This window comes from Arthrobacter sp. P2b, assembly GCF_900168295.1.
In the GTDB taxonomy this organism is placed as follows: Bacteria; Actinomycetota; Actinomycetes; order Actinomycetales; family Micrococcaceae; genus Arthrobacter.
The window spans coordinates 284494-342164 of record NZ_FVZL01000002.1; the positions used below are offsets into that span (position 1 = coordinate 284494).

55 protein-coding genes (2 of these 55 only partly in view) are annotated in these 57671 nt (G+C 65.0%); 23 read left to right on the top strand and 32 right to left on the bottom strand.

Annotation, left to right across the window (positions count from 1 at the left end):
* The 3 genes from B5520_RS05910 to B5520_RS05920 all read left to right on the top strand — a co-directional run.
* On the top strand, positions 1-2896 hold the 3' portion of the coding sequence (locus tag B5520_RS05910) for a DEAD/DEAH box helicase (RefSeq protein WP_079596141.1). Its footprint begins 56 nt before the window's first position; only the last 2896 of its 2952 coding nucleotides appear in the window; its start codon lies off the left edge, out of view; its stop codon occupies positions 2894-2896.
* A gap of 53 nt (positions 2897-2949) precedes the next feature.
* Positions 2950-4599, top strand: a complete 1650-nt coding sequence (locus B5520_RS05915; RefSeq protein WP_079596142.1) for an amidohydrolase — start codon at positions 2950-2952, stop codon at positions 4597-4599.
* 95 nt (positions 4600-4694) lie between these two features.
* Entirely contained in the window at positions 4695-5438 is a 744-nt protein-coding gene (locus B5520_RS05920; protein ID WP_079596143.1) for a polyprenol monophosphomannose synthase, read from the top strand.
* 109 nt (positions 5439-5547) lie between these two features.
* On the opposite strand, the gene B5520_RS05925 is transcribed toward B5520_RS05920, so the two are convergent.
* The 5 genes from B5520_RS05925 to B5520_RS05945 all read right to left on the bottom strand — a co-directional run bounded on the left by B5520_RS05925 (position 5548) and on the right by B5520_RS05945 (position 9410).
* Positions 5548-5895 carry an RNA polymerase-binding protein RbpA gene (locus tag B5520_RS05925; RefSeq protein WP_013600997.1) on the bottom strand — a complete coding sequence of 116 codons (348 nt, stop codon included), beginning with the start codon at positions 5893-5895 and terminating at the stop codon, positions 5548-5550.
* Positions 5896-6152: 257 nt separating this feature from the next.
* Positions 6153-7100, bottom strand: coding sequence for an SPFH domain-containing protein (locus B5520_RS05930; RefSeq protein ID WP_079596144.1), 948 nt, complete (start codon positions 7098-7100; stop codon positions 6153-6155).
* A gap of 33 nt (positions 7101-7133) precedes the next feature.
* Positions 7134-7598 carry an NfeD family protein gene (locus B5520_RS05935; RefSeq protein WP_079596145.1) on the bottom strand — a complete coding sequence of 155 codons (465 nt, stop codon included), beginning with the start codon at positions 7596-7598 and terminating at the stop codon, positions 7134-7136.
* A 125-nt stretch (positions 7599-7723) separates the two neighbouring features.
* Entirely contained in the window at positions 7724-8668 is a 945-nt protein-coding gene (locus tag B5520_RS05940; RefSeq protein WP_079596146.1) for a putative RNA methyltransferase, read from the bottom strand.
* A 61-nt stretch (positions 8669-8729) separates the two neighbouring features.
* Positions 8730-9410: a peptide deformylase gene (locus B5520_RS05945; RefSeq protein ID WP_079596147.1), complete on the bottom strand. Its 681-nt coding sequence runs from the start codon at positions 9408-9410 to the stop codon at positions 8730-8732.
* A 55-nt stretch (positions 9411-9465) separates the two neighbouring features.
* Here B5520_RS05945 and B5520_RS05950 point away from each other — a divergent pair, with 55 nt between their 5' ends.
* Positions 9466-9879, top strand: coding sequence for a nuclear transport factor 2 family protein (locus B5520_RS05950; protein WP_079596148.1), 414 nt, complete (start codon positions 9466-9468; stop codon positions 9877-9879).
* Here B5520_RS05950 and B5520_RS05955 read toward each other — a convergent pair whose 3' ends face one another.
* The 3 genes from B5520_RS05955 to B5520_RS05965 are packed head-to-tail and all read right to left on the bottom strand — an operon-like array spanning position 9880 to position 13008.
* A complete protein-coding gene (locus B5520_RS05955; protein ID WP_104443440.1) occupies positions 9880-11061 on the bottom strand; it encodes an FAD-dependent oxidoreductase in 1182 nt (393 codons plus the stop codon).
* Positions 11062-11063: 2 nt separating this feature from the next.
* A complete protein-coding gene (locus tag B5520_RS05960; protein ID WP_079596406.1) occupies positions 11064-11747 on the bottom strand; it encodes a class I SAM-dependent methyltransferase in 684 nt (227 codons plus the stop codon).
* A 16-nt stretch (positions 11748-11763) separates the two neighbouring features.
* Positions 11764-13008, bottom strand: a complete 1245-nt coding sequence (locus B5520_RS05965; RefSeq protein ID WP_079596149.1) for a type III polyketide synthase — start codon at positions 13006-13008, stop codon at positions 11764-11766.
* Positions 13009-13591: 583 nt separating this feature from the next.
* Here B5520_RS05965 and B5520_RS05970 point away from each other — a divergent pair.
* The 4 genes from B5520_RS05970 to B5520_RS05985 all read left to right on the top strand — a co-directional run bounded on the left by B5520_RS05970 (position 13592) and on the right by B5520_RS05985 (position 18178).
* Positions 13592-13858 (top strand): hypothetical protein, encoded by a 267-nt coding sequence (locus B5520_RS05970; RefSeq protein WP_079596150.1) that lies wholly within the window; start codon positions 13592-13594, stop codon positions 13856-13858.
* Between the two features lie 253 nt (positions 13859-14111).
* Positions 14112-16457 (top strand): bifunctional polysaccharide deacetylase/glycosyltransferase family 2 protein, encoded by a 2346-nt coding sequence (locus B5520_RS05975; protein ID WP_079596407.1) that lies wholly within the window; start codon positions 14112-14114, stop codon positions 16455-16457.
* Positions 16458-16564: 107 nt separating this feature from the next.
* Positions 16565-17527 (top strand): chitinase, encoded by a 963-nt coding sequence (locus B5520_RS05980; protein ID WP_079596151.1) that lies wholly within the window; start codon positions 16565-16567, stop codon positions 17525-17527.
* Positions 17528-17587: 60 nt separating this feature from the next.
* The gene (locus tag B5520_RS05985; protein ID WP_176156795.1) at positions 17588-18178 is read left to right on the top strand and encodes a hypothetical protein; all 591 of its coding nucleotides are present in this window, start codon (positions 17588-17590) and stop codon (positions 18176-18178) included.
* 2 nt (positions 18179-18180) lie between these two features.
* On the opposite strand, the gene B5520_RS05990 is transcribed toward B5520_RS05985, so the two are convergent.
* Positions 18181-18654: a VOC family protein gene (locus tag B5520_RS05990; protein WP_079596152.1), complete on the bottom strand. Its 474-nt coding sequence runs from the start codon at positions 18652-18654 to the stop codon at positions 18181-18183.
* Between the two features lie 69 nt (positions 18655-18723).
* Between B5520_RS05990 and B5520_RS05995 the strand changes: the two genes are divergently transcribed.
* Both B5520_RS05995 and B5520_RS06000 read left to right on the top strand, forming a co-directional pair.
* Positions 18724-19125 carry a DUF3054 domain-containing protein gene (locus B5520_RS05995; protein ID WP_079596153.1) on the top strand — a complete coding sequence of 134 codons (402 nt, stop codon included), beginning with the start codon at positions 18724-18726 and terminating at the stop codon, positions 19123-19125.
* A 119-nt stretch (positions 19126-19244) separates the two neighbouring features.
* Positions 19245-19526 carry an Lrp/AsnC family transcriptional regulator gene (locus B5520_RS06000; protein WP_050687163.1) on the top strand — a complete coding sequence of 94 codons (282 nt, stop codon included), beginning with the start codon at positions 19245-19247 and terminating at the stop codon, positions 19524-19526.
* Positions 19527-19532: 6 nt separating this feature from the next.
* Here the strand turns inward: B5520_RS06000 and trpD are convergent, their stop codons facing one another.
* Positions 19533-20588, bottom strand: coding sequence for an anthranilate phosphoribosyltransferase (gene trpD / locus B5520_RS06005; RefSeq protein WP_079596154.1), 1056 nt, complete (start codon positions 20586-20588; stop codon positions 19533-19535).
* Positions 20589-20736: 148 nt separating this feature from the next.
* Here trpD and B5520_RS06010 point away from each other — a divergent pair, with 148 nt between their 5' ends.
* The 4 genes from B5520_RS06010 (at position 20737) to B5520_RS06025 (ending at position 25071) form a co-directional block, all read left to right on the top strand.
* Complete coding sequence (locus B5520_RS06010; protein WP_176156796.1) at positions 20737-21375, top strand: aa3-type cytochrome oxidase subunit III; 639 nt, start codon at positions 20737-20739, stop codon at positions 21373-21375.
* 86 nt (positions 21376-21461) lie between these two features.
* Positions 21462-22250 (top strand): cytochrome bc1 complex diheme cytochrome c subunit, encoded by a 789-nt coding sequence (locus B5520_RS06015; RefSeq protein ID WP_079596156.1) that lies wholly within the window; start codon positions 21462-21464, stop codon positions 22248-22250.
* A gap of 99 nt (positions 22251-22349) precedes the next feature.
* Positions 22350-23423, top strand: coding sequence for a cytochrome bc1 complex Rieske iron-sulfur subunit (locus tag B5520_RS06020; protein WP_079596157.1), 1074 nt, complete (start codon positions 22350-22352; stop codon positions 23421-23423).
* A complete protein-coding gene (locus tag B5520_RS06025) occupies positions 23401-25071 on the top strand; it encodes a cytochrome bc1 complex cytochrome b subunit (RefSeq protein WP_079596158.1) in 1671 nt (556 codons plus the stop codon). The genes B5520_RS06020 and B5520_RS06025 overlap by 23 nt, the downstream gene beginning before the upstream one ends.
* A gap of 115 nt (positions 25072-25186) precedes the next feature.
* Here the strand turns inward: B5520_RS06025 and B5520_RS06030 are convergent, their stop codons facing one another.
* Positions 25187-25957, bottom strand: a complete 771-nt coding sequence (locus tag B5520_RS06030; protein WP_079596159.1) for a GntR family transcriptional regulator — start codon at positions 25955-25957, stop codon at positions 25187-25189.
* 164 nt (positions 25958-26121) lie between these two features.
* Here B5520_RS06030 and B5520_RS06035 point away from each other — a divergent pair, with 164 nt between their 5' ends.
* The gene (locus B5520_RS06035) at positions 26122-26415 is read left to right on the top strand and encodes an HPr family phosphocarrier protein (RefSeq protein WP_079596160.1); all 294 of its coding nucleotides are present in this window, start codon (positions 26122-26124) and stop codon (positions 26413-26415) included.
* Positions 26416-26517: 102 nt separating this feature from the next.
* Here the strand turns inward: B5520_RS06035 and B5520_RS06040 are convergent, their stop codons facing one another.
* The 5 genes from B5520_RS06040 to B5520_RS06060 all read right to left on the bottom strand — a co-directional run bounded on the left by B5520_RS06040 (position 26518) and on the right by B5520_RS06060 (position 31719).
* Positions 26518-26919, bottom strand: coding sequence for a cytochrome c oxidase subunit 4 (locus tag B5520_RS06040; protein ID WP_079596161.1), 402 nt, complete (start codon positions 26917-26919; stop codon positions 26518-26520).
* Positions 26916-28643 (bottom strand): aa3-type cytochrome oxidase subunit I, encoded by a 1728-nt coding sequence (gene ctaD / locus B5520_RS06045; protein ID WP_079596162.1) that lies wholly within the window; start codon positions 28641-28643, stop codon positions 26916-26918. Before ctaD ends, B5520_RS06040 begins: the two co-directional genes overlap by 4 nt.
* Before the next feature lie 10 nt (positions 28644-28653).
* Positions 28654-29526 (bottom strand): aa3-type cytochrome oxidase subunit II, encoded by an 873-nt coding sequence (gene coxB, locus B5520_RS06050; protein ID WP_079596163.1) that lies wholly within the window; start codon positions 29524-29526, stop codon positions 28654-28656.
* Between the two features lie 186 nt (positions 29527-29712).
* Positions 29713-30099: a HesB/IscA family protein gene (locus B5520_RS06055; RefSeq protein ID WP_079596164.1), complete on the bottom strand. Its 387-nt coding sequence runs from the start codon at positions 30097-30099 to the stop codon at positions 29713-29715.
* 162 nt (positions 30100-30261) lie between these two features.
* On the bottom strand, positions 30262-31719 hold the full coding sequence (locus B5520_RS06060; RefSeq protein WP_079596165.1) for a dipeptidase: 1458 nt from the start codon (positions 31717-31719) through the stop codon (positions 30262-30264).
* Positions 31720-31808: 89 nt separating this feature from the next.
* Here B5520_RS06060 and B5520_RS06065 point away from each other — a divergent pair, with 89 nt between their 5' ends.
* Complete coding sequence (locus B5520_RS06065; protein WP_079596408.1) at positions 31809-32411, top strand: DUF3043 domain-containing protein; 603 nt, start codon at positions 31809-31811, stop codon at positions 32409-32411.
* Between the two features lie 104 nt (positions 32412-32515).
* On the opposite strand, the gene B5520_RS06070 is transcribed toward B5520_RS06065, so the two are convergent.
* The gene (locus B5520_RS06070) at positions 32516-33586 is read right to left on the bottom strand and encodes a quinone-dependent dihydroorotate dehydrogenase (protein ID WP_079596166.1); all 1071 of its coding nucleotides are present in this window, start codon (positions 33584-33586) and stop codon (positions 32516-32518) included.
* A gap of 76 nt (positions 33587-33662) precedes the next feature.
* Here B5520_RS06070 and B5520_RS06075 point away from each other — a divergent pair, with 76 nt between their 5' ends.
* A complete protein-coding gene (locus B5520_RS06075) occupies positions 33663-34646 on the top strand; it encodes an alpha/beta hydrolase (RefSeq protein WP_079596167.1) in 984 nt (327 codons plus the stop codon).
* Between the two features lie 29 nt (positions 34647-34675).
* Here B5520_RS06075 and B5520_RS06080 read toward each other — a convergent pair whose 3' ends face one another.
* The 3 genes from B5520_RS06080 to leuA all read right to left on the bottom strand — a co-directional run bounded on the left by B5520_RS06080 (position 34676) and on the right by leuA (position 38109).
* Positions 34676-35527 (bottom strand): isoprenyl transferase, encoded by an 852-nt coding sequence (locus B5520_RS06080; protein ID WP_079596168.1) that lies wholly within the window; start codon positions 35525-35527, stop codon positions 34676-34678.
* Positions 35528-35529: 2 nt separating this feature from the next.
* Positions 35530-36282 (bottom strand): DNA repair protein RecO, encoded by a 753-nt coding sequence (recO, locus tag B5520_RS06085; RefSeq protein ID WP_079596169.1) that lies wholly within the window; start codon positions 36280-36282, stop codon positions 35530-35532.
* A gap of 87 nt (positions 36283-36369) precedes the next feature.
* Positions 36370-38109, bottom strand: a complete 1740-nt coding sequence (leuA, locus tag B5520_RS06090; RefSeq protein WP_079596170.1) for a 2-isopropylmalate synthase — start codon at positions 38107-38109, stop codon at positions 36370-36372.
* Positions 38110-38360: 251 nt separating this feature from the next.
* On the opposite strand from leuA, the gene B5520_RS06095 reads away from it, so the two are divergent.
* The gene (locus tag B5520_RS06095) at positions 38361-40313 is read left to right on the top strand and encodes a M13 family metallopeptidase (protein WP_079596171.1); all 1953 of its coding nucleotides are present in this window, start codon (positions 38361-38363) and stop codon (positions 40311-40313) included.
* Between the two features lie 69 nt (positions 40314-40382).
* Here the strand turns inward: B5520_RS06095 and B5520_RS06100 are convergent, their stop codons facing one another.
* The 5 genes from B5520_RS06100 to B5520_RS06120 all read right to left on the bottom strand — a co-directional run bounded on the left by B5520_RS06100 (position 40383) and on the right by B5520_RS06120 (position 45882).
* Positions 40383-41939, bottom strand: a complete 1557-nt coding sequence (locus B5520_RS06100) for an LCP family protein (protein ID WP_079596172.1) — start codon at positions 41937-41939, stop codon at positions 40383-40385.
* A gap of 113 nt (positions 41940-42052) precedes the next feature.
* Complete coding sequence (gene era / locus B5520_RS06105; RefSeq protein ID WP_079596173.1) at positions 42053-43012, bottom strand: GTPase Era; 960 nt, start codon at positions 43010-43012, stop codon at positions 42053-42055.
* Positions 42996-44327, bottom strand: coding sequence for a hemolysin family protein (locus B5520_RS06110; RefSeq protein ID WP_079596174.1), 1332 nt, complete (start codon positions 44325-44327; stop codon positions 42996-42998). The genes era and B5520_RS06110 overlap by 17 nt, the downstream gene beginning before the upstream one ends.
* Positions 44324-44797, bottom strand: a complete 474-nt coding sequence (gene ybeY, locus B5520_RS06115; protein ID WP_079596175.1) for an rRNA maturation RNase YbeY — start codon at positions 44795-44797, stop codon at positions 44324-44326. Before ybeY ends, B5520_RS06110 begins: the two co-directional genes overlap by 4 nt.
* Complete coding sequence (locus B5520_RS06120) at positions 44794-45882, bottom strand: PhoH family protein (RefSeq protein WP_079596176.1); 1089 nt, start codon at positions 45880-45882, stop codon at positions 44794-44796. The genes ybeY and B5520_RS06120 overlap by 4 nt, the downstream gene beginning before the upstream one ends.
* 358 nt (positions 45883-46240) lie before the next feature.
* Here B5520_RS06120 and B5520_RS06125 point away from each other — a divergent pair, with 358 nt between their 5' ends.
* Positions 46241-47194, top strand: a complete 954-nt coding sequence (locus B5520_RS06125; RefSeq protein WP_104443452.1) for a GerMN domain-containing protein — start codon at positions 46241-46243, stop codon at positions 47192-47194.
* Here the strand turns inward: B5520_RS06125 and B5520_RS06130 are convergent.
* The 3 genes from B5520_RS06130 to hrcA form a co-directional block, all read right to left on the bottom strand.
* The gene (locus B5520_RS06130; RefSeq protein WP_079596177.1) at positions 47181-47960 is read right to left on the bottom strand and encodes a 16S rRNA (uracil(1498)-N(3))-methyltransferase; all 780 of its coding nucleotides are present in this window, start codon (positions 47958-47960) and stop codon (positions 47181-47183) included. The genes B5520_RS06125 and B5520_RS06130 overlap by 14 nt on opposite strands.
* A gap of 2 nt (positions 47961-47962) precedes the next feature.
* A complete protein-coding gene (dnaJ, locus tag B5520_RS06135; RefSeq protein WP_079596178.1) occupies positions 47963-49090 on the bottom strand; it encodes a molecular chaperone DnaJ in 1128 nt (375 codons plus the stop codon).
* Between the two features lie 84 nt (positions 49091-49174).
* Entirely contained in the window at positions 49175-50188 is a 1014-nt protein-coding gene (gene hrcA / locus B5520_RS06140) for a heat-inducible transcriptional repressor HrcA (protein WP_079596179.1), read from the bottom strand.
* Between the two features lie 177 nt (positions 50189-50365).
* Between hrcA and B5520_RS06145 the strand changes: the two genes are divergently transcribed.
* Both B5520_RS06145 and B5520_RS06150 read left to right on the top strand, forming a co-directional pair.
* Positions 50366-51217, top strand: a complete 852-nt coding sequence (locus tag B5520_RS06145; RefSeq protein WP_079596180.1) for a DUF3097 domain-containing protein — start codon at positions 50366-50368, stop codon at positions 51215-51217.
* A 118-nt stretch (positions 51218-51335) separates the two neighbouring features.
* Entirely contained in the window at positions 51336-51755 is a 420-nt protein-coding gene (locus tag B5520_RS06150) for a DUF4870 domain-containing protein (RefSeq protein WP_079596181.1), read from the top strand.
* A gap of 82 nt (positions 51756-51837) precedes the next feature.
* Here B5520_RS06150 and hemW read toward each other — a convergent pair whose 3' ends face one another.
* The gene (gene hemW / locus B5520_RS06155; RefSeq protein WP_079596182.1) at positions 51838-53067 is read right to left on the bottom strand and encodes a radical SAM family heme chaperone HemW; all 1230 of its coding nucleotides are present in this window, start codon (positions 53065-53067) and stop codon (positions 51838-51840) included.
* Between the two features lie 36 nt (positions 53068-53103).
* Entirely contained in the window at positions 53104-54957 is a 1854-nt protein-coding gene (gene lepA, locus B5520_RS06160) for a translation elongation factor 4 (protein ID WP_079596183.1), read from the bottom strand.
* Between the two features lie 173 nt (positions 54958-55130).
* Here lepA and B5520_RS06165 point away from each other — a divergent pair, with 173 nt between their 5' ends.
* On the top strand, positions 55131-55727 hold the full coding sequence (locus B5520_RS06165) for a type II toxin-antitoxin system PemK/MazF family toxin (protein WP_079596184.1): 597 nt from the start codon (positions 55131-55133) through the stop codon (positions 55725-55727).
* A 168-nt stretch (positions 55728-55895) separates the two neighbouring features.
* Positions 55896-56156 carry a 30S ribosomal protein S20 gene (gene rpsT, locus B5520_RS06170; RefSeq protein WP_056739236.1) on the top strand — a complete coding sequence of 87 codons (261 nt, stop codon included), beginning with the start codon at positions 55896-55898 and terminating at the stop codon, positions 56154-56156.
* A gap of 140 nt (positions 56157-56296) precedes the next feature.
* Here rpsT and holA read toward each other — a convergent pair whose 3' ends face one another.
* The gene (gene holA, locus B5520_RS06175; protein ID WP_079596185.1) at positions 56297-57313 is read right to left on the bottom strand and encodes a DNA polymerase III subunit delta; all 1017 of its coding nucleotides are present in this window, start codon (positions 57311-57313) and stop codon (positions 56297-56299) included.
* A protein-coding gene (locus B5520_RS06180) for a ComEC/Rec2 family competence protein (RefSeq protein WP_254865484.1) crosses the window boundary here: on the bottom strand, positions 57247-57671 show its 3' end. The gene runs 1618 nt beyond the window's last position; only the last 425 of its 2043 coding nucleotides appear in the window; the start codon falls outside the window, past its right edge; its stop codon occupies positions 57247-57249. Before B5520_RS06180 ends, holA begins: the two co-directional genes overlap by 67 nt.

Sequence of the window (57671 nt, forward strand, 5' to 3'; positions counted from 1 at the left end):
CACGGCGCCCAGCGATCCTGAGGAGCTCTCCCCGGCAGAAAGGTACCGGGCCAGCGCCGAACGCAGGGCCGAGGCGGCTACCGATTTGGGTGCGTTCATCCGCACGTTGGACTTTGAGCTGGACGACTTCCAGCGGAAGGCCTGCCTGTCCCTGCAGGACGGCCGGGGAGTGCTGGTGGCAGCGCCCACCGGCGCGGGAAAAACGATCGTGGGCGAGTTCGCCATCTACCTGGCCCTCCAGCGCGGCCTCAAGGCTTTCTACACCACCCCCATTAAGGCGCTGAGCAACCAGAAATTCACGGAACTCGGCGAAAAGTACGGTGCCGGAAACGTGGGACTGCTCACCGGCGACACCAGCATCAACGGCGACGCCCCCGTGGTGGTCATGACCACCGAAGTCCTGCGGAACATGCTCTATGCGGACTCAGCCACCCTGGACGACCTGGGCTACGTGGTCATGGATGAGGTGCACTACCTCGCCGACCGGTTCCGCGGAGCTGTCTGGGAGGAAGTGATCATCCATCTGCCCAGTGAGGTGCAGGTGGTCTCCCTCAGCGCCACGGTCTCCAACGCCGAAGAGTTCGGCGCCTGGCTGGACACCGTCCGCGGGGACACGGACATCATCGTCTCCGAACACCGCCCGGTTCCCCTCTGGCAGCACGTCATGGTGGGCCGGCAGATCATGGACCTGTTCGCCGGGGAAACCACCTTCGACGAAATCGCACCGCCCGTGGACGCCGACGGGCCGCAGCAGGCGCCCGCGAAGGAAACCACTGCCTCAGGCCGCGGCTTTGACGTCAATCCGGACCTCCTGACGGTTGCCCGCAGCGAAAGCCAGCACAGTTTCCGCAGCAGGCCCGGCCCCGGCGGACGCGGCCAGCGCGGCCGCCGCGGCGGCAATGACCGTCCCGCCCGGGGCCCAGAAGAAACCGGCGTTCGCAGGGCCAGCCGCCCCCAGGTGATTGCGAGCCTTGACCGGATGGACCTGCTGCCCGCCATCACCTTCATCTTTTCCCGTGCCGGCTGCGACGCGGCCGTGGCCCAGTGCGTCAGCTCCGGGTTGTGGCTCACCACCGAAAAAGAGCAGCGCATCATTGCCCAGCGCGTTGACGAAGCGGGGCACGACATCCCGCCGGACGACCTGGACGTCCTCGGCTTCTGGACCTGGCGTGACGGGTTGCTCCGAGGTTTTGCCGCACACCACGCCGGCATGCTGCCCACGTTCAAGGAAGTGGTGGAAAAGCTCTTCGCCGATGGCCTGGTCAAGGCCGTGTTCGCCACGGAGACCCTTGCCCTCGGCGTCAACATGCCCGCACGCTCCGTGGTGCTGGAGAAACTGGACAAGTTCAACGGCGAGGCCCATGTGGACATCACCGCGGGGGAGTACACCCAGCTGACCGGCCGTGCCGGCCGCCGCGGCATCGACATCGAAGGCCACGCAGTGGTTCTGTGGCAGCCCGGGACGGACCCGACGGCGGTGGCCGGCCTCGCCTCCCGCCGCACCTACCCTCTGAACTCGAGCTTCCGGCCCACCTACAACATGAGCATCAACCTCCTGGCACAGTTTGGCCGGGCAAGGGCCCGCGAGATCCTGGAATCCTCCTTCGCGCAGTTCCAGGCCGACCGCTCGGTGGTGGGCCTGGCGCGACAGGTGCGGAGCAGGGAGGAATCCCTCGCGGGGTACGCCAAGTCCATGACATGCCACCTCGGCGACTTCACCGAGTACGCAAGGCTCCGGCGCGAGCTCTCCGATGCCGAAAACGCGACGTCGCGGACAAAGTCCCGGGCCCGGAAGTCGCTCAGCGACGACTCGCTGGCCAGGTTGCTGCCCGGTGACGTGGTGGATGTTCCCGGCGGGAGGGCACCGGGCCCGGCCATCGTGCTCAGTTCCGACCACAGCAGCCGTGAGCCGCGGCCCGCCGTCCTGACCCTGGACAACCAGCTGCGCAGGATCGGAACGGATGACCTCGAGGGCCCCATTGCACCGCTGACACGCATCCGCATTCCGAAGTCATTCAACGCCAAGGTGCCGAAGTCACGGCGGGACCTGGCGTCCTCCGCCCGGAACGCGCTCCGGGAAAACCGGCCACCCGCCCCGGGCCATAACCGCAACAATGATTTCGGCCGGGCGGCTGCGCTGCCCAACCAGGAGAAGCGTATTGCCGATCTCCGCCGTGCCCTTCGCGCCCACCCCTGCCACGGCTGCAGCGAACGCGAAGACCATGCGCGCTGGTCCGAGCGGTGGTGGAAGCTGAGGCGGGAGACCGACGGCCTGGTCCGGCAGATCCAAGGCCGCACCAACACCATCGCCAAGACCTTCGACCGCGTCTGCGACGTCCTGTCCGCTTACGGCTACCTGGAAGCCAGCGGCGATGGCGGCCTGGTCATCAGTTCCGATGGCCAGCGGCTGCGGCGGATTTACGGTGAGAAGGACCTGCTGATCTCCCAGTCCCTGCGGCTGGGCGCGTTCGATGACCTGGACGCTGCCGAAGTGGCAGCCCTGGCCAGCGTGCTGGTCTACCAGGCCAAGCGAGAGGACCGCGGTCTCCGGCCGCGCATGCCCAGTGTCTCCCTGGAAACAGCAGTGGATATCGTGGTGAGGGAATGGTCGGCCCTGGAGGACGTTGAAGAGGAGAACAAGCTTCCGCTGACCGGTGAACCCGAACTCGGGCTGGTGTGGCCCATCTACAAGTGGGCACGCGGCCGCCACCTGCAGGATGTACTGAGCGGCACCGACCTCGCCGCCGGCGACTTTGTCCGTTGGGTGAAGCAGGTGGTGGACCTGCTGGACCAGCTCGCCAAGATTCCGGGTCTTGATCCCCGGCTGGCCCGGCTGTGCGGCGAGGCCATCTCCTTGGTCCGCCGCGGCGTCGTGGCATATTCCTCCGTCCTTTAGCCAGTACCCGGCGTCCAGCCGGCCCGTTTCAACCCTCAGGAGCCCTGCCCCGCATGACCCAGCCTGGTCCCGAATCACCCCGCAACGTCGTCCTCTACCGCAACGGGTCCGTCTACACGGCTGCCGACCCCTTCGCCACCGCCATGCTCGTGGACGGTGACACGGTGGCGTGGGTGGGGTCCGAGCAGGCGGCGTCTTCCATTGCGGACAGTTCCATGGACGTCATCGACCTGCGGGGAGCACTCGTCGCACCCGGATTCGTCGATTCGCACATGCACCTGACCGAGACCGGCATCGCCCTGGATTCGCTGCGGCTGGGCGGAGTCACCTCAGCCCGGGAGCTCCTGGACGCCGTGTCGTCCGCAACCGGCAACGGCCCGGTCCTGGGCCACGGCTGGGATGAAACCACGTGGGCGGACCCCACACTGCCCACTCCGGACGAACTGGAACGTGCATCAGCAGGCCGGCCCGTCTACCTTTCCCGGGTGGACGTGCACTCGGCACTGGTCTCAACGTCACTGGCTCACGCCGCGGACCTTCGCAGCCAGGACGGGTTCGACGGCGGCGCACGCGTTACGCGCGCGGCCCACACGGCCGCACGGCAGTCCACCCGGCAGCTGCCGGAAGAGGCACTCCGCCGGCACCAGGCGCGCGCCCTGTCCGAGGCGGCCGCCAACGGGTATGTCGCCCTGGCCGAGATGGGGGCGCCGCACATCGGGGGCCAAGAGGACCTGCGCCTGGCCGCAGCGTGGAATTCTCCCGGCGGTGATGGGCCGGCCCTTCCCGAGGTCCTGCTGTACTGGGGGGAATTGGCGACCTCAGAAGAGCACGCGCGCAGCCTGATGGATCAATTCGGCTTCCCGCTGCGCGGCCTTGCCGGAGACCTGAACATTGATGGCTCGGTGGGGTCGCGCACTGCTGCGCTCCGGTCCGGCTACAGCGACGCCCCCGGGGAGCGCGGGAACCTCTATCTGACGGCAGAACAGGCGGCCGCGCATCTTGCCGCGTGTTCACTCGTGGGGATCCAGGCCGGCTTCCACGTGATCGGCGATGCCGGGCTGGACGCGGCGTTATCAGCTCTGGACCTCGCGGCTGAGCAGGTGGGGGAGCAGCGCGTCCGCGCAGCCGGCCACCGGTTTGAACATGTGGAGATGGTGGATGCGCCGGCCATTGAAAAGCTGGCCCGATACTCGGTCACCGTCAGCGCCCAGCCTGCGTTCGATGCCGCGTGGGGCGGACCCGGTGGCCTGTACGGGAAGCGGTTGGGGGAACGGAGCGCCTCCATGAACCCCTTTGCCTCCCTGTACGCGGCCGGTGTTCCCGTGTGCTTCGGCAGCGACAGCCCGGTCACCCCGCTGAAACCCTGGTCCAGCGTGCGGGCGTGCCTGGAGCATCACACCGAAGGTGAACGTATTTCCGCCCGCGCCGCCTTCCTCGGCCACACCCGCGCGGGCTGGCGTGCGGCCAAATATCCCAACCCGATGGCGGGGCAACTCGTGCCCGGCGCCCCTGCAAGTTTCGCCGTGTGGGAGGTGGAGGAACTGATGGTCCAGGTGGCCGATGGGCGCGTCCAGTCCTGGAGTACGGATCCCCGTGCCCGCACACCGCTGTTGCCTGCGCTGGACACCGGCACGGACCCTGTGTGCCTGCAGACCGTGCGGAACGGTGCCGAATTGTTCTCCAGCCCGGCACTGCGTTCCTGACCCTGCCGCCCGCCGCCCTATAATTGATAGTTGCGCCTGCCGGCGGCTAGCTGACCGCCAGGTGCACCGACCGCTCCCTCCAGGAAAGGCCCTCTGTGCGCGTCCTTACGATCATTCCCACGTACAACGAACTGGAATCGCTGCCCAAGACGCTCCAGCGGCTCCGGTCTGCTGTCCCGGCCTCGGACGTGCTGGTAGTGGATGACAACAGCCCCGACGGCACCGGCAAACTCGCCGACACCATCGCGGCCGGGGACTCCCAGGTCCACGTCCTGCACCGCAAGGGCAAGGAGGGACTGGGCGCCGCCTACATCGCAGGGTTCAAGTGGGGCCTGGACGCCGGCTACGACGTTCTCGTGGAAATGGACGCGGACGGCTCCCACCAGCCCGAGCAACTGCCCCAGCTCCTGGAGGCCATCGAGCAGGGCGCAGACCTTGCCATGGGTTCCCGTTGGGTGCCCGGCGGACGCGTGGTGAACTGGCCCCTCTACCGCCAGGCCATTTCCCGGGTGGGCAGCACCTACGCCCGCCTGATGCTCGGCCTGAAAATCAAGGACGTCACCGGCGGATACCGCGCCTTCCGCCGGACAACCCTGGAAAAACTCAACCTGGACCAGGTGGACTCCGTCGGTTACGGCTTCCAGGTTGACCTGGCGTGGCGGGTGGCACGGATGGGCCTGCGCATCGAGGAACGCCCCATCACGTTCGTGGAGCGCGAACTCGGCGCCTCGAAGATGAGCGGCAACATCGTGGTCGAAGCCATGATCAACGTCACCAAGTGGGGCCTGCAGGCCCGCTGGAACACCCTGAGGGGCAAGAAGCCCTCCGCCCAGCCCTAGGCTGGCCGCCGTTCCGGACCGGATCATCACCGGTCCGGACGCGGAACGCGAAAAGAGGGGCCGTTCCTGCACTCACGTGCAGGAACGGCCCCTCTTTCGTTGAAAAGACCTAGGCCGAGCGGCGTTCCCCGCGGCGTTCGCGCAGGATGGTCAGCCGGTCCTCGAGGATCTGCTCCAGTTCGGGCAGGGAGCGGCGTTCCAGCAGCATGTCCCAGTGCGTGCGGACAGCTTTGTCGTTGCTGGTATCGGGGCGTTCGCCGTCGACCAGAAGCGCTTCCTTGCCGGTCTTGGAAACCCACACGGGGGGAATCTCCGCTTCGGAGGAGAAAGTAACAAAGACCTGCTCGCCGTCCTCGCAACGGTACTCGACACGCTGACGCGGTGCCGGCTCGACTCCGGACTCGGTCTCCATGCTCTGCGCACCAAGGCGCATACCCCGCAGGCTGCGATCGCTCATGATTTCTCCCTCTTATCGGTTCGCGGAGTAGAACCCCGCGCCAGCCGGTGGTGACGAAGCACCGCCGGGCTACTGTGTGCTCTGTGCTGCATCATAAGATTCAACGCATTGCGAAGCTTTGTTGTTCCAGCGGATTGCTCCTGCCGGACAAATACCCAATTGTACGGGTGCCATGCCGCAGGGAGCAAAATAAAGGAAGGGATCCGGGCTGGTGAACTGGTCACCGGCGCAGATCCCTTCCAGTTTTACGGCACTGCCTACGGCTCGGAGGGCTTGGCTCCCACCTCGTCGAACAGGCCACCGGTTGCGCCCGGATCGGGGTTGGTACCGCCCAGGGCGTTGCCGATCCCCTTCAGGGCTTCGCCGACTTCGCTGGGGATGATCCACAGCTTGTTGGATGATCCTTCGGCCAGCTTGGGCAGGGTCTGCAGGTACTGGTAGGCCAGCAGCTTCTGGTCAGGGTTGCCGCGGTGGATGGCATCAAAGACCTTTTGGATGGCCTGCGCCTCACCGTCAGCACGGAGGATGGCAGCCTTGGCGTCGCCCTCGGCCGCGAGGATGGAAGCCTGCCGCTGTCCTTCTGCGGTGAGGATGGCTGACTGCTTGGTTCCCTCGGCCGTGAGGATGGCGGCGCGGCGGTCCCGCTCGGCGCGCATCTGCTTTTCCATCGAGTCCTGGATGGAGTGGGGCGGATCAATGGCCTTCAGCTCAACACGGGAAACCCGGATACCCCAGCGTCCGGTGGCCTCATCCAGGACACCGCGGAGCTGGCCGTTGATCTGGTCACGCGACGTCAGCGCTTCTTCAAGGTTCAACCCGCCCACGACGTTACGCAGCGTCGTGGTGGTGAGCTGTTCCACGGCCTGGATGTAGTTGGCAATCTCGTAGGTTGCCGCGCGCGGGTCAGTGACCTGGAAGTAGACCACGGTGTCGATGGACACCACCAGGTTGTCCTCGGTGATCACCGGCTGCGGCGGGAACGAAACCACCTGTTCGCGGAGATCCAGCAGCGGCAGGAGCCGGTCCACAAAGGGAATCAGGATTGTGAGGCCCGGGTTGAGCGTGCGCTGGTACTTTCCAAGCCGTTCGACGACGCCGGCCCGTGCCTGCGGAATGATCCGGACGGAGCGGACCAGAACGATAATCACGAACACGATCAGGACTACCAGCACGATGGCCAATGCGGCTCCTCCTGCGTTTTCCATACGTTTCCTTCTTCCCCAATTAGTAAAGCTGTGTCAGGACTGGCCGGTGGTGGCCGGCGGAGCCGAGACCACAGCCGTGGCGCCGTCGATGGCAGCCACGACCACCTTCTGGCCCGCGGGAAGGACCCCCGCTGCCGAGCGTGCGCTCCAGATGTCGCCGCCGATTTTCACGAGGCCGCCGTCAGAGGTTACGGCTTCCATCACCACGGCCTGCTCACCGATGAGCCGGTCCACATTGGTCCGCTGCTCGGCCGGGCCCTTCTTCAGGTGGGACAGTGCCACCGGGCGGACGAAGGCGATCATCAACAGGGAGACGACGCAGAAAACAACGATCTGGAGCCATCCGTCAGCGCCGGCAAAGTCGGCCACCAGGGCGGCGAGGGCTCCGCCGCCGAGCATGATGAAAAACAGGTCAAGGGTGATCATCTCGATCACTGCAAATGCCAGGAAAGCCGTGAGCCACAGGGCCCACCAGTTTTCCCCCAACCATTCGAACACCGGTTCCCCCTTCGTTACGGGGAACCGCGTGCGCGGACCCTCCGGTAACTGTCCTTCCATCCTAGTCCGGGCGCATGAGGTGTGGGCTGGCTCATGCCGGGCGGCCAGGGATAGTGGCCAAGTCGTTACGCGGTTGCCGTCTCCTTGGGGCGGAAAAGCAGGAGCCGGAACTTCGCTTCGGTCCGCACGGGTTCCGGGAGGTCGTCAAACCGTTCACCAATGGCATCCCGGTCCGCGTGGTGCCCCGCGGGACCCATGAAGGCCAGGTCTGCTGCTTCGTGGCGCGTGAGGGCAAGGGGAACATCGATGTCGGACGTGGCGTCAATGTCAAAATAACGGGCCATCGCCGTTGCCAGCCGCGCATCCTTGCTCTCCTCGATCGAGAGCATTCCTGCTGTTGCCACGAGGTTCCCCAGGTGCCCGGTACGGGGAGTGATAACAACCAAGCGGCCCGCCGGCCGCAGGATCCGTGCAAATTCAGCGGGATTGCGCGGCGCAAACACCACCGTGACGGCATCGACAGACCTGTCCGCCAGTGGGAGTGGCTGCCACACATCCCACACCAGGTTGACTGCCTCCGGGTTCAGCCGGGCGGCGCGGCGCAGCGCGAACTTGGAAATGTCCAGGCCTACCGCTGTGACCTCACGGCCCTGGGCCGCGGCAGTATCCAGCACCTGCCGCAGGTAATGCCCGGTTCCGGTTCCCGAGTCGAGGATGGCTCCATTGTGATCGGACAAACAAGGCACGACGGCGGCCGCCACCGCTTCGGCCAACGGACGGTAGTGCCCGTGGCCAAGGAAGTTGACGCGGGCCTCCACCATCGCCGCGGTGTCAGCTTCGAAGGCCGTGCCCTTGCCCACCAGCAGATTGAAGTAGCCCTGCCGGGCTGCGTCGAAGCTGTGGCCTGACGCGCAGGCCAGCCGGCGTTGCCCCGGCATGCGGGAGGGCGCCGCGCCGGCTGCGGCCGCAGTGGGACCGCCCGTAGTGGCACCGGCGGTATCCGCACCGGCAAAAACCAGCGGAAGCGAGCACACCGGGCACAGCAGGGGGAGATGGTCGGAAGAGGGCATTGAACCATCTTAGGGTGGCCGCAATGGGCCGAGGCGGGGATGGCCAGGCACGGGGAAAGGCTTAGCCGGCGCTGATACCTGCAGGTCCGTCGTCGAACCCGAGGCCCTGGCGTGCCCTGCTGATTCCGGCCTCGGCCCAGTGCGCGGCGTACTCGGTGTTGGTGCTCAAGGACCTCAGCTGGGCACGGTCCAGGTAGAGGATGCCGTTGAGGTGGTCCGTCTCGTGCTGCACGATCCGGGCCTGCCAGCCGGAGAACTCCCGCTGGACCGCCACGCCGTCGGGCGTTTCAAACTCAAGCAGCACGCTCTCCGGTCGGGCCACCACAGCCTGGAGTCCGTTCAGTGAGAGGCATCCTTCGTAGAAGGAAGCGACCCCGGACCCCTGGGCGGTGTACCTGGGGTTGAGGACAGCGAGGAACTCCAGCGGGTTCCGTTGACGCAGCGCGGCCGCCTCCGGGTCGACGTCGAACTGGTCCTCGACCACCGCGAGCTGCAGCGGTATGCCAAGCTGGGGCGCCGCCAGGCCCACTCCCGGTGCCTCGTGCATGACCTGGCGCATGAGGTCGATGAGCCGGGCAAGCTGGTCAGCAGGCAGTTGACCGTCAAAAGCGGCAGCCCGCTGTCGGAGTGCGGGATGGCCCGCTTGGACGATGGGCGGCAACGTCCCGGCGGAGAGGATGTGTTCCACAAGTTCGCGTATCTGTTCTGCGGTGAGGGTGGTCCCGGGCGCGGCGTGGGTCATGACGAAAGCCTACTGAACACCGGGGCGCTTCCGCGGCTGGGCTAGTGTCTATCCCATGGCTGACTTCCCCTCCCACCCTGACTCGCCCCTGGACCGCGTTCTCGGGTTCATCCGGGTACTCGAAGCCGGCGGGGGAGCGGCCGGGATCAAGCCCTTCCTGGCCGACTCATTCGTACTGGAGGAAGCCCCGCACCTGCTGGCTCCGGAGGGCTCCAGGCGGACCTTGCATGACGTGCTGGCCGGCGCAGACCAGGCGGCGCAGGTGGTCGCGGACCAGAAGTTCGCCATCCGGCGCACCACGTGCGAGGGCGGTCGGGTGGCTGTAGAAGCGGATTGGTCGGCAACGGTGCTGATGGACCTCCCGTACTGGGACCGGGGAGACACGATCCGGGCAAGGACCTCGTCTGTCTTTGAAGTCAGCAACGGCCTGATTGTCAGCCAGGACAGCTACGACTGCTACTTCCGGTAACTAAACCTGCTGTATCCGGGAAACCAGCGGCCGTTGTTGCATGGTGAAGCGCCTGGCCACCCACCGGTTAAGTGCCGGGGTGGCGGCGGCGGCTCCAACGCCTGCAATACGCAGGCGGAGCAGGGCGGGCGGCAGGGGGCGGCCCAGCATCATATTGATCTCCGACTGTCGCCTGGCCAGGATTGCCGCGCGCCGCCGGGTTTCGTCGAATTTCCGGAATCCGTGGTCCATGGGGCGGCCGGCCACGGCTTCGCGGATGAGCGGCACCAGCGCCTGGACGTCGAGCCAGCCGAGGTTCATGCCCTGGCCGCCAATGGGGCTGATTTCATGGGCTGCATCCCCGATCAGGATGGTCCGCCCCACGACCATTCGGCGGACCAGGGTGGAGCGGACGCTGAACGCCGAGAGCATGCTGTTGGTGCCGGGATCGGGCCGAATTCCGGTGCGCTGCTGTACGAGTTCTGCCAGGTCGCCTGCCCCTGCGGTTTCCGCGGGCCGGGTGAGGCGGACCACCCAACGCCGGACTCCGCCCGGAAGGGGGAATGACTCGACAATCCCCCCGGGCTCGAGGAACAGGACGGCCATGTCCCCATGGATGCCGGGGTCAGCGAAGTCGCCCATCAGGTAATGGTCCGGGTAGGTCCTTCTCTGCACCGGCACGCCCAGGACATCGCGGAAGTGTGACCGGGCACCGTCGGCGGCGACCACCAGGGACGCCGTGAAGTTCCTGCTTCCCGGCGTGGCACCCGGCTGAGCCTGGACCGAAACGCTGGGCCGGCCGCCGTCGTCCGTTACAGCCGTGGCCTGCACACCCCTCAGCAGCGCTCCGCTGTCCAGGGCGCGGACGCGGTCCTCCAGTAGCTGCTCCGTCCGGAACTGGGGGAGGGCCAGAACGAAGGGAAAGTCCTCCGACACCGTGTCGAAGCGCATGGTGCCTACAGTTTTTCCGCCGCTGACAGCCATTCCGGTGCGGATGGGCACACCCTCCCGGACCATCTCGTATGCCACGTTGACCCCGTCCAGGGCTGCAAGGGCGGGCGGGTGGATGCCGATGGCGCGGGAGTGGGCATCCCGCGCCGGTCTCCGTTCGAGCACCCGCACGGAAATGCCTTCCTGCAGGAGCGCCGCGGCAAGGTACAGGCCAACCGGTCCGGCGCCCACGATCACAACGTCGGTGGACACAGTCAGTTCCTGCGCCAGGCGAGGACCTGGTGGAAGGTAGTGCTGCGCTCAACCGTCCAGCCCGGAGGAGCGATTGCCGCCAACTCCGGGGGCGTGTAGCTCCGCCGTATCGAGGTCAGGCCGTCCGCCCGGATGTAGGAGCGGGGGAAGGGCAGGGCGGCCACCCCGAACAGTGCATAGGCGATGGGACTCCGGCGGAGGTCATTGTGCAGGGCCTTCTGTGCCGCCAGGATCTGCGAATGCGCCAGCAGCTGCTGCAGCTCGTCTGCACTCAAGTGATGAAGGACATGGTTGGAGATCACGGCGTCGTACGTCCTGCCCTCCTGGACCAGGTCTCCGCTGTGGGCCTGCCGGAATTCGACGCCCCGGACCGGCTGCCGCTTCGACGCGAAGGCGGCGGCCCGCGGATCGGGGTCGATGCCCGTGATCCGGAGCGTCAGTCCGTCACGTTCCGCCCAGCGGGCAAGCATGACGGCAAGGTCGCCGCCGCCGGAGCCGATGTCCAGCAGCGTGGCGGTACCTGAGCCGGCGGTCATCATGGGGAGGAGTTCACGCCGGTACAGCCGGCGCCAGCCGCCCAGGACCCTGTTGACCACGGCAAACTGGCGGTAGGTGTTGTCCAGGCGCCACGGATCGCAGTCCGGCAGGTCCATCAGTTCCACGACTCCGGCGGCGCGCTCCCGCATCAGGAATCCCACCCGGTCAGGACACCGGCGCTTCTGCCGGTTCGTAACGGGCGTCCCGTTCGGGCATCGCGTTGCTGACGCGCGGCGCTTGGGGCAGCTTGGTGAACATGGCCGTCTCCACCGTGAGTCCCGGGCCGAAGGCCATGGAGCAGATCCGGTCGTCGCCAGGTCCGCTGCCGGCGGGTTGGTGATCGCCGGCTTGGGTGTCTCTGATTTCGTTGTCCTGGTCGAGGATGTGCTTCAGGACGAACAGCACGGTGGCACTGCTCATGTTGCCGTAGTTCCGCAGGACCTCGCGGGCAGGAACCAGCTGCTGGTCTGTGAGGCCGAGCCGGGACTGGACCTTGTCCAGGATGCTCCGCCCGCCCGGGTGGATGGCCCAGTGCCGGATGGACGTGTAGGGGAGTGCCTGCAGTTCAGGTTCCCGGGCCAGGAGTGGCTGTAGCGCGCCCACAATGTGGTCGTCGATGATGTGCGGAACGTAGTTGCCCAGCACCATTTCGAAGCCGTGGTCACCGATGTTCCACGCCATGGAGTCCTCGCCCACGGGGGTCAGTACCGTTTCGAAGTGGTCCAGCTGCAGCAGCGAGGCTTCTTCCGCGCCCGGCCTGGCGGTGACGACGGCGGCAGCGGCACCGTCGGCGAAGAGTGCCGAGCCCATGATGGTGTCGGGGTCGTTGGATGTCCGCACGTGCAGGGAGCACAGTTCGGCGCACACCACCAGGACGACGGCGTTGGGGTCGGCCTCGCAGAAGAGCTTGGCGGCGCGCAGCGCGGGGAAAGCTGCATAGCAACCCATAAAGCCCAGGTGGTATCGCTGGACTGCCGGATCCAGGCCCAGCTCCCGCACGATCTTGTAGTCCGGGCCGGGGTTGAAGAAACCTGTGCAGGAGACGGTAACGAGATGAGTTATGTCAAGTAAATCGAGTTCCGGGCAGGCGTCCACGGCGGCACGGGCGGCCTCGACAAAGAGTTTGGTAGCTTCCCGGGCGAAGATGTCGTTGCGTACCTTGGTGCTGGGATTCAGCAGGAGGCCGGTGGCAGGGTCGTAGAACTGGGGGTCATCGGAGCGGAAGTCGTTGGTGAGTTCGTCGACGGCGGTGAACCGTGTGTCGATGGCCGCGGAATCAAAGCACGTATTCACCAGCCTGGAGCCCAGCCGCGTTAATCCGGACTGGGCCGCAAATACGTCACGGGCTTCTGACTGGATCAGCATCGTCTTCGGGACTGCAGTTTCAAGTGATCGCACGTAGACCGTCATTGACACATTCTTAGCGAGGCCCCGGATTAAGACAATGGTTCAGGCTTTTGACCTGCGCATTTGTCCTGGTAACTCTTGCAGGCGTTCCAGGCCTTCCCGACCCCCGTCCGGGCCCCTCTCCGAAACGCCGATAATCTACATTATGTAAAGTAGCGCTAATCCGGACCCTCCCCGGGCTAACGCCGGGACCCCATCCCAGCGCCCACTAAGGCGCCGACACCCAGGCCAAGCGCGAAACCCACCACCGGACTGTCGAAGACTGCCAGGCCGAGGGTGATTCCAACAGCGGCGCCCAAAAGGCAGCAGATCCACAGTGGCTTGTTCACAGGACCTCCAGGGTGGGCAAAAGTACTCGGAACGCCTAAACCAGTAGTTACTTCATCATGCAGTAGCAGCTGGCCACAATGGACCGTTCACAGGTAGCCCGCCGGGAAGATTCGGGTACCTCACCACGGGTGCCAAACGCCGGCCGGTCTTCTATCGTCGTTCGCACATGCCATCTTCGGCTTCTGCCGGCAGTCATCGCCACATTCCTTCGCCGGCTTATGCAGACGGCTTCGGTGCACAACAGCCAGGAATCATCATGCCGCTTTCCCCTGAACCCGCAGAAAAAAGCGCGGTGTTGTCCCCACTCCCCCAGGCATCCGGAACGCGTGACACCGCCCGCGAGGACGCGCTCCGGCAGGCCCCGGGCAGGCCGGTGCTGATGCTCCGCCCGGCGCCCGTCAAGGTCCGTGCCATCACCTGCCACGCCATCGCCTACACCGTCACGCATGTCCTGGTGGAACGGGACGACGACGCCGGATACCAGGCAAGCTGGGAGGCAAGTTGGCTGGTGCGCCGCCTGTAGGTAACCAAGTATGGGGGTACTCGAATTCGAGTACCACTTACGCATGTTGACGTCAACCGGCCCCCGTAGTCTCGAATTCAGGGCAGCAGCTTTCAGGGCTTCTGCCAACGCTCCAGGTGGGCAGATCACGGTGATCTCTTCTCCTGAGGATTGATTGCCGGCCGGATCCTTGCTGAAGCTCGAGGAACAGGACTCACTACCCACGACCGGGGTGTATCCCCGCTCCATTGTCCAGCTCCTATGCGAGGGTTCCATGACACTTCCATCGCCATCTCCTTCATCCCCTGCGGCACCTGTCTTCTTCGACGCAAGCGGCAAGCGCTGGCGCCGGATTCTCAGCTGCCTGCTTGCGCTCATGCTGTTGATGGTCCTGTCAGTTGTGATGGTCCTCCCCGCCGCCACGGCCCCGGTCCACTCCGGGCAGCAGAATCAGGTCGCGACGTACCCCAGGCAATTGCTGGACCTGCAGGACCTGGAAAACATCCCCAGGATCGGAGTGGACCTTGGCGAGGCCACGTTCCACAGGATCGCAACGGTAGAAAATAAGGACGGCAAAGTTCTGCTGAAGGATCCCTTCAGTGACACCGTCTGGCGGGAAGCCACACCGGAAGAGTCAAAGCTGATCGGCGCCAGTCCCTATGTTGTGGAGGCCTACGGCAAGACCAAAGAGCGCACGCTCATGCTGACATTCGATGACGGCCCGGATCCCAGGTTCACGCCGGAAATCCTGGACCTGCTGTCCCGCGAGGGCGTACCGGCCACGTTCTTCACTGTCGGGGACAACATCGTCAAATATCCTGACATCTTCCGGCGCATGGTCCGGGAAGGCCACATGGTGGGCAACCACACCATGTCGCATATCGACTTCTGGGCCCACGATGATGCCTTCAACCGCCAGCAAATCATCGGAACCGACCGGGTCATGCGTGCCGCCGACAACTACGAGTCCCGGTTGTTCCGCATCCCCACCGGCGACCCGGAGAACAACACGCTGGCACTGCTGCAGTCACAGCAACTCGGTTATCTGCACGTCAGCATGGACCTGGATACCAGGGACTGGGAATACCTCCCGGAAGCCGAAATCCCCATTCCGGAGCTGAACGGCGAAGGACACATCGTCCTCCTCCACGACGGAGGCGGGGACCGCAGGGGAACCATCGAGATGCTGAAGAAATTCATTCCCCAGGCGAAGGCGCAGGGCTACACTTTCGCCACCCTGCAACCCTTGCTGCCGGCCGACTACGTGCCCCAGCACAGTGTGCCGGCAAGCGTTGAAGACAACGTAACCCTCGCGGCGCTGACAACCTACCTGGTGACCCCCAACCTGCTGCTGAACTGGCTGTTCTGGTTCGGCATCGGATCCCTCACCATCCTCACGTTCCTCTTCGTGGTCCTGGCCATCGTCAACAACAGGCGCCAGAAGAAGCGCCGGTGGGAGGAGATCGCCGAATCAGAGTGGCCATTGGTCAGCGTGATCCTGCCGGTCTTCAATGAAGAACTCGTGGTGGCGAAAACCCTCGATGCCCTTCAGGCCAGTGACTACCCCCGGCTGGAAGTCATCGCCATCAACGACGGCTCTACGGACAGTACCCTTGCTGTCCTGAGGGAGTATGCCGAATCATGGCCCGGCCTCCGGGTCCTCGACCAGGCCAACGGCGGCAAATCCGCAGCCAGCAACTATGGAATCGAAGAGGCGCGCGGAGAGATTGTGGTGACTCTGGACGGCGACACACTTTTCGAGCCCCAGACGATAAAAATGTTCGCCCGCCACTTCCTGGCCCCCCGGAACGGCAAGGAGGTTGGAGCCGTTGCCGGGCATGTTAAGGTGGGGAACCGCCGGAACATCGTCACCGCCTGGCAAAGCCTGGAGTATCTCTCCGGCATTTGTGTCACCCGCATGGCAGAGGGCCTCATGGGCGCGATCTCCATCGTTCCCGGAGCGTGCGCTGCATGGCGCCGTGAGGCACTGCTGAAAGCCGGCGGCTACTCCCATGACACACTGGCTGAAGACGCCGACCTGACGCTTTCCCTGCAGCGCCTGGGGTACAGCATCGTCCAGGAAAATGAGGCCGTGGCGTGGACTGAAGCGCCCCTGACATTCCGCGGGTTGTTCAAGCAACGGCTGCGCTGGACATACGGCAACTTCCAGACCCTGTACAAGCACCGACGCATGCTGTTCAACCCGAAGTTCGGGGCGCTGGGAATGCTCACCATGCCCTATGCCCTCATTTCCGTCCTTGTCCCGCTGCTGTTTATGCCGCTGACAGTCGCGGTGGCCTTCATCAGCCTGAGCCGCGGGGAATGGCAGGCCATCGCCATCTTCTCGGCGTTCGTGGCAGCAACCCACCTGCTGATTTCGATCGTGGCCGTGATCATGGTGCGGGAAAACCCCCTCCACCTGCTCATGGTGCCCATCTACCGGCTGATCTACGAACCGCTGCGCGCCTACGTCGTCTTTGGTTCGGCGCTCCGCGCCCTGCGCGGTTCAGCGGTGGGGTGGTACAGGCCCGAACGCACCAACAGTGTCATCCTGGCGGACCTTCCGGGCCAAACCACCACCCCTGTTTCCCCCGGCCCCCTCTCCCCCAGCACCACGTGAGGCGCGATGCCAGGGGCAGCATCAGCGTTCTGGCGGCCATCGCGGCAGTTGCCGCGATGGCTGCCTGTGGATCTGCGCCAAGGGACGACACCAGCGGGGAGGCCGGAGTGAATCCTGGCGAACAGGTCTCCCCGTGGTTCGGGGGTTATCTCGACGTCACGCTCCTTCCGGCACTCCGCCTCGAGGATGCCCCCGCGGGGGGACCGTCCACCACTGTCCTTTCCTTCATTAGTTCCGACCCCGCCCGGCCCTGCGAACCCTCGTGGGGCGGGTCCTACGATCTGGAACTGGCAGGCGACAAGCTTGACCTTGACGCGCAGCTGGAAGCCTACCGAAGCGCGGGGAACAACGTTGCGGTATCTTTCGGCGGCCAGAAAGGCACGGAACTGGCCGTTGCCTGTTCCGACGAGGAATCCCTTGCCAGGGCATACGCCACGGTCATTGCCAGGTATGGCCTCGACGTCGTGGACCTGGACATTGAAGGGCAAGGAGCCTCGGACCCCGCTGCCGCCGCCAGGCGGGCCACCGCCATGGCACGCCTGCAGGCCGAACGGCCATCCGGCAAGCCGCTGCGGGTCTGGCTCACGCTGCCCGTTTCGCGGGACGGGCTGACGCCCGCCGCCGCAATTTCAGTTGAAACCATGCTCGATGCGGGCGTCGAGGTGGCGGGAATCAACATCATGACCATGAACTTCGGTCCGCTCCCTGCCGGCCTCAGCATGTTCGATGCGTCGGCAGCGGCCGCAGAAGCAACCCATCGCACACTCGTGGATCTTTTTCGGAAAGCAGGCAAGCTGAACGGGGACGAACAGGCCTGGAGCAGGATCGGGCTGACGCCCATGATTGGCGTGAACGATCTGGAGGAAAACGTGTTCACGCTCGATGATGCTGAGCGCCTCAATGCCTTTGCGAGGGACCGCGGCATCGGCAGGATGTCAATGTGGTCCCTCAGCAGGGATACCGCCTGCGTGCCGGAGCACCAGGGCGTGTCCCACAGCTGCAGCGGGGTGGAGCAGGAAGCCCGCCAGTTCGGCAGGCTGCTGGGAAATGGGTTCACGGAAGCCCCTTGATGACGGGCAGTTGCGCTTTAATGAGGGATGCGGAGCGGCCGGCAGTTCTGGAGGGGGCGGATGGGACGAGGTACCTATTCGTTGTCAGGGTTCTGCCTTGTGCTCCTGGCCGCCGCCGGCTGTGGAGGCGCACCTCGGGCCTCGGGTGAAACGGTGGTCTCCGACGTCTTCATCACGGCCTATTCCTGGTACGACAACACTCCAGCGGGCTCCGCCATCATCAGCCACCCTGTCCTGCACAAGGTGGCCGGCGGAACCGGAACGTACGAAGATCCGGTGACCATCGCCGTCGGGCATTCCAAGGAGACGGGCACCAGCGTGCTGGATGTCCCCGCGGGCACCCGCATCTACCTGCCGGACGTACGCCGGTACTTCATCGTGGAGGACGCGTGCGGCGACGGTCCGGCTCCGGAACTTGGGCCCTGCCATACCGGAGCTGAAGAGCACGGTGACGCTTCACTGTGGATCGACATGTGGATCGGCGGCGAAGGGGAGAGTATGTCCTTCGCCCAGACGTGCGCCGTCCAGGTTACCGGCGTGCGGACAGCGGTATTCAACCCGGGCAGCAACTACGCCGTGGCACCCGGCAACGGGGTGATCCACGACGGCAAGTGCGATTCCGGCTACGGGAACGGGCTGGTATCCCGTTAGCCTCAACCGTCGTAGGCCTTCTGCAGTTCGGCGATGTCCAGTTTCCGCATGCCCAGCATTGCCTGCATCGCCCGCTGCGAACCCTGGGGATCCGGTCCGGCAATCAGCGAGGGGAGGATGGCGGGAACAATCTGCCACGACACCCCATACCGGTCCCGAAGCCATCCGCACTGGCTTTCCGTGCCGCCGTCGGTCAAAGCAGCCCAGTACCGGTCCACGGCGGCCTGGTCCTCGCAGTCCACCACGAAGGATACCGCTTCGGTGAAACCGGACGTCCGTGCTCCGTTCAGCGCGGTGAAACTGCGGCCTTCCAGTTCGAAGTCGACGGCGATGGCCTCACCTGCCGGCCCCGGCGCTTCCTCCCCGAACCGGGAGATGTCGAGGATTCTTGAATCGTCAAAGACGCTGGTGTAGAACATTGCGGCCTCTTCCGCCTGGTTCTCGAACCAGAGGCAGGTCCCGATCTTCCGTGGCATGGTTGCTCCTTTCGGCTTGAGCCTAGTGCGGATCGCGTCGGCCGGGAACGGGCGGCTAGGCTCGAATGCATGAGTTCCCGGAACCTGTTGCCCGTGAAGCCGCCCTCCGCCCGCCTGGTGACCGCTGCGGCCGTTTCAGACATCGTGCTGATTCTGCTGTTTGCCGCCATCGGACGCGATGCCCACCAGCGCGGGGATGTTGTGGCGGGCGTCCTGCTCACTGCCTGGCCGTTCCTTGCCGGGGCGGCGGCCGGGTGGCTTGCCACCAGGGCGTGGCGGGACCCGTTCTCGGTGCGCCGGTCAGGTCTGGGGGTCTGGCTTGGCAGCCTGGTGGGCGGGATGCTCCTGCGGGCCGCCACCGGCCAAACGGTTGTGCTCCCCTTCATCATCGTGGCGCTGCTCAGCCTGGGTGTGCTGCTGCTTGGCTACCGTTTGTTGCTGGCCGCCATCGGGCGCAGACGGACCGTGTGACTTCCCGGCCGGGCACTGGGAGGGCGCGGCCCTGGCGGCCATGGTTGGTGTAATAGGCTGACAGTACCGAAACGCTTGCCGGGCAATGCCGCGGCGCAACAGATCCGGAAGGGTTCATCGTGATCACCGCATTCGTTCTGATCAAAACTGACGCTGCCCGTATTCCCGAGACAGCAGAGGAGATCTCCGCGATCGAGGGCATCAGCGAGGTGTATTCAGTGACTGGCGAATGGGACCTGATCGCCGTTGCCCGCGTACCCCGGCACGAAGACCTGGCCGACGTCATTGCCGACAGGCTGTCCAAGGTCCCCGCCGTGGTCCACACCACTACCCACATCGCCTTCCGGGCCTACTCGCAGCACGACCTGGACGCAGCATTCTCACTGGGGTTCGAGCAGTAGGCACCCCTAGGAGCTGGTGAGCGAGACCCACTTCTCCAGCACGGCTGCGGCAGCTCCGGAGTCGACCGACGCCGAGGCGCGGCCGTAGGCGTCCTTCATCCGGTCAAGGAACGGCCCTTCGGCCGCAGGGTCAAAAGCCACCAGGCCGGCCGCGGCATTGAGCAGCACCGCATCCCTCGCGGGTCCTTCCTTGCCCGCAAGCACTTCGCGGACCACAGCCGCGTTGGCCTGGGCGTCGCCGCCCCGGAGCTGTTCCACCGTAGCCAGGCTGATCCCCAGGTCCCGGGGATCGAATGTCAGTTCGCCCACAGAACCATTGCGGATTTCCCATACGGTGGAAGGGCCAGTGGTGGTCAGCTCATCGAGGCCGTCATTCCCCCGGAACACCAGGCCGCGGCTTCCGCGCCGGGCCAGGACGCCCGCCACCAGCGGCGCCATCCTCGCATTTGCGACTCCCACTGCCGAAGCCTGCACGTTGGCGGGGTTGGTGAGGGGCCCAAGAAAATTGAAGGCAGTGGGAATGGCGAGTTCGCGCCTCGGAACGGCCGTGTGACGGAACGACGGGTGGAAAACCTGCGCGAAGCAGAAGGTGATGCCCGCCTCTTCCGCATTGCGTGCAACCTGTGGAATGGACAGGTCGAGGCGGACGCCCAGCGCCTCCAGCACGTCCGCAGACCCGGACGACGACGATGCAGCCCGGTTGCCGTGCTTCACCACCTTGGCGCCGGCGCCAGCGGCTACAAGGGCCGCCATGGTGGATATGTTCACCGTGTTGAGCTGGTCGCCGCCCGTACCGACAATGTCGAGCTTCTCACCGGAAATGGCCACCGGGTTGGCGTGAGCAAGCATGGCGTCCACCAGGCCGGACAGTTCCTCCACCGTTTCACCCTTGGCGCTGAGGGCAACCAGGAAGCCGGCGATCTGTGCAGCCGTGGCCTCCCCCGACATGATGGTGTCCATCGCCCAGGAGGTGTTGTCTGCCGTGAGGTCCCTGCCGCTGATCAATGCCGAGATCAACCGGGGCCAGGTGTTGCCGGACGCTGCAGATGCCTGTGAAGTCACCTCCTGATGCTATCGAGGGATAGCGGGGACTGACCAATATGAACGGCCGCGGGAACTTTTCCCGGCGATTTCGCGTCTTTGTAGAAAAAGTCCCCCGAAAAGGCGGTTTGCGTTGGGCAGCACGGACTTTTACAGACATAATGTCTATGTGACATCTGCGACCCATGCCCCCAGTACCCCGGCGCACCCCACGCTGAACCGCCCCAATATGGTTTCCGTTGGAACCGTTGTGTGGCTGTCCAGCGAGTTGATGTTCTTCGCCGGTCTCTTCGCCATGTACTTCACCCTGCGCTCCACAAGCGCGCAGATGTGGGCGGACGAGACAGCCAAGCTCAACTTCCCCTTTGCGCTCGTTAACACGATCGTCCTCGTGGCCAGTTCCTTCACTTGCCAGATGGGCGTCTTCGCCGCTGAGCGGCTCCAGCCGCGCCGGACCGGGGGTGCCTTGCAGTTCTCCCGCTGGGGAATGAACGAATGGTTCACCCTGACGTTCCTCATGGGCGCGTTCTTCGTCGCCGGCCAGGCCACCGAATACGCAATGCTCGTCTCCGAGCACGTATCGCTGTCGTCCAACGCCTACGGCTCGGCCTTCTACATGACAACGGGCTTCCACGGCCTCCACGTCATCGGCGGCCTGATCGCCTTCCTGCTCATCATGGGCCGGTCATTTGCCGCGAAGAAGTTCGGTCACTTCGAGGCAACGTCCGCGATCGTCACCTCGTACTACTGGCACTTCGTGGACGTTGTGTGGATCGGCCTCTTCCTGGTCATCTACGTACTCAAGTAGCCAGCTTTGATTCTTTTTCTACAAGAGGCAGAATTTCAGGTAGCGGCTCCCGGAGCCGGCGCAGGAACGAATAAAGGAACCACCACGTGAAGGCACTCTCACAAAAGCGGCGTCACCCACTTGCAGCCATAGCGCTGCTCCTGATGGGTCTCCTCCTCACGGGTGGGCTCTATGCCGTCGCCACCACCGTCAACGAGGCCAAGGCTTCCACCACTACCTACAGCGCAAACGACGTTGAGGAAGGCGGCAAGCTCTTCGCCGCCAACTGCGCCACGTGCCACGGTATGGGCGCCAGCGGAAGCCAGGACGGTCCTTCACTGGTGGGCGTGGGTGCCGCTGCCGTTGACTTCCAGGTGGGCACCGGGCGCATGCCGATGCAGATGAACGGCCCGCAGGCCCTGGAGAAGCCAGTCCAGTTCAACGATGAACAGACCCACCAGCTTGCAGCCTACGTCGCTTCCCTGGGAGCCGGCCCGGCAATCCCTGAGGAACACCTGCTGGATGAGGGCGGCAACGCCGCTGAGGGTGGCGAACTGTTCCGCACCAACTGCGCCATGTGCCACAACGCTGCTGCCGCCGGCGGTGCACTGACCCGCGGCAAGTTCGCCCCTGCACTGTCGGACACTTCCGGAAAGCACATCTACGAGGCCATGGTCACCGGCCCGCAGAACATGCCCGTCTTCAGTGATTCCAACATCACTCCCGAAGGCAAGCGCGACATCATCACCTTCCTGAAGCAGATCGAGACCAGCGGCTCCCCCGGCGGCGCTGACCTTGGCTCCCTTGGTCCCGTCGCAGAAGGCCTGTTTGTCTGGGTTGCCGGCCTGGGTGTCATCATCGCCTTCACCATCTGGCTGACCTCCCGTACGTCCTGACGTCCGGCAACGCACCACAAACTTCTGCTGCCCTGTCAGCAGGTTGATATTAGAAACTAACCCGGCAACCGCCGGGACGAGAGAAGGATGAGGCGAATTATGGGCAACCATAGTGACGGCAGTCCGAACCACTCGGGCACCGTAGCTACGGCTGGTCAGAATGAGGTGGAGAAGTTCCAGGACCCTGGAATTCCCCCGCACCGTTTGCGCCTGGCTGACACGGACCCGAAGGCCGCAAAGCGGGCAGAACGGCAGGTCGCCTTACTATTTGGCATCTCTGTTGTTGGAACCCTGATCTTCCTGGTGGCGTACTTTGCCATCGATCTGGGGCCTGGAGACTCAACCATTGACACCATCCGGATCCAGAACATGCTCCTGGGTCTTGGAACGGCTTTCGCGATGCTCGGCATCGGCACCGGCATCGTGCACTGGGCCAAGGCCCTGATGCCGGACCACGAAGTCTCAGAGGAACGCCACGCCATCCGCTACGAAGAGGACCGGCAGGCTGCCGTCCGCATCGTTGACGACATCGTGGAAGAGACGGGCATCAAGCGCCGTCCGCTGATCCGGAACACCCTGCTGGGTGCCGTTGCACTCGCACCGCTTCCGGCGGTCGCCATCTTCGGCGACCTCGGCCCGCGTCCGGACAACAAGCTTGCCCACACCATGTGGGCTCCCCAGGACGGGCAGCTCAAGCGTCTCGCCCGTGACCCCGACGGTACGCCCATCAAGGCATCGGACGTCACCATCGGCTCGGCATTCCATGTCATTCCCGAAGGCCTGAACGAACTCCACGAGGGCAAGCTCAACGAGAAGGCCAAGGCAGTTGTGCTGCTGATGCGCCTTGATCCCGCATCGCTGAACCCTTCCGCGGGACGCGAGGACTGGGGATACAACGGAATCGTTGCTTACTCCAAGATCTGCACCCACGTCGGGTGCCCTGTCGCTCTTTACGAGCAGCAGACGCACCACCTGCTGTGCCCGTGCCACCAGTCCACCTTTGACCTCACGCAGGAGTGCAAGGTGATCTTCGGCCCCGCCAGCCGTCCTCTCCCCCAGCTGCCCATCGCAGTTGATGACGAGGGATACCTGGTCGCCACCAGCGACTTCAAAGAACCCGTAGGACCAAGTTACTGGGAGCGTGATATGCATGAGCGCAGCATCAACAGCTGAGCCCGCTTTCGTCGCCAAAACCAAGACAGGCCGGTTCACCGACTTCGTCGATGCACGTGTTGGCGGTTCCGGAATCCTCCGGGAATTCGGCCGCAAGGTATTCCCGGACCACTGGTCCTTCATGTTCGGCGAAGTGGCACTGTACTCCTTCGTCATCCTGCTCCTTTCGGGCACGTTCCTGACGTTCTTCTTCGATCCGTCCATGGCGGAGACGCATTACGACGGCTCCTACGTTCCCCTCAAGGGCGTCGAAATGTCGGTGGCGTACAACTCGTCGCTGGACATCTCCTTTGACGTCCGTGGCGGCCTCTTCATGCGCCAGGTCCACCACTGGGCGGCGCTGCTGTTCGTGGCTTCCATCGCCGTGCACATGCTGAGGGTCTTCTTCACCGGAGCGTTCCGCAAGCCCCGTGAAATGAACTGGGTTGTGGGTGGCGTGCTCCTCATCCTCGCGATGGCTGCCGGCTTCACCGGCTACTCCCTCCCCGATGACCTGCTTTCCGGCAACGGCCTGCGCATCATCGACGGCGTGATCAAGTCCATCCCGGTCATCGGAACGTACATCTCATTCTTCCTGTTCGGCGGGGAGTTCCCGGGAACGGCCATCATCGGCCGCCTGTACATGCTGCACATCCTGCTTGTACCGGCACTGATCCTGCTGATGATCGTGCTGCACCTCTTCATGGTGGTCGTCCACAAGCACACCCAGTACCCCGGCCCGGGCCGCAACGACAACAACGTTGTCGGCTACCCTCTGGGACCTGTCTACGCCGCCAAGGCCGGTGGCTTCTTCTTCATCGTGTTCGGTGTCCTGGCCCTGATGGCCGGTTTCTTCACCATCAACCCGATCTGGAACTACGGCCCGTACGATCCCTCTCCCGTGTCAGCCGGTACCCAGCCCGACTGGTACATCGGTTTCGTTGACGGCGCCCTGCGCCTGATGCCCGGCACCTTGGGCAACTGGCAGGTGGAACAGGACTGGTTCGGCTTCGTCTTCAGCTTCAACGTCCTGCTTCCGGCCCTCGTGCCTGCCGGCATCCTCTTCACCGTGATGTTCATGTACCCCTGGATCGAGCGGTGGATCACCAAGGACGACCGCGAGCACCACGTCCTGGACCGTCCCCGCAACGCCCCGACCCGTACGGCGATTGGCATGGCAGGGTTCGTCTGGTACTGCGTGATGTGGGCAGCTGCGGGTTCCGACCTCATCGCCACGCACTTCGGTGTCTCCCTGAACGATGTCACGTACTGGCTGCGCGCCCTGTTCTTCATCGGCCCGATCATTGCGTTCATCGTCACCAAGCGCGTTGCCCTGGCCCTCCAGCGCAAGGACCGCGAGATTGCACTCCACGGCCGCGAAACCGGCCGCATCGTCCGTCTCCCCCACGGCGAATTCATCGAGGTCCACGCACCTCTTGATGAGTACAAGCGCTACAAGCTGGTGGGATTCGAGTCGCCTGAGGTGCTTCCGGCCGTGCCGAACGAGCACGGTGTGGTGACCAGCAAGGAGAAGCGCCGCGCGTTCCTCTCCAAGTGGTTCTTCGAGGACCGCGTTGCTCCCGCCACTCCTGCAGAGCTGGAAGCCGCCCACGGCCACGGCCATGCAGCGGTTGAAGCCCCCGAAGAAGCAAAGAGCCTGTCCCACTAAGCTCCACGTTCAGACAGCAAGAGGCCCGGTCCAGATGGACCGGGCCTCTTGTGTTTTCCTGTTCGCAGGCTTCAGGCAGCCGGACGCAGGCGGGCCGCCAGGATTCCTGCCAGGTCTAGTGGTTCCGCGCCCGGCGTGCTCCGGGACGCTGCAGGGGAACCCACAGCTTGTACCTGTCCGCCCGGTAGTAGGACACCGAATAGTCCACCATCGCGCGGGCAACGAAGGCGTGCCGCTGGATTTTCAGCAACGGCGAACCGACCTCGACATTAAGCAGCCGGGCGGTGGACGGCGAAGCAGCGGTGGCCTCGATCATGTCCTCGCCCCACTCCATCACCAGCCCGAATTGCTCGCTGAGGACGTTATACAGCGACGTCGGGGGTTCACCGTCCAGGAGCCCGGGCACCCGGTGGGCAGGAATGAAGTTTTCATCAACGCTCATGGGCTCACCGTCAGCGAGCAGCAGCCGGCGGAAGCGCACCAGCGGCGTCCCCTCGTCCAGCTGCAGTTCACGCGCGAGGAAGGCGCTGGCGCCGATTTGTTCGAAGCTGAGGACTTTGGCTGCCGGGACCATGCCGCGGCGCTGCATCTCCTCACTGTAGGAGGTCAGCTTTACCTGAAGGTCGAGTTTTGGCCGGCGGACAAACGTGCCCAGCCCCACCACCCGTTCAATGACCTCTTCACCCACCAGTGCGTCGATCGCCTGGCGGACGGTCATCCGGGCAAGTCCGAACCGCTCCGCAAGATCCCGCTCGGAGGGCAGCGCAGAACCCGGCGGGCAGGACTCAGCGATGTAGCTCCGCAGGATCTCCCGCAGCTGGACATAGATCGCCGTGCCGCTGGCACGGTCAATCTCGCCCCTGATTCCCTTAGCGCCAACCGCCATGGTCTGTCTCCCTGCCGTCGATTTTCCCCTTCAATCGTAGGGCAGGTCTAGACCAGCTCCGTGCAGCCGATACCTTCTTTGGTAATGGACGATGCAGGCCCGCTATATTTGGTCAGGAAATTCTGTTACCGACGGATGGGGCCGTCACGACGAAGGAGTCCCCTTTGCCAACACACAAGGCCGTGGTCACGGCCTCCGTCGGCCTGCACGCACGGCCGGCAGCCATCTTTGTCCGGGCCGTCACCGACACCGGGCTTCCTGTGACGATCGCCAAAGCCGGTATCAACGGCGTGGACGCCCGGTCGTTGCTTCACGTGATGACTGCTGACTTCCAGCACGGGTGCGAGGTGGAACTGGGCATCAGCGAGAACGCCCTGAACGGGGCTGTAAGCCGCGAAAAGGCGGAAGATGCCCTCCGGGGCCTTGCCGTTCTCCTGGAGTCGCAGGGCGCGCTGTAGACGGAACTGGGCTTCAGATAAAAACAGAGCGGGCATAAACAACAACGACGTCGGGCCCCCACCTTAGGTGGGGGCCCGACGTCGTTGTTTGCTATCTGCTGCCTAGTGGGCGTGGTCTCCGCGGCTGTACTCGTAGACCCAGCCTACGAGGGCTACAACAGCCAGACCGGCCGCGATGTAGACGATCCAGAAGCCGACAGCCAGGCCAAGGAACCCGCCTGCGCAGGCGAGGCCAAGTACCAGCGGCCACCAGCTCCAGGGGCTGAAGTGACCCTGTTCGCCGGCGCCTTCGTGGATTTCAGCGTCGCTGCGGTCCTCGGGACGCAAGCCGACGCGCTTGCCGGTGAAGCCGAGGTATCCGCCGATCATGCCGGCGAGGCCGCCCACCAGCAGGATGCCCAGGATGCCTACCCATTCGCCCCAGTTGGTCAGGAAACCGTAAACCAGTGCTACCGGGACAAAGAAGAAGACTCCGGCTCCAAAGATCCAAGATTCGATTTTCACTGTGAGGTGTCCTTCTGGTCGGCGTTACCCAGCGCCTGGGCTGCAGGAGCCGGGGATTCAACGGTGTGGACCTGGCGGAGTTCAGGATGGTGCAGGTCCAGGGCGGGACGCTCGGAACGGATCCGGGGCAGGGAGGTGAAGTTGTGGCGCGGCGGCGGGCAGGACGTGGCCCACTCGAGTGAGGCACCGAAGCCCCAGGGATCGTCCACCTGCACCTTTTCGGCGCTGCGCCAGGTGATGTACACGTTCCAGAAAAACGGGATCAGTGAAGCACCCAGGACGAAGGACGCCACGGTGGAGAACTGGTTCATCCAGGTGAAGTTGTCCTCCACGAGGTAGTCGGCGTACCGGCGGGGCATGCCTTCGACACCCAGCCAGTGCTGGATGAGGAACGTGCCGTGGAAGCCGAGGAAGAGGAGCCAGAAGTGGATCTTGCCGAGACGCTCGTTGAGCATCTTGCCGGTCCACTTGGGCCACCAGAAGTAGAACCCGGCGAACATCGCGAACACCACTGTGCCGAACACCACGTAGTGGAAGTGCGCCACCACGAAGTAGGAGTCGGACACGTGGAAGTCCAGCGGCGGGGAGGCCAGGATGATGCCGGTCAGGCCGCCGAAGAGGAACGTGATGAGGAAGCCGATGCTCCACAGCATGGGAGTCTCGAAGGTCAGCGATCCGCGCCACATGGTGCCGATCCAGTTGAAGAACTTCACGCCGGTGGGTACCGCGATGAGCATCGTCATGAACGCGAAGAACGGGAGCAGCACGGAGCCGGTGACGTACATGTGGTGGGCCCACACCGTCACGGACAGGGCTGCAATGGCGATGGTCGCGTAGACCAGGCCCTTGTAGCCGAAGATCGGCTTGCGGCTGAAGACCGGGAAGATCTCGGACACAATGCCGAAGAACGGCAGCGCGATGATGTACACCTCGGGGTGGCCGAAGAACCAGAACAGGTGCTGCCACAGGACAGCGCCGCCGTTCTCGGGGTCGAAGATGTGAGCACCGAAGCGCCGGTCCGCGCCAAGGGCGAACAGGGCTGCGGCCAGCGGCGGGAACGCCATGAGGACCAGGATGGCCGTGACCAGGGTGTTCCAGGTGAAGATCGGCATCCGCCACATGGTCATGCCGGGGGCGCGCATGCAGATGATGGTGGTGATGAAGTTGACCGCACCGAGGATGGTGCCGAAGCCGGACAGTGCCAGGCCGAACACCCACAGGTCGCCACCGATGCCGGGGCTGAACGTGGTGTTGGACAGCGGCGCATAGGCGAACCAGCCGAACGAGGCAGCACCCTGCGGGGTTATGAAGCCGGAGACGGCGATGCTGGAGCCGAACAGGAAGAACCAGAACGCCAGGGCGTTCAGGCGCGGGAAGGCAACGTCCGGGGCGCCGATCTGCAGCGGCATGATCACGTTCGCGAACCCTGCGAACAGCGGGGTTGCGAACATGAGCAGCATAACGGTGCCGTGCATGGTGAACAGCTGGTTGTACTGCTCTTTGGTCTGCAGGATCTGCATGCCGGGCTCAAAAAGTTCGGCACGGATCAGCAGCGCCATGACGCCGCCGAGGCAGAAGAACACAAAGGATGCGATCAGGTACATGTACCCGATGGTTTTGTGGTCAGTGGAGGTGATCCAGTTGACGACGATGCGTCCCTTGGATTTAGGAACCACGGGAGCCGTCAGGACTCCGGTGGGTGCGGATTGAGTGTACGTAGCCACGTCGCTCCCCTTACTTAATTTCGTTCAGGTTCGGGTTGCGGTCGTACTCCACACCGAGGAGGCCCGTGTTGCCGGCTGCCTTCAGCCCGTCCATGTGGGCCTGGAATTCAGATTCCGACACTACCTTGACGCGGAACAGCATTTCGGAGTGGTACTCGCCGCAGAGTTCGGCGCACTTGCCGTCGTAGGTGCCCTCTTTAGTGGGGGTAAACCGGATGTAGTTGGTCTTGCCCGGGATCATGTCGCGCTTCTGAAGGAAGGCGGGAACCCAGAAGGAGTGGATGACGTCGCGTGCGTTCAGTTCCAGGTCAACGGACTTGTTCACCGGCAGGTACAGGGTGGGGAGCTGTTCCTTGTCAATGGTGTTTCCGGTGAGGTGCGCCTGGACGCCGGCCTCGTGGACGTCTTCTTCGATGACGTCGCCGGCCTTGTAGTTGAAGTCCCAGGCCCACTGCTTGCCGCGGACGTCAACAACGACGTCGGCGGGCTGGGAGCGGTCATCAATGGCCTGCTGGTCGCGGTCGGTGAAGTAGAAGAACACCAGGACCATGAACAGCGGGATGGTCAGGTAAAAGACTTCCAGGGGCAGGTTGAAGCTGGTCTGCCGCGGGAACCCGACGGTGCCCTTGCGGCGACGGTAGGCCACCAGGCACCAGACGATCAGGCCCCAGGTAATGATGCCCACGACCAGGGCGGCAATCCATGAGTTGACCCAGAGGTCCATGATGCGGTCGGTGTTGCTGGTGGTGCCACGCTCAGTGGGCAGCCACCCTTTCTCTACCTCTGGCGAACATCCGGTCAAAACCAACGCGCCGGCAATAGCCAAGCCTGTGATCGTTGTGATCGTTTTGCGTCGGCTGCCGGTTCGGTTCTGCGAACTCACAGACGGCCCTTCCTACTTGTTGCTGTTGTCCGGGCAGCCATCGGCGCCCCGGGCACACTAAAAGTTTTACTACTCGGTGTAGAGCTTACCGCTCCGCCGGGCGTTTCGCCCACATGTCGGCGCCGTGCCCCCAAGCCAATGTTGATGGCAGGAGACACGGCGCCGGCATCGGGCGAAATAACCGGCCTAGTGGAAGGAATCTCCACAGGCGCAGGAGCCGCCGGCGTTCGGGTTGTCGATGGTGAAACCCTGCTTCGAGATGGTGTCTTCGAAGTCGATGCTGGCGCCGCTGAGGTACGGGACGCTCATCTTGTCCACCACGACTTCGACGCCGTCGTAATCGCGGACGGCGTCCCCGTCGAGGAGCCGCTCGTCAAAGTAGAGCTGGTAGATCAGTCCGGAGCAGCCGCCGGGCTGCACGGCAACCCGAAGGCGCAGATCCGTCCGGCCCTCCTGCTCGAGAAGACTGCGGACCTTGCCTGCGGCGACGTCGGTCAGCTTGACCTCGTGGACCGGCAGTTCGCCGGCAGCGCTGGTGGTTTCGGTGCTGTTCTCATTGGTTGCGGTGCTCATTGGCCTACCTTCTTAGGACGGGTCCTGGCGGCTCCGCCTTGGCGGTGCCAGCCCCTACGGATTGGGTATGGGCTATAGCTACATGCTACGTCGGACAGCCGTGTAGCTCTAACTCCTCACGTAACCATGGAAGGCCACCGGTTGTTCCCGCAGACGGTTTTTTCAGGCCCCGGAACCCTGAAGCCCGTCCCTGTTAAGGCGGGCCAGCATCAGGGCTTCGGCCAGGATTGCCTTCCGGAAGTCGCCAAGGTGCAGGGACTCATTGGCACTGTGTGCGCGCGAATCCGGATCCTCCACGCCCGTGACCAGGATCTGTGCGTGCGGATAGAGCTCCAGCAGGTCGGCGATGAAGGGAATGGAACCGCCGATCCCCGTCTCCACGGCGGGCACGCCCCACGCTTCACCCAGCGCCCACATGGCCACAGTGGCAGCCGCCGAGGACGTGTCAGTCTGGAACGGGTTGCCGCTCTCCCCCGGCGTGAATATGACCTTCGCGCCGAAGGGCGCGTTGGCCTCCACGTGCCGGCGCACCGCCTCCATGGCCTCCGACGGGACCTGTCCCGGAGCCAGCCGCAGGCTGAACTTGGCGCGCGCACGGGGCAGGAGGGTGTTGGATGCGACGTCGACGCCCGGGGCGTCGAACCCGATGATGGACAGCGCCGGTTTGGTCCAAAGGCGCGAGGCGATGCTGCCTGACCCTGCCAGGCGTACGCCGTCGAGCACTGACGCATCGGCGCGGTAGTCCGCCTCCGGCAGGTCCACTGTGGCATTGTCCGTTGCCACGAGTCCTTCGATGGCGACGTTGCCCTCGTGGTCGTGCAGGGTGGCAATCAGGCGGGAAAGCAGGGTGGGGGCGTCCAGCACGGGGCCGCCGTACATACCGGAGTGGACGGCATGCTCCAGCACCTGGACCTCAATGACCCCGTCAACAAGCCCGCGCAGGCTGGTGGTAAGTGCGGGTATGCCCACTTTCCAGTTGCTGGAATCGGCAACGACAATAACATCGGCGCGGAGCAGCTCGCGGTTGGCTTCGAGGAACGGGCGGAAAGTGGGAGAACCGGCTTCCTCCTCCCCTTCGAAGAAGAAGGTGACGCCCAGGCCAAGCGCATCCCCGAGGACTTCGGAAACAGCCGCGTAGGCTGCCACGTGTGCCATGATGCCAGCTTTGTCGTCCGCTGCGCCGCGGCCGTACAGCCTGCCGTCCTTTTCCACGGCAGTAAAGGGCTTCGATTCCCAAAGCGTTTCGTCCCCTGCGGGCTGGACGTCATGGTGGGCGTACAAAAGGATGGTGGGTTTGCCCGCCGCGGCGGCGCGGCGGGCGACGACGGCGGGACCGCCCGGGGTGCCGTCCGCTTTGTTGCACGCCAGGATCTGCACCCCGTCCAGGCCTGCACTGCGGAGCAGTTCCGCAGTGGCTTCCGCGCTCCTTTCCAGCGGCGCCCTGTCGAAGCTGGGCCAGGCGATGCCCGGGATGGCAACAAGCTCCTTGAGCCGGCTCAGCGTGCTGTCGAAGGAGCGGTCAATGGAGTTCCTGAGGTCTGCCGTCCAGGAGCTTTCGTCAAGGCCCGGGATTGTGGGGCCGCTGGAGTTGTGCGGGGTGGCCGTCGGCGATGAAGTCATGGCGGAAACATTACTCCCGTCACATCCGCCTCCAGCGGAAGCGCCGCCCAACAGGCATTTCCTGCTCGCCCGCAAGGTATTCTGTTGTGGTGTTCGGACGTAAAAAGGAAGCGCCTTCGGCGCAGGAATCAGTAGACCAGCAGGCGGCGGAAGCGGCAGCGCGGCAAGGCGGCGTGACGGGCAAGGGCGCCCCGACTCCCACCCGCCGGGCGCAGGAGGCGGCCCGCAGGCGTCCACTGGTGCCGGAGGACCGCAAGGCGTCCAAGGCGGCTGAGCGCCAGGCTATCCAGGACCAGCGGCAAAAGATGCGCCAGGCACTGGATACGGGTGATGAGAAATTCCTCCCCCTGCGTGACAAGGGCCCGCAGAAGCGCTTCGCCCGTGATTTCGTGGACGCCCGCTTCAGCCTGGGCGAGTACCTCATGTTCGGCGCGCTCGTTTTTGTCCTGGTGTCGCTGGTGGTGCCGGCGTCCAGCGACCTCATGATTTATGTCCTGGGCGGATTCTGGGTGATGTTCCTGGCCGTCTTCATCGACGTCTTCATCCTGTCCCGCAAACTCCGCAGGCGGCTGACTGAAAAGTTCGGCGAAGTGGAGCGCGGCACTGTGTGGTACGGCTCCATGCGCTCGCTGCAGTTCCGCAAGCTCCGTCTGCCCAAGCCCCAGGTCAAGCGCGGACAGTACCCGGCCTGATTCGTCGAGTCCATCCACACCAACAACAATGAGCAAACCCCGGCGGTATGAACCGCCGGGGTTAGTCGTTTAAGGAGCCGCGGGACCCCGCTGCTCCTGCGAGGTCAGGACCGGCGGTTTTTCGCAAGCTGGCGGTTGATCCGGGCTGCCCAGAATGGTCCCTCATAGAGGAATGCCGTGTAACCCTGGACGAGTGTTGCCCCGGCGTCGAGCCGTTCCTGGACATCCTGTGCTGTTTCCACACCGCCCACGGCCACGAGGGTCAGTTCGCCGCGGGTTGCTTCCTTGAGGCGCCGCAGGACCTCCAGGGAGCGCTGCTTGAGGGGCGCTCCGGAGAGTCCGCCGGCGCCGCACTTTTCCACCTGCTCGGCCGGGGATGTGAGGCCGTCCCTGGCGATTGTTGTATTGGTTGCGATGATGCCGTCCAGCTTCAGGTCCAGGGCGAGGCGCGCGACGTCGTCGATATCCTCGTCGCTCAGGTCCGGCGCGATCTTCACCAGCAGCGGCACATGGCGCCCCGCTGCGCGGTCAGCCTCTTCACCTACTGCGGTGAGCAGGGGCCGCAGGGTCTCCACATCCTGCAGCAACCGCAGGCCGGGAGTGTTCGGGGAACTGACGTTGACCACCAGGTAGTCGGCGGCAGGGGCGAGGCTGCGGGCACTGACGAGGTAGTCGTCCACCGCGTCGGCGAGCTCCACCACTTTGGTCTTGCCGATATTGACCCCGATCACGGGCCGAACCCCGCAGTGCCTGCGCTGCAGCGCCGCCCGGGCAGCCTTCAGGCGGGGTGCCACCGTGTAGGCGCCGTCGTTGTTGAATCCCATCCGGTTGATGACGGCACGGTCCTGGACCAGGCGGAAGAGCCGCGGCTTTTCGTTTCCCGGCTGGGCCTGGCCGGTGATCGTTCCTACCTCCACATGGCCGAAGCCCAGCTCGGTGAGGGCTTCGATGCCGTGCCCTTCCTTGTCAAAGCCGGCAGCCAGGCCAAACGGCGACGGGAAGGTGACACCGAAGGCGGTGGTCTGCAGGAACGGCGCAGGTGCCGTCAGCTTCTGCAGGACCTTGCCGGCGCCGGAGGCATGCGCAAACCGGATGCCTTTGAACCCGATTGTGTGGGCGCGCTCGGCGTCCATCCATGAAAAGGCCAGCCTGAAGAAAGTGGGATAAACGCGCATGCCACCAGTCTTCCGTCTCCGGCGTCCCAGACCAAAATGGTACAGACCAAATGCTTTGCCGGATTAGCATGAAGCCATGGAGTGGCAGCCGGACATCCTGGGTGAGGAGTTCGAGTCCCGCGCCTTTGTGGCCGCCGGGGACGACGGCGTGGAGCGGACGGCGACGCTGGTCCGGTTCCGCCCTGCGAACCACTCAGGTTCGGCCCGGCAGGCCCGCAGGGCAGTCCTTTTCCTGCACGGTTGGAGCGACTACTTCTTCAATGTGGACCTGGCGCGCTTCTGGTCCGGCGCAGGCTATGACTTCTATGCGCTGGATATGCACAACCACGGCCGGAGCCTGCGCCCTGAAGACCCGGGCGGGTACGTTGCAAACCTCGCGGACTACGACGCGGAAATTGACGTGGTGTGCCGGCTTATCAGCGGAGAGGGCGGACCGGGGCCATTGACACTGATGGGGCATTCCACCGGCGGACTGGTGGCGGTCCTGTGGGCCAGCAAACACCCGGACGCGGTGTCACAGCTGATCCTCAACAGCCCATGGCTGGAGATGCACGGGAGCACCCTGGTGCGGCTGGCGGCTTCCGGCATGGTGGGACCCGTAGCCCGGTTCCGTCCCGAGGCTGTGCTCCGGCTGCCGGAGCGGGGCTTTTACTGGCGCACCATCAGCAGCGCCGCTGACGGGGAATGGGCCCTGGATGAACGGTACCGCCCGCCCATGGCCTTTCCCGTGCGGGCCGGGTGGCTGAACGCGGTGCTGGCCGGCCATGCCCGCGTGGCCCGCGGCCTGGATATAGGGGTGCCCATCCTCGTCCTGCTGTCCCGCGGAAGTGCGAACGGACTTTTCTGGTCTGAGGAGATGCGGCGGACCGACGCCGTGCTTGATGTGCATGTCATTGGCGCACGGGCGCTTACCCTTGGCCGCACCGTTACCGTAGAGCGGATCGACGGCGCCCTGCACGACGTGTTCCTCTCCCCCGCCGCAGTCCGTGCCGACGCGTATGCCCGCCTGGCCCGCTGGCTCAAAGCCTACGGGGACCAGGACCCGGCCGACGGGCGATAAGGAATACCGTCCGTACGCACGAGGGGCAGCTAGGGCGTGGCCGGGCTTTCCGCGGCGGCACCAACGGGCTTCGCAGCGTCCACGGCGCCGCCGTACCTGCGATCCCGCCGGGCGTACTCTTCAACGGCAGCCCACAGGGTCCGCCGGTCGACGTCAGGCCACAGGGTATCCATGAACACGAACTCTGCATACGCGGACTGCCACAGCAGGAAGTTGGACAGCCGCTGTTCCCCCGAGCTGCGCAGGAAGAGGTCCACGTCGGGAAGGTCCGGCTCGTCAAGATATTTCTGGATGGTCCGCTCGGTGATGGCACCGGGCTTGATCCTTCCCGCTGCGACCTCGGCTGCGATTGCGGACACTGCGTCCGTGATCTCCGCGCGGCCGCCGTAATTAACACACATGGTCAACGTGCAGGTGCTGTTTCCGGCGGTGAATTCCTCCGCCTCCTCCAGCTCGCGGATGACTGATCCCCAGAGCTTGGGCCGGCGGCCGGACCAGCGGACGCGCACTCCCCATTCGTCGAGCTGGTTCCGCTGGCGGCGCAGCACATCCTTGTTAAATCCCATGAGGAAGCGGACTTCCTCGGGCGACCGCCGCCAGTTCTCGGTGGAGAAGGCGTAGACGCTGACGTACTCAATCCCGAGCTCGATGGCCCCTGCCATGACGTCCAGCAGCGCGGGTTCGCCGGCTTTGTGTCCTTCGATCCGCGGCAGTCCGCGCTGGTTGGCCCACCGGCCGTTGCCGTCCATAACGATGGCCACGTGCCGCGGGATGAACTCTGCAGGAATGGTTGGCGCCACGGCGCCGGACGGATGCGGGTACGGGGCCACCACCGGGTGGGTGCGCCGGCGGGATGTGTTGGTCTTTTTGCCCAGGGCCACTGTCAGCTACGCTCCACATGCTTGAGGGATTTGAGAACTCGTTCGAGGTGCCATTGCAGGTAGGCCGCCACCAGGCCTGCCGCCTCCTTGCGGTGGACCGGCAGCGATCCGTCCGCGGTGGGCCAGTCGCCCGTGAGCAGGGCTGCCAGCAGTACCACTGTTTCAGGTGCGGGCGCGGGCGATCCCGGAGGCCGGCATCCGCTGCAGACCATGCCGCCGAGCGGGGCGGCGAACGCGGTATGCGGGCCCGGCTGCCCGCAGCGGGCACAGTCGGTGAAACTGGGCGCCCAGCCGCCGGTGGCCAGCGCCCGCAGCAGGTAGGAATCGAGGATGAGGCCGGCGGCGTGCTCATTCCTGCTCAGGGCGGCCAGGGCCCCTACCAGCAGGTTGTACTGCGCAGTGCCGGATTCGCCGTCCGCGTCTGTGAGCTTCTCGGCGGTCTCGGTCATGGCCGCGGCCACGGTGTACCGGCCGTAGTCAGCGGCGATGCTTCCGCCGTAGGCCCCCTTGGCGACGGCCTGGGTGACAATGTCCAGGGTGCGGCCGGACACCAGCTGAAGGTCAGCGACCATAAAGGGTTCCAGCCGCGCACCGAACCGGCTGCTCGTGCGGCGGACGCCTTTGGCGACCGCCCGGACCTGGCCGTGGTGCTTGGTCAGCAGCGTGATGATGCGGTCGGCCTCGCCCAGCTTATGGGTGCGGAGCACGACGGCGTCGTCCCGGTACGCGCGGGAGGCGAAAGACTGTTGGGCCACGCTTTTATCTTCCCATCCCCTCCGGGCGTGCGGCTGCCGGACACTGCCGTGCCGCCGGGATGACCCGGCGGCACGGCAGGAAGGGCATCAGGACTGTGCGTCGCGGATGGCGCGGTTCACGGCGGAGATGACGGCCTTCAGGGACGACATGCTGGTGTTGGCATCGATGCCCACACCCCACAGAACCCGCTCCCCCACGGCACATTCCACGTAGGCGGCGGCCATCGCGTTGCCGCCTTCGGAGAGTGCGTGCTCGCTGTAGTCGAGCACCCGGACGTCCACGCCGTCCTCCCGCAGGATGCTCAGCAGCGCGGCGATGGGTCCGTTGCCGGTGCCCGTCCGGCTGACCTGCGCACCGTCAACGGTGAGGGACGCGTGAAGCGTCATTCCGCCGTCGTCGTCCGTTTCGGTTTTGACGGCACCCAGGGAGTAGCGGCCCCACTGCCCGTCAGCTTTGCCGGACGGCAGGTATTCGTCCTGGAAGACCTGCCACAGCTGGGCCCCGCTGACTTCGCCGCCCACGGTGTCCGTGCGCTTCTGGATGACGCCGGAGAACTCGATCTGGGCACGGCGCGGCAGGTCCAGGCTGTGTTCGTTCTTGAGCAGGTAGGCCACACCGCCCTTGCCGGACTGGGAGTTGACCCGGATGACTGCCTCGTAGCTGCGACCCAGGTCCTTGGGGTCCACCGGCAGGTACGGGACCTGCCAGGTGAAGTCCGCCACGTCCTTGCCGGCCGCGGCGGCGTCACGCTCCAGGGCCTCGAAACCCTTCTTGATGGCGTCCTGGTGGGAACCGGAGAAGGCGGTGAACACCAGGTCGCCGCCGTACGGGGAACGCTCGGGGACGGGCAGCTGGTTGCAGTATTCGACGGTCCGGCGGACATCGTCGATGTTCGAGAAGTCGATCATGGGGTCGATGCCCTGCACGAAGAGGTTCAGGCCCAGGGTGACCAGGTCCACGTTGCCGGTCCGCTCACCGTTGCCGAAGAGGCAGCCTTCGATCCTGTCGGCACCGGCCATGTAGCCGAGTTCGGCGGCAGCCACGCCCGTGCCGCGGTCATTGTGCGGGTGCAGGGAGAGGATGATTCCTTCGCGCGGGTGCAGGTGCCGGCTCATCCACTCGATGGAATCGGCGTAAACATTGGGAGTGGCCATCTCAACAGTGGCGGGCAGGTTGATGATGACCTGCCGGTCGGCGGAAGCCTCAAACACGTCGGCGACGGCGTTGCACACGCGGACGGCATACTCCAGTTCCGTTCCGGTGAAGGACTCCGGGGAGTATTCGTAGGTGACGTGCGTGTCCGCGAGGGTTTCCTCGTACTTCTTGCACAGCCGCGCGCCCTGCAGGGCGATGTCCAGGATTCCGTCCTCGTCCTGGTTAAAGACCACGCGGCGCTGCAGGACGGAGGTGGAGTTGTAGAGGTGGACAATGGCCTGCTTGGCCCCGACCAGGGATTCGTAGGTCCGCTCGATCAGGTGTTCGCGGGCCTGCGTGAGGACCTGGATGGTGACGTCATCCGGGATGTGGTTGCCCTCGATGAGCTGGCGGACGAAGTCGAAGTCGGTCTGGGACGCGGACGGGAATCCGACCTCGATCTCCTTGTAGCCCATGCGGACCAGCAGATCGAACATCTTCATCTTGCGGGCCGGGCTCATGGGGTCGATCAGTGCCTGGTTGCCGTCCCGCAGGTCCACAGCACACCAGCGGGGAGCTTTGGTAATGATCTTGTCCGGCCAGGTGCGGTCCGGCAGTTCGACTTTGATCTGGTCCTGGAACGGCGTGTACCGGTGGGCAGGCATTCCTGAGGGCTTTTGTGCGTTTCGCATTACTGGGGGCCTTTTCTGGAGATCTTCATTGAAAGGGTGGCCGGGCAACACAAACTCCGCAGCGAGGGTGGGCCTTGCGCTAGATCGCGTCTGAGGCCTCGCCGCGGCAGCTAAGGAGAAGGAGCTCTGCACGCACCATTTGAGGGTAACACGCGTGCGTAAGATGAAAGGGCACTACCGTCCGTAAAGTCCACCATGCAGACCCTTCCGGTGTTCCAACCGGCCGCGGCCTTCAGCAAAAAGGAGTTTCAGTGCCCATTTCGGGGATCGACCTGTCCACCATTGATCACACGGTCCGGCCGCAGGATGACCTGTACCAGCACGTAAACGGTGCATGGCTTAAGGCCACGGAAATTCCCGACGACCGGCCATTGGAAGGCACGTTCACCGCATTGCGGGACGGTTCCGAAATCGCCGTCCGCGACATTATTGAGGAAGCAGCCGCCAAGGCTGATGCTGCCAGCGGAATCGAGCGGAAGATCGGCGGACTGTACAACAGCTTCATGGATGAGGCTGCCGTGGAGGCCAAAGGCATGGAGCCTATCCGCCAGCGGCTCGCCGAGGTTTTCGCCACCACGTCCACCGCTGATCTCATAGCACTGGCCGGCCGGCTGTTCCGCTCCGACGTGGGCGGTCTTTTTTATATCTACCCTGCCCCGGATGCCGGGAATCCGGACCGCGTCCTGCTGTACACGGGACAGGGCGGCCTGGGACTTCCTGACGAGTCGTACTACCGGGAAGAGAAGTTCGCCCCCATGGTCTCCGCGTACACGGCGCATGTGCAGACCATGCTCGCGTTGGCGGACGTGGCGGATGCGGAAGGCGCGGCGGGACGGGTGGTTGGGCTCGAAACAAAGCTGGCGTCGCACCATTGGGACAACGTCACCCTCCGGGATCCGCAGAAGACCTACAACCTGAAAACGGCTGAGGAAGCATTTGCACTGTTCCCGCACCTGGCCACCTGGTTCGACGCCGCCGGCATCGAACCGGACAAGCGGCAGGAAATTGTGGTGAGCACGCCGGACTTCTTTGCCGGCGCGGCGGGGCTCGTCGAGTCCGAGCCGTTGTCCACGTGGCAGGAGTGGCTGGCCATGCGGGTCATCAGCGCAGCGGCACCTTACCTGTCCTCCGCTTTCGTGGACGCGAATTTCGCGTTCTACGGCACCACCATCAGCGGGACGCCCCGGAACAAGGACCGCTGGAAGCGCGGGGTGGCCGTTGTGGAGGCAGCCCTGGGCGAAGCCGTTGGCCAGATCTACGTCGCCCGGCATTTCCCGGAGACCCACAAGGCCCGGATGCAGACGCTGGTGGCCAACCTCATCGAAGCCTACCGCCGCAGCATCACGGACGTGGGCTGGATGGGTGAGGACACCAAGGCGGAGGCCCTCCGGAAGCTGGAGGGGTTCCGGGCGAAGATCGGTTTCCCCGATAAATGGATTGACTACTCCGCGGTGGAGATTGATCCAGACGACCTGCTGGGCAACGTGGAGCGGGCCCATAATGCCGACGTCGACCGGCACCTTGACGAGGTGGGCAAGCCGGTGGACCGCAACAAGTGGCTCATGACCCCGCAAACGGTCAACGCCTACTACCACCCGATGATGAACGAGATTGTGTTCCCGGCGGCCATCCTGCAGCCCCCGTTCTTCACGGCGGACGCCGATGACGCCGTCAATTACGGCGGCATCGGCGCCGTGATTGGCCACGAGATCGGCCACGGCTTCGACGACCAGGGCTCCCAGTTCGACGGCGGGGGCACGCTGCGGAACTGGTGGACGGAGGAGGACCGCCAGGCGTTCGAGCAGCTCACCGCGAAACTGGTGGCCCAGTTCGATGCACTGGCACCCACCGCGGCGCCGGACCACCACGTCAACGGCCGGCTCACGCTCGGCGAGAACATCGGCGACCTGGCCGGGCTGGCCATCGCGTACAAGGCCTACCAGATCAGCCTGGACGGCCAGGAACCCGAGGTCCTGGACGGGCTCACCGGGCAGCAGCGCTTCTTTGCTTCGTGGGCCGCCGGCTGGCGCCAGGTGATCCGGCAGGAAGAGGCAATCCGCAGGCTTGCCACGGACCCCCACTCCCCCAACGAGTTCCGGACGAACGCCATCGTGAAGAACCTGGACGCCTTCCACGAGGCCTTTGAGGTCACCGGAGAGGACGCCATGTGGATGCCGCCGGCGGAGCGCGTCAGCATCTGGTGACAGTCAAGCAGAACAACTGAATCGGGGCCCGCCTTCCGGCGGGCCCCGATTCAGTTAAGCAGCCTGGCTTTATTCAGAAACGATGAGGTACGGGTTCGCCTGCTGGCAGGTCTCGTCGCCGGCCGTCTGGTTCACGATGTCCTCCGGCAGCGCGGCCGCCGCGCCGTACGTGGTGCCCGTCGTGAAATCGGTGCCCAGGTAGACCTGGACTCCTGAAACTGCGGGGAGGGCAACGGTCTGCCCGGCCGGGATTCCGAGTACCGCGGCAACGTCGGCCGCGACGTCGGCAAAGCCGGGACCGTAGTAGACCATCGACTGCGCCACCGCTGTTGCCTCAAACTGGGCAGCCTGTGTGAAGCCCCCGGAGATGAGCGCCTGGACAATTTCCTGGGAACGCCCGGGGACGCCGGTGCCGTTCGCCACCGTGACAGGCTGAATTGCCTTGTCATAGGGCGGCTGGGCCGGGGCAGTTTCGGTCGGGGCGGCCGACGGCGGGGCGGTTTCGCTCGGCGAGGGCGTTGCGGGAGCGGTGGGGTCGGTCAGGTCGATGTCCTTGCGGAGTGCAGCAAAGAGCTGGGAGCCGGCCGGCTCGGCAATCTGGAGCCTGTTGGGGTCAAGGTCTGCCGGGGCGGTGGGGACGGCGACGAACGCCACCTTGCTGATGTCGATGTCCTTGAGCCGGTTGCCGATGGTCAGCAGGGTGGGAACCGAGGCCAGCCCTTCATCCACGGTCAGATTCTGGGTAACGACGTCGGCGATCTTCAGCATCTTGCCGGGATCGGCCAAGGTGCCGTCGTCCTTGATCTTCCGCGTCAGCGAGGAGAGGAAGCCCTGCTGGGCCTTGATGCGGCCCAGGTCGCCGCCGTCGGCAAATGCGTGGCGGGTGCGCAGGAACGCAAGCGCCTGCTCTCCCTGGACCATGGAGGTGCCCGCCGGCAGCCGAAGCCGGGAGTCAGGGTCATACACGGCGTCGCTGATGCAGACTTCCACGCCGCCCACGGCATTGGAGAGTTCCTTCACGGCGTTGAAGTCGGCCATCATGAAGTGGTCCACCTCCAGCCCGGTGATCCTGTTGACGGTATCCACGGCGCAGCCGATGCCGGCTTCCGTCATTGCCTCGTTGATCATGACGTCGCTGCGGGCAGGGTATTCCGTACCGGTTTCCCCGTCTTTGCACTCGGGAATGTCCACCAGGAGGTCACGCGGGAAGCTGATGACGCTGACGCGCTTGTTGTCCTCGGAGATGTCCATGAGCATCATGACGTCCGACTTGCCGTAGCCTGCGGAAAGGTCGGCTTCCCCGTACTCAGCGTTCTTCCCGTCGCGGGTGTCCGAGCCCAGGATGAGGATCTGCATCCTGCCGGTGGCGTCGCTGACCGTCTCGCTGTTTCCCCCGCCCGCGTTCAGCGGGGCCTTGGAAATATTGCCCTGCAGGCGCAGGTACCAAAACCCGGCGAACGCGATGCCTCCCACGATGGCCAGGGAAAGGACGGCGGTGACAACCTTCAGCCACACGGGCATCCCCCGCAGGGAGCCAAGGTGGCGCGCTGCCCCGGCAGTGCCATCGTCCGCATGGCGGGACGCAGGTCCTGTTCCGGGTGACACGTCAGCCCTGTTGTCGCGCATGTCGCGGCCTCGCCCCACGTGGTGAACCTTCCTCTAAAATCAAAATCCGGTCCATTTTAGTGGCCCAGTCTGGGAATTGCCCGGCAGCGCTGCAGCGGCACCGGTGAAGCAGGTCAGAAACCCAGCTTGACCAACTGCTTCGGGTCGCGCTGCCAGTCCTTGGCCACCTTGACGTGGAGGTCCAGGTAGATGCGTGTACCCAGCAGGGCTTCAATCCCCTTGCGCGCGTTGGTTCCCACCTCGCGAAGCCGGCTGCCGCCCTTGCCGATGATGATGGCCTTCTGCGACGGGCGTTCCACGTACAGGTTCACGCGCACGTCCAGGAGCGGGTTGTCCTCCGGCCGGTCCGGGCGGGGAACGATCTCTTCGACCACCACTGCGAGGGAGTGCGGCAGTTCGTCGCGGACGCCTTCGAGTGCCGCTTCGCGGATCAGCTCGGCAACCATGACGGCCTCGGGCTCGTCCGTCAGTTCGCCGTCGGGATACAGCGGAGGCGACGGCGGCATGTGGCTGATCAGGACATCCGCCACGGTTTCCACCTGGAAGCCATCCGTCGCGGACACGGGCACGATGTCCTTCCAGCCGTCCTCCCCCATCACTTCACGGCCAAGCGCCGCGACTGCCAGGAGCTGTTCGGTCAGGGCCTGGCGGTCCACCAGGTCCGCCTTGGTGACGATGGCGATGACAGGCTTGCGTCCCACCGCGGCCAGCTGGGCGGCGATGAATTTATCCCCCGGACCGATCTTTTCGTTGGCCGGCAGGCAGAAGCCGATGGCGTCCACCTCGGCGAGGGTGTCCGCCACGAGGTCGTTCAGGCGCTTACCCAAAAGGGTGCGCGGGCGGTGCAGCCCCGGAGTGTCCACCAGGATCAGCTGGGCGTCCTCCCGGTGCACGATGCCACGGATGGTGTGGCGGGTGGTCTGCGGCTTGGCGGACGTAATGGCCACCTTTTTCCCCACCAAGGCGTTGGTCAAGGTGGACTTTCCGGCGTTGGGACGCCCCACCAGGACTGAAAAGCCTGCGCGGAAGCCGCCGAAGTCTTCCTCTGCTGCTGCTTTATTTTTCTTGCTCACGTGGAACTCCCTGCTGGGTTGTTTCCGCCTCTTCGAGGAGGTCTTCAAGGTCAGTGTCTACTCTTGGCACCGCTGCCGCAATTATGTGGCTGACGCGGTTCCGCCGGCCTTCCAACCGGTCCGCCCGGAGCGAGACTCCGTGGACTTCCACGTGGCTTCCAACGATCGGAACCCTGCCGAGCGCCTTGGCGAGCAGGCCGCCCACGGTGTCCACTTCGTCGTCGTCGAGCTCCATGTCGAAGAGCTCGCCCAGGTCGTCGATGCTCATGCGCGCGCTGACCCGATAGGAGCCATCGCCCAGCTCCACGGCTTCCGCGCTTTCGGTGTCGTACTCGTCAACAATTTCGCCCACGATCTCTTCGATCAGGTCCTCGAGGGTGACAAGACCGGCCGTGCCGCCGTATTCGTCGATGACGATGGCAACGTGCGTGGATTCCTTCTGCAGTTCACGCAGCAGGTCGCTCACCGGCTTGGATTCCGGCACATACCGGACCTCCCGGGCCAGTGACTCCACCAGCGGCGGTTCCTCGTCCGGGGCCAGCTCATGCAGGACGGCGGCAACGTCCTTAAGGTAAATGATGCCGAGGATGTGGTCGGTGTCCTCGGCGATCACAGGGATCCTGGAATAGCCGGAGCGAAGGAACAGCGTCATGGCCTGGCGGAGGCTGGAGCCCGCTTCGATGCTGAGGATGTCCGTCCTGGGCACCATGACCGCGCGCACCAACGTGTCGCCGAAGTCGAACACGGACTGGATCATCTCAGCCTCGGTGTCCTCGATCATGTCGGATTCGCTGGCCCGCTCCACAAGCTCACGGAATTCCTGCTCGCTGAAAAACGCTTCGTCGCCGCCCGGCGCGCCGGGCGCTGCCGCGCTTCCCAACGCCACGAGCCAGCCGGGGATGGGCCCCAGGACCCAGGTGAGGAAGCGGATCAAGGGGGCCGTGAAACGGACCACGGCAGCAGAATGCAGCCTGCCCAGCTGCCGGGGTGAGACACCCACGATCACGAATCCCAGCAGGGCCATGATGCCGGTTGCTGCCAGGCCGGCAAGCCAGATGTTGTCCAGCAGGCTGTAAAGCAGGACGGCCACAGCCACCGCGGAAGCCATCTCGAACCAGATGCGCCAGAACCGGAGGGCCCGGATATGCGCCACGGGCTGGGCGAGGATCCGGCGCATGGCGATATTGCGGCTCTTGAGGAGTGCCTCCTCGGCGTCGTGGCGCGGGAGGAAATTGAAGGCGGCCTCGGCCGCGGTCAACACCGCCGCGATACCCAGGAAGACCAGGGCCATCGCGACAAGGAGCAAAGGCGTCACTGGGTGGTCTCGGCGGGTGCTTCTTTGCCGGTGAAGCCGGACAGGAGCTCCCGCTGGAGCCCGAACATCTCGGCCTTCTCCTCGGGTTCTGCATGGTCGTAGCCCAACAGGTGCAGAATGCCGTGTGTTGTCAGCAGCAGCATTTCATCCTGGAGCTGATGGCCCGCGTTCCGGGCCTGGACCACGGCCACCTGGGGGCAAATGGCAATGTCGCCAAGCATTCCCTGCGGAGTGGGCCGGTCCGGCGTCCCGGGTGTGAGCTCGTCCATGGGTACGGACAGGACATCGGTGGATCCCGGCTCATCCATCAGTTCGATGTGCAGCTTCTCCATCGCGGGCTCGTCCACGAGGAGGATCGACAGTTCTGCTTGGGGATGGATATAGAGCTGTTCGAAGATGTACCGGGACAGCGCAACGAGTTCCGCTTCGTCAACCTGGACGCCGGACTCGTTGTTCACCTCGATGCTCAAGCGTGTTCCCCCCGTTTTTCCTTGGTTGCTGAATGTTTGACGCGGCGGCGCTGGGCATCGTCCCAGATGCTGTAGGCATTGACGATGTCGCCCACCAGGCGGTGCCGGACGACGTCGGCCGCGTCCAGGACCGAAAAGTTCACGCCTTCGATGCCGGTCAGGATTTCCTCCACGATCCGCAGTCCGGACCGGGTGCCGAAGGGCAGGTCAACCTGGGTTACGTCACCGGTGACCACCATCTTCGAGCCGAAGCCGAGCCGCGTCAGGAACATCTTCATTTGCTCAGGCGTGGTGTTCTGCGCCTCGTCGAGAATGATGAAGGCATCGTTGAGCGTGCGGCCGCGCATGTAGGCAAGGGGTGCCACCTCGATGGTGCCGGCTGCCATGAGCCGCGGAATGGATTCGGGATCCATCATGTCGTGCAGTGCGTCATAGAGCGGACGGAGGTACGGATCGATTTTGTCGCTCAGGGTTCCGGGGAGGAAGCCCAGGCGTTCCCCGGCTTCAACCGCCGGACGGGTCAGGATGATCCGACTGACCTCTTTTTGCTGCAGCGCCTGTACTGCTTTGGCCATGGCAAGGTACGTCTTGCCGGTTCCGGCCGGCCCGATACCAAAGATCACGGTGTTGTCGTCAATGGCGTCAACGTAATTCTTCTGGTTCAGGGTTTTCGGGCGGATGGTGCGGCCGCGGCTGGAGAGGATGTCATGGGTCAGCACGTCCACGGGGTTCTGCAGGGACTGGGTGCGCAAGAGGGCCACCAGCTGCTGGAGCACCGTGGGATTGATCACCGTGCCGCGGGCAACGAGGCCGCGGACTTCATGGAGGAGCCGCATGATCCGCGGTACGTCACTGGTGGGACCGCTGATGGAGAGTTCGTTGCCGCGGACGTGGAAATTAACGTCCGGGAACTGTTCCTCGATGTACCGCAACGCCTCATCATGGCTGCCGAGTGACTGGACCATCTGATCGGAGTTGTCAAAAAGGACTACCTCGGTCCGGATGCCGGGAAGGGAATGGGGGAACTCCCCGGGCGTGCCCTCTCCGGTGGTGAGCCGGCGCTTTCCGTTAGCTGATTCAGTCATGGTGCTGGCCCGCAGGCCTGTGGTCCCCTCGAGGTCGGTTCAGTTGTTGGGCTGTTGCGCGGAGGCCGTTGCCCGTTCTCCCCGTCCAGCGATCCTTCCATCTTACGCCAGAGCGTCCCACGGCCGGATATAGGGAGGCTGCCCTGCAGGGCACAAAAGGGCCCGACGCGGCGGCGGTTGCGTCATAAGGTATCAACTTCATATCGGCCTCATATCGTTCCCGTTGCAGTTGGCCGCCAGTGCCGCTCCGCGGCTCTTGGGCCCCGCGCGTTGTGCCATGCTGGAAATCCAGCTGCAGCTGGAACACCAGGCCGCCCGGGGATCGGCCCTCCATGCAAGGAAAGGACAGGCAACAAAAGTGCCGGAAACCGCTGCGCCCAAGGGCGCCGCCCGTGCCCTGGGCCGCGCGCGCGCTCTTGTGCTTGCCGGTGTCCTTGTTGCCGTTCCCGCCTTGACGGGCTGCATTGCCGAAGCGGGACCGTCACCCACAGCCACGCCGCTCACAGGTCCGGCCGCCTCGGGCACCGCACAGCCTCCGTCCACCAGCGCGCCGCTGGAAACCACCCAGTCCTCCAACAAGGCGCCTGTGTACTGGATCGGCCGCAGCGACAGCGGGGTTTTCCTTTACCGGGAATTCCGGGATGTCCCGGACCAGGAAAATCCGGTGACCCGGGCACTGCGGGCCATGATGTCCGACAAACCCCTCGACCCTGATTTTTTTACCCCCTGGCAGAACCCGAGCCAGCTCGCCACGTCGATTTCGGGCAAGGACGTCATCACTGTTGATGTGTCCGAGGATGCATTCAACAGCAATCTCGACGCCGACATGGCTGCCCGGGCCATCCAGCAGCTGGTGTATACGGCAACGGCCGCGGCTGCCAGCTCAGGACTGATCGACTCGGGCCAGCAGATCCGGGTGCGCATCCTGGTGGACGGACATACGGACTACGTGGCCTTTGACCACATCCAGCTGGGCGCCCTGATGACGCGCACCGCAGGCCTTGTTGCACCCGTCTGGATTATCGACCCCCAGGAAAACGTGGAAGTGGGCGGCGGCAGCGTCAAGATCACCGGGCGCAACACAACGGCAGGCGGCAAGCTCCGCTGGCAGATCCTCCAGTCCAGGGACAACGGCGCCAAGGAGCCGTTCCTCACGGGCGAGACCACCGCGTCTGCTGAACAGGGACAGGCCGGGGTGTTCACCCTGGCGCTCAACCTGCCGCCAGGTGACTACGAGCTGCGGGTCTCCCAGGCGGGCACTGGCGACCAGCCGGACCAGTACGAGGACACACGGGCCTTTAAGGTGTGGTAGCCTTCCAGCGGCCCAGGATGTCGCTGGCAAGGACGACGGCGGCAGGCCCGGCCGTTGATGAGCGCAGGACGTGGTGGCCCAGGAGTGCTGTCACGGCGCCCTTGTCGCAGAGTTTCGTGACTTCCCGGGGGCTGATGCCGCCTTCCGGTCCCACGATCAGGAGCACTTCCCGGGGCGCCGCTCCCCCCGCTCCATCCCATGCTTCGAGGACGTTTCGCAGTGGCCGCACGGCGTCCTCATGAAGGATGACAGCCAGGCCGGCGGCTTCGACGGCCGCGGACAGGGCGGCTGTGTCGACGGCGGGCCGGACCTCGGGAACCCAGGCCCGGCGTGCCTGCTTGGCCGCCGCAGTCACAACGGACTGCCATTTGGCATGGGCCTTGGCGGCCCGGTCACCTTTCCAGCGCACGATGGAACGCTCGGACTGCCACGGAATGACGGCGTCGATTCCGAGCTCTGTCGCCGTTTCGATGGCCAGCTCGTCCCGGTCGCCCTTCGCAAGCGCCTGGACCAGGACCAGCCGGACATCGGGGCGGTCTTCGACAGCCACCGACGTGCACTCGACTTCCAGAGCCGAGGAAGAAGCCGCGGTGACGCGTCCGCTCATCCGTGTGCCGGCACCGTCCACGATGTCCACAGCTTCACCGGGTGACAGCCGTTTAACCGCAACAGCGTGCCTGGCTTCGGGTCCTTCCAGGATGAACCGCGTTGCGGGCGCGACGCCGTCCAGGGACCCGGCGGGAGTGAAGAAGACGGGGTTGCTCACCGCTACAGGTTACCGAGGCGGTCCCGGAGTTTGGCGAACATGCCGCCGCTGGCAGCAAGTTTGCCCTCGGTGATCTGCTCGCCGCGCATCTTGGCGAGCTGCCGCAGCAGGTCCTCCTGGGCGGCATCCAGCTTTGCGGGGGTCTCAACCTGCAGGTGCACCTTCAGGTCGCCGCGGCCGTAGCCGCGCAGGTGGGTAACGCCGAGGCCGCGGAGGGTGATGATCTCACCGGACTGCGTTCCGGGCTTGACGTCGATTTCCTGGGTCCCGTCGAAGGTCTCAAGGCTTACCTCGGTACCCAGCGCTGCGGCCGTCATGGGGATGTTCAGCGTGGCGTGGAGGTCGTCTCCGTCGCGGACGTAGGTGGCGTCATTGTTGACGCGGATTTCCACGTAAAGGTCACCGGAGGGTCCGCCGGCGGGCCCGGCCTCGCCCTGGCCGGAGAGCTGGATCCGGGTGCCGGTGGCCACGCCGGCGGGAACCTTGATGGTCAGGGACCGGCGGCTCCGGATCCGTCCCTGGCCGCTGCATTCGTTGCAGGGGTCCTTGATGACGGTGCCGAAGCCTTCGCAGCTGCCGCAGGGCGCAGCCGTCATGACCTGGCCCAGGATGGAGCGAACGGCCCGCTGGACCTGGCCGCTGCCTCCGCAGATGTCACACCGTTCGGGGTGGGTGCCGGGCCGGCAGCATGATCCCTCGCAGGTGGGGCAGGTGACAGCGGTGTCCACTTCGAGTTTCTTGTTGACGCCGAACACCGCATCGCGGAGGTCGATCCGGACACTGATGAGGGCGTCCTGGCCGCGGCGGACACGGGAGGCAGGCCCGGTGGAGCCGCCGGCGCCAAAGAACGTGTCAAAGATGTCCTGGAACGCGAAGCCCTGGCCGGCGTAGCTGCCGCCGCCGAATCCGTTGTCCGTACCGTTTTCGTTGCCGGTGGTGTCATAGACGCGCCGCTTTTGGGGGTCGGAAAGGACCTCGTACGCGTGGGTTACTGCCTTGAAGCGGTCTGCGGCGTCCTCACCCGGGTTAACGTCCGGGTGCAGGGTCCGGGCCAGCTTGCGGTAGGCCTTCTTGATTTCTTCGCCGGTGGCCTCCGGTGAGACTCCAAGGACGTCATAGTGGCTGCTCAAAGTTTGTATCTCTTCCTTGTTGTACTGCCTGCATGCGGGGTGCCCTGCCCGTGGTTCCGGCTGCCTGAGCGCCGGGACCGCCGGTCAGGGTCCCAGGATCCGGGAAAGGTAACGGGCAACAGCCCTGACGGCGGCCATGGTGGTGGGATAGTCCATGCGCGTCGGCCCCAGCACGCCAATCTTGGCCGTGCTGTCCGGGCCGTATCCCGTGGCCACGACGGACGCCTCGGAAAGGCCGTCGTAGGGGTTCTCGCGGCCGATGCTGACGGCCACGCCGCGGTGGTCCTGCGCCATCTCGCTCAAGAGCCGCAGCATGACCACCTGCTCCTCCAGGGCTTCCAGGACGGGGCCGATGCTGAGCGGGAAATCGACGTTGGACCGTGCAAGGTTCGCCGTTCCCGCCATCACCATCCGGTCCTCACGGCTGCTGTGCGCCAGCACCTCCAGCCCGTGGGCCAGCGCCTGCGCGGCCGGCCTCTGGCCGGGACTAACCGCCGACACCACGGCCGGAAGTGACTGGGCCAGCTGGCCCAGCGGCGTTCCTGAAAGGGAACCCAGGAACCGGGTCCGCAAGGCGGCCAGGGCGTCGTCCCCCAGGTCCTGCCCGACGTCGATGACCCGCTGTTCCACCTTGCCGCTGTTCGCGATGAGCACCACCAGCACCTTGCGGGGAGCAAGCAGGACGAATTCGATGTGCCGGATCAGGGCACGGCTCAGGTGCGGATACTGGACAACCGCCACCTGGTTGGTCAGCTGCGACAGCAGGCGGACCGTCCGGTCCAGGACGTCGTCAAGGTCGTCTGAGCCCTCCAGCAACGACTGGATGGCCCGGCGCTCGGCCTGCGACAGGGGTTTGACGGCCGAAATCTGGTCGACGAACAGACGGTAGCCCTTGTCCGTGGGAATCCGGCCCGCGCTGGTGTGCGGGGCGGTGATCAGGCCCTCGTCCTCCAGCGCCGCCATATCGTTGCGGATTGTCGCACTGGAGACGCCGAGATGATGCCTCTCGACCAGGGCCTTGGATCCCACCGGCTCGCGGGAGTGGACGTAGTCCTCCACGATGGCCCGCAGTACTTCCAGCTTGCGTGGCTCGCTCACACTCCACCTCCATCCAGGGTCAGGGCGGCCGTGCCGCCCGCACCGTGCCACCACCAGGGTTAGCACTCGACATGCCTAAGTGCTAACAGTCTATTATGCCTCGGGCCGTTGTTAGCATTGGTACCGCTCCGGGCGAAATTCCGGTGGCACTGATCTAGCGCTAGGCGGAGTCGATCCATGGATTACCAGAACTGGGGCCCCCGGGACATGTCCGCGCCCGTCCGGACCCAATTGCCCGAAGTGCCCGTTGAGCGCGGAATGGTGCTGGAGGACGTCCAGTCCGGTTGGGTCGGCGCCGTCACCCGGGTGGAAAAGTCCGGCGGGATGCACGTGGTGGTCCTCGAGGACCGCCGCGGGAAGTCACGGACCTTCCGGCTGGGTTTCGGTTTCCTCCTCGAAGGCCGCGCCATCCGCCTGATGCCCCCGGCACCCCGTCCGGCGAAGGCCGGCCCCGCCGCAGGAAGGACTGCCTCCGGCTCCGTGCGGGTTGCCGGCCAGCGCGCACAGGTAGCCAAGGCCAGCCGCATCTGGGTGGAGGGAAAGCACGACGCCGAACTGGTGGAAAAAGTGTGGGGAGACGACCTCCGGGTGGAGGGCATCGTCGTCGAACCCCTGCACGGCATTGACGACCTGGCCGGCGCGGTGGCCGACTTCCGGCCCGGACCGGGACGGCGCCTGGGCGTGCTCGTGGACCACCTGGTGCCGGACTCCAAGGAGTCGCGCATTGCCGATGCCGTCATGGCGTCTCCCGGCGCGGCCGGGAATGTGCTCATCGTGGGCCATCCCTACGTGGACGTGTGGCAGGCCATCCGGCCCGCTGTCCTCGGCATCGAGAAGTGGCCCGTTGTGCCGCGCGGGCAGGACTGGAAGACCGGGATCCTGGCCGCTTTCGGCTGGCCCCACGACACGAAGGAAGACATCGGGCTGGGATGGCAGAAGCTGTTGGGGGCCGTCCGCAGCTATGCAGACCTGGAAGCATCCCTGCTGGGGCGGGTTGAGGAAGTGATCGACTTCCTCACTGTTCCCTGATTGGGCAGCCAACACCCGGATAGCCAGTATTCTTGGTACTGCGGTGCCTGTGAAAAAGGGGCAGGCCCGCATCCAACCACCGGCATTCGCACCATTTGCACTCTCGAAGGAACAGACTGTGTCAGAAAACGCACGTGATCACAGGGACAGCCAGGGCGGCGCGGGCCGCTCGGAATACCACGGCGTCCCGGCGAATGCGCTGCCCCTGACGGCGGGCGAGGACCGGCAGTGGGCCACGCTGGCGCACTTTGGCGGGATCCTCGGCTGCGTTCCTGCCCTGCTGATCTTCCTCATTTTCAGGGACCGTGGCCCGTTCACCGCCCAGGAGTCCAAGGAAGCCCTCAACTTCAGCCTCCCGCCCACCATCGCGGCCGTGGTGGCCAATATCCTGGTGTTCATCCCCGTGATCGGCAACATTTTTGCCGTGATCGCGACCCTCATCTGGATCGCCCTGACCTGCTTCTCCGTGGCCGCCGGCATCCACGTCAACCGCGGCCAGCCGCACCGCTACCCGTACAACCTTCGCTGGATCAAGTAGCGTTCCAGCAATACGGGGGCCACGCCCTGCCCAACAACCACGCGTTATTGGGCCGGGAGTGACCCCGTGTTGGTTTAGCGGATTACTCGGGAAGGATGCGGCGGACCACCGCGTCAGCCAGCAGGCGTCCCTTGAGGGTGAGGACCAGCTTCCCCCGGAATGCCGCGGCCGGGTCCACCAGGCCGTCGGCAATCAGCCCGGCAATCTCATGGCGACCCACGGCGCTCAAGGCGGCCACCTCAAGCCCGGCCTGAAGGCGGGCTTCCAGCATGACGCGCTCGATGTTCCGGGTTTCCAGGTCCAGGGTCTCCCTGCCTGCGGCCGGGGACAGGCCCTGCGCCAGGCGGCCGGCGTAGGCAGTGGGGTGCTTGACGTTCCACCAGCGGACACCGCCCATGTGGGAGTGCGCGCCGGGGCCGATCCCCCACCAGTCGTCCCCGCGCCAGTAGGCGAGGTTGTGGCGGCAGGCATGGTCCGGGGTACGGGCCCAGTTGCTGACTTCGTACCAGCCCAGCCCGGCTTTGGTGATCAGCTCATCGGCGAGCTCGTACTTGTCCGCATGGTCGTCGTCGTCGATTCCGGGTACCTCCCCACGGCGGATCTGGGCAGCCAGCTTGGTGCCGTCCTCGATGATCAGCGCGTAAGCGCTGATGTGGTCCGGACCGTACGACAATGCCGTTTCCAGGGTGTGGCGCCAGTCGGCCAGGGACTCCCCCGGCGTTCCATAGATCAGGTCCAGGCTGACGGCGAGACCCGCCTCGCGCGCCCACTGCACAACCTCCGGCACCCGGCTGGGCGTGTGCGTCCGGTCCAGGACCTTGAGCACATGCGGAACAGCCGACTGCATGCCGAACGAGATCCGGGTGAATCCGGCCTCCTTCAAAATGGCGAGGGATTCGGGCGTGACGGAGTCGGGATTGGCCTCCGTGGTGACTTCGGCGCCGTCCTCGATCCCCCACTGGTCGATGGCCGTCCGAAGAATCAGGGCAAGGTCGTCCGCGGGAAGCAGCGTGGGAGTGCCGCCGCCGAAGAAGACGGTGCTGAGCTTCCGGTCGGGGATCCCCGACCCGGCCAGCACCTTGGCCGCCAGCGCCACCTCGGACGCCGCGGTTTGGGCGTAGGCATCCTGCGACGCACCGCCGCCCAGTTCAGTGGCGGTGTAGGTATTGAAGTCGCAGTAACCACAACGGACGGCGCAGAACGGAATGTGTACGTACAACCCGAACGCCCGGTCCGCCGCACCTTCTGCCGCCTGGGCAGGCAGCAGTCCGTCCGACGGCGCCGGGTCGCCGAGTGGAAGAACGCTAGGCATCGTTGCGGCCCTGGTTATGTCCGGCCACCATCATCACTACTTCTTGGCCTTGTCCTTGGATTCGTCGGTGGTGAGTGCGGCGATGAAGGCCTCCTGCGGGACCTCGACGCGGCCCACCATTTTCATGCGCTTCTTGCCTTCCTTTTGCTTCTCCAGCAGTTTGCGCTTACGGGAGATGTCACCGCCGTAGCACTTGGCCAGGACGTCCTTGCGGATGGCGCGGATGCTTTCGCGGGCAATGATCCGGGAGCCGATGGCTGCCTGGATGGGCACCTCGAACTGCTGGCGGGGAATGAGTTCGCGCAGCTTGGTGGTCATCATGACCCCGTAGGAGTAGGCCTTGTCGCGGTGGGTGATGGCGGAGAACGCATCCACCTGCTCACCCTGGAGCATGATGTCCACCTTCACAAGGTCGGCCACCTGGTCGCCGTCGGCCTTCCAGTCCAGGGAGCCGTAACCGCGGGTCTTGGACTTGAGGATGTCAAAGAAGTCGAACACGATCTCGGCGAGCGGCAGGCGGTACCGGATTTCCACCCGGTCCTCGGACAGGTAGTCCATGCCGCCCATCACGCCGCGGCGGCTCTGGCACAGCTCCATAATGGCGCCGACAAACTCATTGGGGGCCAGGATGGTTGCGGAGACCATGGGCTCGCGGACCTCCGAGATTTTGCCGGAGGGGTATTCGCTGGGGTTGGTCACATGGACCACCTTCTTGTCCTCCAGCGTCACCTCGTATTCCACGTTCGGGGCGGTGGAGATGAGGTCCAGGTTGTATTCGCGTTCCAGCCGCTCCCGGGTGATTTCCAGGTGGAGCAGGCCGAGGAAGCCCACGCGGAAACCGAAGCCCAGGGCAGCGGACGTTTCAGGTTCGTACACGAGGGCGGCGTCGTTGAGCATCAGCTTCTCCAGCGCATCGCGGAGCACCGGATAGTCCGTGCCGTCCAGCGGGTACAGGCCGGAGAACACCATCGGCTTGGCATCGGCGTAGCCGGGCAGGGAATCAGCCGCGGGTTTGGCGAGGTTGGTGACGGTGTCGCCCACCTTGGACAGGCGGACGTCCTTCACCCCGGTGATGAGGTAACCCACTTCGCCGACGCCCAGGCCCTTGGAGGGTGTGGGCTCCGGTGAGCTGACGCCGATCTCAAGGAGTTCGTGCGTGGCCCGCGTGGACATCATCTGGATGCGTTCGCGGGGGTGGAGCATGCCGTCCACCACGCGGACATAGGTCACCACGCCGCGGTAGGTGTCATAGACGGAGTCGAAGATCATGGCACGGGCGGGGGCGTCTGCGTCGCCTTCGGGGGCCGGCAGGTCGCGGACAATCTTGTCCAGCAGGGCTTCAACGCCCATGCCGGTCTTTCCCGAGACGCGAAGGACGTCCTCCGGATCCCCACCGATCAGGCTGGCAAGTTCGGCCGCGTACTTCTCGGGCTGGGCTGCCGGGAGGTCAATCTTGTTCAGGACCGGAATGATCGTGAGGTTGTTTTCCATTGCCAGGTACAGGTTGGCGAGGGTCTGGGCCTCAATACCCTGGGCTGCGTCCACCAGAAGGATCGCTCCTTCGCAGGCGGCGAGCGAGCGGGAAACCTCGTAGGTGAAGTCCACGTGGCCGGGGGTGTCGATCATGTTCAGCGCGTAACTGGTGCCGTCGAGTTCCCAGGGCATGCGGACTGCCTGGGACTTGATGGTGATGCCGCGCTCGCGTTCGATGTCCATCCGGTCCAGGTACTGGGCCTTCATGTCGCGGGACTGAACGACGCCGGTGAACTGCAGCATGCGGTCTGCCAGGGTGGACTTACCGTGGTCAATGTGCGCGATGATGCAGAAGTTCCGAATGAGGGCCGGATCTGTCGCGGCGGGCACCGGGGCGGTGCGGGCCATGGGAGACACGCAGGGTCCTTACTGTTGGCATTCACGCGGCACCGCCGGGGCACTGCACAAGGCCCCTGCGGTTGAGCCGCACATCTGGAACATCCAGTGTCCCACGTCCGGACCTGTGGCACTGCATTCCATGCCGGATCTGCCGTCATTCCCCGGCGCACCGCCGGCTATAGGGTGGCGGCATGGCTATCAACCTCCTCCGTTCCCTGGGAAACGCCGTCGGAAGCGGCCTCCGGCTGCTGCGGAAGGCAGGACGGGCAACACCACCCGCCGGCCCCCGCCCCGCACCGAACCGCGCTACCCGGGGTTCCATGTCCAAGAAGTCCGGTTCCCGGAATGCAGCTTCCGCCGGTGCCGTTGCCGCGGGCCGTCCCGGAGACACCTACCCCGGCGATTTCCAGGGGCGGTCAAAAGTCTCGTATGCGCCGCAGCCCGATGGTGCGCCGGATCCGGGCGAGGTGGTGTGGGCGTGGGTTCCGTACGAAGAAGACCACACCCGCGGGAAGGACCGCCCGGTCCTCCTGGTGGGGCGCAGCGGGCCCTACCTGCTGGGGCTGATGCTCACCAGCCGCGACCGCATTCCCGCCGCGTCGGCCTCCAGCGACTATGTGGACCTGGGCAAGGGAGGCTGGGACCGGCAGGGCCGGCCGAGTGAGGCCAGGCTTGACCGCATCCTGCAGATCAGGCCGGACAGCATCCGGCGAGAAGGCGCGGTCCTGGACCGGACGCGCTTCGACAGCGTGGCAGCCGGGCTGCGGCGGCGACACGGCTGGTCTTAACGGCAAAATGGCCAGTCCGGCGCCTGACCTGCTATTCTTTATAGCTGTGTGTCCGTGCAGGTCGACGGCCACTGATGGTTGGCCGCCATAGGTATCCCCACGCCGCTCAGTCAATGGCCAATCTGAAAGCCCTCTAGACCATTTCCGCATTAAAAAGAGAGTTCACACGTGGCGAATATCAAGTCCCAGAAGAAGCGCATCCTCACCAACGAGAAGGCACGCCTGCGCAACAACGCAGTCAAGTCCGAGCTGAAGACGGCCATCCGCGCCGTCAACACCGCCGTTGAGTCCACGGACAAGGATGCAGCTGCTGCTGCCCTGGTTACTGCCAGCCGCAAGCTGGACAAGGCTGTCAGCAAGGGTGTTCTGCACAAGAACAACGCAGCGAACCGCAAGTCGGCGATCTCCAAGAAGGTCAACGCACTCTAAGGTTTCCAGTTCGTCTGAACTGATGGTTGTGGCCGGTACCCTCGGGTACCGGCCACACATCTTTAAGCATCAATAGGCAGCACCGTGAAGCGGGGCCGCAACGGGTCAGCGGCCCCCGCGTGCACGGGCGCGGGGACGCGTTACCTGCCCTGGACGGACATCGCTATCACCGTCACGGCATGCTCTACCGCATACACCGGGTCGCGGGACAATCCCTTGACCTGGGCGTCGGCTTCGGCAGTTGCCTGGATGGAGCGGACCAGCCCCTCCGGTGTCCAGCGGCGGACGTCGCGTTGGGCCTGTTCCACCAGCCAGGGCTGCATTCCCAGTTCGGATGCGATCTGGGCTGAGGAACCGGAGGCTCCCGCCACCCGGGCTACGGTGCGCAGTTTGGCGGCGAGGGCTGCCACGAGCGGAACGGGGTCGGCGCCGGTAGCGAGTGCGTGGCGGAGCGTGGACAGCGCCAAGGGGCCGTTGCCTGCCATCGCGGCATCTGCCACCTTGAATGCGGTGGCCTCGATCCGCCCTCCGTAGTAGCGGTCCACCACTTCCGACGTCACTGTGGTGCCGGCGTCTGCCACCAGTTGGCTGCATGCGGCCGCGAGCTCGGAAAGGTTGGCTCCGACCGCGTTGACGAGGGCAAGGACGGCTTCCTGTTCAATGCGGCGCCCCGCGGCTTTGAATTCGGCGGAAACGAACGCCATCTTGTCGGCGTCCTTTTTCAGGGGCTGGCAGTCAACCACGGGCCAGCCGGCCTTCTTGATGGCGTCCAGGAGCTTTTTGCCGCGCGTTCCCCCGGCGTGCCGAAGGACCAGCACGGCGTCCGGTTCCGTATGGTCCAGGTACCGAAGGGCGTCAGCGAGGAAGGCGTCGTTCATGGCTTCGACGCCTTCCACCTCGATCAGTTTGCTTTCACCGAACAGTGACGGGCTGACCTGCATCAGCAGCGTCCCGGCCTCGTAGCCTGCCGCGTTGATGCGGCTCACTTCCACGTCCGGAGCCGCTGCCCGGACCTGCGAACGGATGGTGTCCATGGCCCTGATGCCCAGGTATTCCTCAGGCCCGCTGACCAGGACGACGGCGGCAGGGGTTACGTCACGCCAGGTGGCGGCATTCGACGCCGGGGAACGGGTTGCTCGCTTTTGCGCAGCGGCCATCGGGGGTTCCTTCCGGAAAGTTTTGTGGAGTATCCCAGCCTGCCACGTCCCGGCCCGCGGTCAAAGCCGCAGCGGGCGCGGACGGCAGCGATGTGCCGCTCCAGCAGTGCAAGGAGCACCACCGTGTGCCGGTGCGAAGCGAGAACCAGGTCCATGGCCTGCCGGGGCCGGGCCACCGCCCACACGGCGGCCACAGTCAGGACTGAAAAAAGCACCATGGACAGCAGCCCGGGCACGCCCTCGGGCCAGGCCAGGGCCGAGCCGGGAAGCCGGGCGGCGATCCGGGCCGTGCCGGCAACCCCGGCGCTGAACGTCCCCGCCACCGCGATCAGCACGGTGGCCAGCCAGGGTGCCAGGA

What these genes read in the sequence shown, in the direction of transcription:
- B5520_RS05915 (WP_079596142.1), top strand. Translation starts at nt 2,950, where the DNA reads ATGACCCAGCCTGGTCCCGAATCACCCCGCAACGTCGTCCTCTACCGC.
- B5520_RS06070 (WP_079596166.1), bottom strand. Translation starts at nt 33,586, where the DNA reads ATGCGCGTTTATCCCACTTTCTTCAGGCTGGCCTTTTCATGGATGGAC.
- B5520_RS05960 (WP_079596406.1), bottom strand. Translation starts at nt 11,747, where the DNA reads ATGCGGGAGCGCGCCGCCGGAGTCGTGGAACTGATGGACCTGCCGGAC.
- B5520_RS06055 (WP_079596164.1), bottom strand. Translation starts at nt 30,099, where the DNA reads ATGAGCACCGCAACCAATGAGAACAGCACCGAAACCACCAGCGCTGCC.
- hemW (WP_079596182.1), bottom strand. Translation starts at nt 53,067, where the DNA reads ATGCCTAGCGTTCTTCCACTCGGCGACCCGGCGCCGTCGGACGGACTG.
- B5520_RS05975 (WP_079596407.1), top strand. Translation starts at nt 14,112, where the DNA reads ATGACACTTCCATCGCCATCTCCTTCATCCCCTGCGGCACCTGTCTTC.
- leuA (WP_079596170.1), bottom strand. Translation starts at nt 38,109, where the DNA reads ATGCGAAACGCACAAAAGCCCTCAGGAATGCCTGCCCACCGGTACACG.
- B5520_RS05945 (WP_079596147.1), bottom strand. Translation starts at nt 9,410, where the DNA reads ATGACCCACGCCGCGCCCGGGACCACCCTCACCGCAGAACAGATACGC.
- B5520_RS06100 (WP_079596172.1), bottom strand. Translation starts at nt 41,939, where the DNA reads ATGCGCGACAACAGGGCTGACGTGTCACCCGGAACAGGACCTGCGTCC.
- B5520_RS06060 (WP_079596165.1), bottom strand. Translation starts at nt 31,719, where the DNA reads ATGACTTCATCGCCGACGGCCACCCCGCACAACTCCAGCGGCCCCACA.
- B5520_RS05965 (WP_079596149.1), bottom strand. Translation starts at nt 13,008, where the DNA reads ATGACGGTCTACGTGCGATCACTTGAAACTGCAGTCCCGAAGACGATG.
- B5520_RS05930 (WP_079596144.1), bottom strand. Translation starts at nt 7,100, where the DNA reads ATGGAAAACGCAGGAGGAGCCGCATTGGCCATCGTGCTGGTAGTCCTG.
- B5520_RS05940 (WP_079596146.1), bottom strand. Translation starts at nt 8,668, where the DNA reads ATGCCCTCTTCCGACCATCTCCCCCTGCTGTGCCCGGTGTGCTCGCTT.
- B5520_RS05995 (WP_079596153.1), top strand. Translation starts at nt 18,724, where the DNA reads ATGAGTTCCCGGAACCTGTTGCCCGTGAAGCCGCCCTCCGCCCGCCTG.
- B5520_RS06075 (WP_079596167.1), top strand. Translation starts at nt 33,663, where the DNA reads ATGGAGTGGCAGCCGGACATCCTGGGTGAGGAGTTCGAGTCCCGCGCC.
- B5520_RS06120 (WP_079596176.1), bottom strand. Translation starts at nt 45,882, where the DNA reads ATGACTGAATCAGCTAACGGAAAGCGCCGGCTCACCACCGGAGAGGGC.
- B5520_RS05985 (WP_176156795.1), top strand. Translation starts at nt 17,588, where the DNA reads ATGGGACGAGGTACCTATTCGTTGTCAGGGTTCTGCCTTGTGCTCCTG.
- B5520_RS06020 (WP_079596157.1), top strand. Translation starts at nt 22,350, where the DNA reads ATGGGCAACCATAGTGACGGCAGTCCGAACCACTCGGGCACCGTAGCT.
- B5520_RS06030 (WP_079596159.1), bottom strand. Translation starts at nt 25,957, where the DNA reads ATGGCGGTTGGCGCTAAGGGAATCAGGGGCGAGATTGACCGTGCCAGC.
- B5520_RS05950 (WP_079596148.1), top strand. Translation starts at nt 9,466, where the DNA reads ATGGCTGACTTCCCCTCCCACCCTGACTCGCCCCTGGACCGCGTTCTC.
- B5520_RS06145 (WP_079596180.1), top strand. Translation starts at nt 50,366, where the DNA reads ATGGATTACCAGAACTGGGGCCCCCGGGACATGTCCGCGCCCGTCCGG.
- B5520_RS06025 (WP_079596158.1), top strand. Translation starts at nt 23,401, where the DNA reads ATGAGCGCAGCATCAACAGCTGAGCCCGCTTTCGTCGCCAAAACCAAG.
- B5520_RS05990 (WP_079596152.1), bottom strand. Translation starts at nt 18,654, where the DNA reads ATGCCACGGAAGATCGGGACCTGCCTCTGGTTCGAGAACCAGGCGGAA.
- holA (WP_079596185.1), bottom strand. Translation starts at nt 57,313, where the DNA reads ATGGCCGCTGCGCAAAAGCGAGCAACCCGTTCCCCGGCGTCGAATGCC.
- B5520_RS05925 (WP_013600997.1), bottom strand. Translation starts at nt 5,895, where the DNA reads ATGAGCGATCGCAGCCTGCGGGGTATGCGCCTTGGTGCGCAGAGCATG.
- B5520_RS06165 (WP_079596184.1), top strand. Translation starts at nt 55,131, where the DNA reads ATGGCTATCAACCTCCTCCGTTCCCTGGGAAACGCCGTCGGAAGCGGC.
- B5520_RS05970 (WP_079596150.1), top strand. Translation starts at nt 13,592, where the DNA reads ATGCCGCTTTCCCCTGAACCCGCAGAAAAAAGCGCGGTGTTGTCCCCA.